The sequence below is a fragment of the Photobacterium jeanii genome (genome assembly GCF_001650345.1).
In the GTDB taxonomy this organism is placed as follows: Bacteria; Pseudomonadota; Gammaproteobacteria; order Enterobacterales; family Vibrionaceae; genus Photobacterium; species Photobacterium jeanii.
Genome location: NZ_LVHF01000015.1, coordinates 172,295 through 229,266, shown reverse-complemented (window position 1 = coordinate 229,266; position 56,972 = coordinate 172,295). Strand labels below are relative to the sequence as shown.

Annotated in this window: 56 protein-coding genes (1 of these 56 cut by a window edge); 17 read left to right on the top strand and 39 right to left on the bottom strand. The window is 48.8% G+C overall.

Features of this window, described 5'->3' with window-relative positions; translation table 11 throughout:
* Positions 1–181: 181 nt before the first annotated feature.
* From fusA to fkpA, 8 genes are all read right to left on the bottom strand, one after another.
* On the bottom strand, positions 182–2,278 hold the full coding sequence (gene fusA, locus A3K86_RS09180) for an elongation factor G (RefSeq protein ID WP_068330597.1): 2,097 nt from the start codon (positions 2,276–2,278) through the stop codon (positions 182–184).
* Between the two features lie 87 nt (positions 2,279–2,365).
* Entirely contained in the window at positions 2,366–2,836 is a 471-nt protein-coding gene (gene rpsG, locus A3K86_RS09175) for a 30S ribosomal protein S7 (protein WP_068330596.1), read from the bottom strand.
* A 93-nt stretch (positions 2,837–2,929) separates the two neighbouring features.
* Entirely contained in the window at positions 2,930–3,304 is a 375-nt protein-coding gene (rpsL, locus tag A3K86_RS09170; protein ID WP_004399892.1) for a 30S ribosomal protein S12, read from the bottom strand.
* A gap of 179 nt (positions 3,305–3,483) precedes the next feature.
* Positions 3,484–3,777 (bottom strand): sulfurtransferase complex subunit TusB, encoded by a 294-nt coding sequence (gene tusB / locus A3K86_RS09165; RefSeq protein ID WP_068330595.1) that lies wholly within the window; start codon positions 3,775–3,777, stop codon positions 3,484–3,486.
* Between the two features lie 31 nt (positions 3,778–3,808).
* Positions 3,809–4,165, bottom strand: a complete 357-nt coding sequence (gene tusC / locus A3K86_RS09160; RefSeq protein WP_068330594.1) for a sulfurtransferase complex subunit TusC — start codon at positions 4,163–4,165, stop codon at positions 3,809–3,811.
* A 20-nt stretch (positions 4,166–4,185) separates the two neighbouring features.
* Positions 4,186–4,578, bottom strand: coding sequence for a sulfurtransferase complex subunit TusD (gene tusD, locus A3K86_RS09155; protein ID WP_068330593.1), 393 nt, complete (start codon positions 4,576–4,578; stop codon positions 4,186–4,188).
* A complete protein-coding gene (locus A3K86_RS09150) occupies positions 4,575–5,264 on the bottom strand; it encodes a helix-turn-helix transcriptional regulator (protein ID WP_415860033.1) in 690 nt (229 codons plus the stop codon). Before A3K86_RS09150 ends, tusD begins: the two co-directional genes overlap by 4 nt.
* A gap of 262 nt (positions 5,265–5,526) precedes the next feature.
* Positions 5,527–6,354, bottom strand: coding sequence for an FKBP-type peptidyl-prolyl cis-trans isomerase (fkpA, locus tag A3K86_RS09145; protein ID WP_068330591.1), 828 nt, complete (start codon positions 6,352–6,354; stop codon positions 5,527–5,529).
* 130 nt (positions 6,355–6,484) lie between these two features.
* On the opposite strand from fkpA, the gene A3K86_RS09140 reads away from it, so the two are divergent.
* Positions 6,485–7,462, top strand: coding sequence for a WD40 repeat domain-containing protein (locus tag A3K86_RS09140; RefSeq protein ID WP_068330590.1), 978 nt, complete (start codon positions 6,485–6,487; stop codon positions 7,460–7,462).
* A 14-nt stretch (positions 7,463–7,476) separates the two neighbouring features.
* Positions 7,477–7,698, top strand: a complete 222-nt coding sequence (locus A3K86_RS09135) for a SlyX family protein (protein ID WP_068330613.1) — start codon at positions 7,477–7,479, stop codon at positions 7,696–7,698.
* Positions 7,699–7,763: 65 nt separating this feature from the next.
* On the opposite strand, the gene slyD is transcribed toward A3K86_RS09135, so the two are convergent.
* From slyD to kefG, 4 genes are all read right to left on the bottom strand, one after another.
* Positions 7,764–8,342, bottom strand: a complete 579-nt coding sequence (gene slyD, locus A3K86_RS09130; protein ID WP_068330589.1) for a peptidylprolyl isomerase — start codon at positions 8,340–8,342, stop codon at positions 7,764–7,766.
* A gap of 81 nt (positions 8,343–8,423) precedes the next feature.
* The gene (locus tag A3K86_RS09125; protein ID WP_068330588.1) at positions 8,424–8,633 is read right to left on the bottom strand and encodes a YheV family putative zinc ribbon protein; all 210 of its coding nucleotides are present in this window, start codon (positions 8,631–8,633) and stop codon (positions 8,424–8,426) included.
* A gap of 62 nt (positions 8,634–8,695) precedes the next feature.
* Positions 8,696–10,531, bottom strand: coding sequence for a glutathione-regulated potassium-efflux system protein KefB (gene kefB / locus A3K86_RS09120; protein ID WP_068330587.1), 1,836 nt, complete (start codon positions 10,529–10,531; stop codon positions 8,696–8,698).
* Positions 10,521–11,099 (bottom strand): glutathione-regulated potassium-efflux system ancillary protein KefG, encoded by a 579-nt coding sequence (gene kefG / locus A3K86_RS09115; RefSeq protein WP_068330586.1) that lies wholly within the window; start codon positions 11,097–11,099, stop codon positions 10,521–10,523. The genes kefB and kefG overlap by 11 nt, the downstream gene beginning before the upstream one ends.
* A 204-nt stretch (positions 11,100–11,303) precedes the next feature.
* Here kefG and A3K86_RS09110 point away from each other — a divergent pair, with 204 nt between their 5' ends.
* From A3K86_RS09110 to A3K86_RS09100, 3 genes are all read left to right on the top strand, one after another.
* The gene (locus tag A3K86_RS09110) at positions 11,304–13,226 is read left to right on the top strand and encodes an ABC transporter ATP-binding protein (RefSeq protein ID WP_068330585.1); all 1,923 of its coding nucleotides are present in this window, start codon (positions 11,304–11,306) and stop codon (positions 13,224–13,226) included.
* A complete protein-coding gene (locus A3K86_RS09105) occupies positions 13,213–13,686 on the top strand; it encodes a TIGR02444 family protein (protein ID WP_068330584.1) in 474 nt (157 codons plus the stop codon). The genes A3K86_RS09110 and A3K86_RS09105 overlap by 14 nt, the downstream gene beginning before the upstream one ends.
* 83 nt (positions 13,687–13,769) lie before the next feature.
* The gene (locus A3K86_RS09100; RefSeq protein WP_068330583.1) at positions 13,770–14,738 is read left to right on the top strand and encodes a hydrolase; all 969 of its coding nucleotides are present in this window, start codon (positions 13,770–13,772) and stop codon (positions 14,736–14,738) included.
* Here the strand turns inward: A3K86_RS09100 and A3K86_RS22655 are convergent.
* The gene (locus tag A3K86_RS22655) at positions 14,722–14,865 is read right to left on the bottom strand and encodes a hypothetical protein (protein WP_157599461.1); all 144 of its coding nucleotides are present in this window, start codon (positions 14,863–14,865) and stop codon (positions 14,722–14,724) included. The genes A3K86_RS09100 and A3K86_RS22655 overlap by 17 nt on opposite strands.
* A gap of 1 nt (position 14,866) precedes the next feature.
* On the opposite strand from A3K86_RS22655, the gene A3K86_RS09095 reads away from it, so the two are divergent.
* Positions 14,867–15,085, top strand: a complete 219-nt coding sequence (locus tag A3K86_RS09095) for a YheU family protein (protein WP_068330582.1) — start codon at positions 14,867–14,869, stop codon at positions 15,083–15,085.
* A 79-nt stretch (positions 15,086–15,164) separates the two neighbouring features.
* Positions 15,165–16,034 carry a phosphoribulokinase gene (locus A3K86_RS09090; protein ID WP_068330581.1) on the top strand — a complete coding sequence of 290 codons (870 nt, stop codon included), beginning with the start codon at positions 15,165–15,167 and terminating at the stop codon, positions 16,032–16,034.
* An 82-nt stretch (positions 16,035–16,116) separates the two neighbouring features.
* Here the strand turns inward: A3K86_RS09090 and A3K86_RS09085 are convergent, their stop codons facing one another.
* A complete protein-coding gene (locus tag A3K86_RS09085) occupies positions 16,117–16,521 on the bottom strand; it encodes an OsmC family protein (protein ID WP_068330580.1) in 405 nt (134 codons plus the stop codon).
* Positions 16,522–16,793: 272 nt separating this feature from the next.
* On the opposite strand from A3K86_RS09085, the gene crp reads away from it, so the two are divergent.
* Together crp and A3K86_RS09075 are read left to right on the top strand one after the other, a co-directional pair.
* Positions 16,794–17,426, top strand: a complete 633-nt coding sequence (gene crp / locus A3K86_RS09080) for a cAMP-activated global transcriptional regulator CRP (RefSeq protein WP_068330579.1) — start codon at positions 16,794–16,796, stop codon at positions 17,424–17,426.
* Positions 17,427–17,652: 226 nt separating this feature from the next.
* On the top strand, positions 17,653–17,847 hold the full coding sequence (locus tag A3K86_RS09075; RefSeq protein ID WP_068330578.1) for a hypothetical protein: 195 nt from the start codon (positions 17,653–17,655) through the stop codon (positions 17,845–17,847).
* Between the two features lie 98 nt (positions 17,848–17,945).
* Here A3K86_RS09075 and A3K86_RS09070 read toward each other — a convergent pair whose 3' ends face one another.
* From A3K86_RS09070 to A3K86_RS09050, 5 genes are all read right to left on the bottom strand, one after another.
* Positions 17,946–18,740 (bottom strand): DUF1338 domain-containing protein, encoded by a 795-nt coding sequence (locus A3K86_RS09070; protein ID WP_068330612.1) that lies wholly within the window; start codon positions 18,738–18,740, stop codon positions 17,946–17,948.
* A 68-nt stretch (positions 18,741–18,808) separates the two neighbouring features.
* The gene (gene astD / locus A3K86_RS09065) at positions 18,809–20,284 is read right to left on the bottom strand and encodes a succinylglutamate-semialdehyde dehydrogenase (RefSeq protein WP_068330577.1); all 1,476 of its coding nucleotides are present in this window, start codon (positions 20,282–20,284) and stop codon (positions 18,809–18,811) included.
* Positions 20,285–20,300: 16 nt separating this feature from the next.
* Positions 20,301–21,317, bottom strand: a complete 1,017-nt coding sequence (astA, locus tag A3K86_RS09060) for an arginine N-succinyltransferase (protein WP_068330576.1) — start codon at positions 21,315–21,317, stop codon at positions 20,301–20,303.
* A 152-nt stretch (positions 21,318–21,469) separates the two neighbouring features.
* Positions 21,470–22,687 (bottom strand): aspartate aminotransferase family protein, encoded by a 1,218-nt coding sequence (locus A3K86_RS09055; RefSeq protein WP_068330575.1) that lies wholly within the window; start codon positions 22,685–22,687, stop codon positions 21,470–21,472.
* 445 nt (positions 22,688–23,132) lie between these two features.
* Positions 23,133–23,708, bottom strand: a complete 576-nt coding sequence (locus A3K86_RS09050) for an aminodeoxychorismate/anthranilate synthase component II (RefSeq protein WP_068330574.1) — start codon at positions 23,706–23,708, stop codon at positions 23,133–23,135.
* 409 nt (positions 23,709–24,117) lie between these two features.
* Here A3K86_RS09050 and A3K86_RS09045 point away from each other — a divergent pair, with 409 nt between their 5' ends.
* Positions 24,118–24,504, top strand: coding sequence for a RidA family protein (locus A3K86_RS09045; protein WP_068330573.1), 387 nt, complete (start codon positions 24,118–24,120; stop codon positions 24,502–24,504).
* A 166-nt stretch (positions 24,505–24,670) separates the two neighbouring features.
* Here the strand turns inward: A3K86_RS09045 and trpS are convergent, their stop codons facing one another.
* The 3 genes from trpS to rpe all read right to left on the bottom strand — a co-directional run bounded on the left by trpS (position 24,671) and on the right by rpe (position 27,146).
* Entirely contained in the window at positions 24,671–25,687 is a 1,017-nt protein-coding gene (gene trpS, locus A3K86_RS09040) for a tryptophan--tRNA ligase (protein WP_068330572.1), read from the bottom strand.
* Between the two features lie 93 nt (positions 25,688–25,780).
* Positions 25,781–26,470: a phosphoglycolate phosphatase gene (locus tag A3K86_RS09035; protein ID WP_068330571.1), complete on the bottom strand. Its 690-nt coding sequence runs from the start codon at positions 26,468–26,470 to the stop codon at positions 25,781–25,783.
* 1 nt (position 26,471) lies between these two features.
* The gene (rpe, locus tag A3K86_RS09030; RefSeq protein ID WP_068330570.1) at positions 26,472–27,146 is read right to left on the bottom strand and encodes a ribulose-phosphate 3-epimerase; all 675 of its coding nucleotides are present in this window, start codon (positions 27,144–27,146) and stop codon (positions 26,472–26,474) included.
* A gap of 172 nt (positions 27,147–27,318) precedes the next feature.
* On the opposite strand from rpe, the gene A3K86_RS09025 reads away from it, so the two are divergent.
* Positions 27,319–27,537 (top strand): DUF2970 domain-containing protein, encoded by a 219-nt coding sequence (locus A3K86_RS09025; RefSeq protein WP_068330569.1) that lies wholly within the window; start codon positions 27,319–27,321, stop codon positions 27,535–27,537.
* A gap of 43 nt (positions 27,538–27,580) precedes the next feature.
* On the opposite strand, the gene dam is transcribed toward A3K86_RS09025, so the two are convergent.
* The 9 genes from dam to pilM form a co-directional block, all read right to left on the bottom strand.
* Entirely contained in the window at positions 27,581–28,402 is an 822-nt protein-coding gene (gene dam / locus A3K86_RS09020) for an adenine-specific DNA-methyltransferase (RefSeq protein WP_068330568.1), read from the bottom strand.
* A 108-nt stretch (positions 28,403–28,510) separates the two neighbouring features.
* A complete protein-coding gene (locus A3K86_RS09015) occupies positions 28,511–30,040 on the bottom strand; it encodes an SPOR domain-containing protein (protein WP_068330611.1) in 1,530 nt (509 codons plus the stop codon).
* A 32-nt stretch (positions 30,041–30,072) separates the two neighbouring features.
* Complete coding sequence (gene aroB, locus A3K86_RS09010) at positions 30,073–31,152, bottom strand: 3-dehydroquinate synthase (RefSeq protein WP_068330567.1); 1,080 nt, start codon at positions 31,150–31,152, stop codon at positions 30,073–30,075.
* 24 nt (positions 31,153–31,176) lie between these two features.
* Positions 31,177–31,695: a shikimate kinase AroK gene (gene aroK / locus A3K86_RS09005; RefSeq protein ID WP_068330566.1), complete on the bottom strand. Its 519-nt coding sequence runs from the start codon at positions 31,693–31,695 to the stop codon at positions 31,177–31,179.
* Between the two features lie 165 nt (positions 31,696–31,860).
* Positions 31,861–33,573: a type IV pilus secretin PilQ gene (locus A3K86_RS09000; protein WP_084406549.1), complete on the bottom strand. Its 1,713-nt coding sequence runs from the start codon at positions 33,571–33,573 to the stop codon at positions 31,861–31,863.
* A 13-nt stretch (positions 33,574–33,586) separates the two neighbouring features.
* Positions 33,587–34,123: a pilus assembly protein PilP gene (locus A3K86_RS08995; RefSeq protein WP_068330565.1), complete on the bottom strand. Its 537-nt coding sequence runs from the start codon at positions 34,121–34,123 to the stop codon at positions 33,587–33,589.
* A complete protein-coding gene (locus A3K86_RS08990; protein WP_068330564.1) occupies positions 34,116–34,727 on the bottom strand; it encodes a type IV pilus inner membrane component PilO in 612 nt (203 codons plus the stop codon). Before A3K86_RS08990 ends, A3K86_RS08995 begins: the two co-directional genes overlap by 8 nt.
* Positions 34,724–35,326: a PilN domain-containing protein gene (locus A3K86_RS08985; protein ID WP_068330563.1), complete on the bottom strand. Its 603-nt coding sequence runs from the start codon at positions 35,324–35,326 to the stop codon at positions 34,724–34,726. Before A3K86_RS08985 ends, A3K86_RS08990 begins: the two co-directional genes overlap by 4 nt.
* Complete coding sequence (gene pilM, locus A3K86_RS08980) at positions 35,319–36,353, bottom strand: type IV pilus biogenesis protein PilM (protein ID WP_068330562.1); 1,035 nt, start codon at positions 36,351–36,353, stop codon at positions 35,319–35,321. The genes A3K86_RS08985 and pilM overlap by 8 nt, the downstream gene beginning before the upstream one ends.
* A 143-nt stretch (positions 36,354–36,496) precedes the next feature.
* On the opposite strand from pilM, the gene A3K86_RS08975 reads away from it, so the two are divergent.
* The gene (locus A3K86_RS08975; RefSeq protein ID WP_068330561.1) at positions 36,497–39,034 is read left to right on the top strand and encodes a penicillin-binding protein 1A; all 2,538 of its coding nucleotides are present in this window, start codon (positions 36,497–36,499) and stop codon (positions 39,032–39,034) included.
* Between the two features lie 59 nt (positions 39,035–39,093).
* On the opposite strand, the gene oxyR is transcribed toward A3K86_RS08975, so the two are convergent.
* A complete protein-coding gene (gene oxyR / locus A3K86_RS08970; RefSeq protein ID WP_068330560.1) occupies positions 39,094–40,017 on the bottom strand; it encodes a DNA-binding transcriptional regulator OxyR in 924 nt (307 codons plus the stop codon).
* A 220-nt stretch (positions 40,018–40,237) separates the two neighbouring features.
* Between oxyR and A3K86_RS08965 the strand changes: the two genes are divergently transcribed.
* The 3 genes from A3K86_RS08965 (at position 40,238) to A3K86_RS08955 (ending at position 43,083) form a co-directional block, all read left to right on the top strand.
* Positions 40,238–40,969 (top strand): glutathione peroxidase, encoded by a 732-nt coding sequence (locus tag A3K86_RS08965; protein ID WP_068330559.1) that lies wholly within the window; start codon positions 40,238–40,240, stop codon positions 40,967–40,969.
* A gap of 69 nt (positions 40,970–41,038) precedes the next feature.
* Positions 41,039–42,490: a dihydrolipoyl dehydrogenase gene (locus tag A3K86_RS08960; RefSeq protein ID WP_068330558.1), complete on the top strand. Its 1,452-nt coding sequence runs from the start codon at positions 41,039–41,041 to the stop codon at positions 42,488–42,490.
* 257 nt (positions 42,491–42,747) lie between these two features.
* Positions 42,748–43,083 (top strand): DUF3624 domain-containing protein, encoded by a 336-nt coding sequence (locus A3K86_RS08955; protein ID WP_232321942.1) that lies wholly within the window; start codon positions 42,748–42,750, stop codon positions 43,081–43,083.
* 85 nt (positions 43,084–43,168) lie between these two features.
* Here A3K86_RS08955 and argH read toward each other — a convergent pair whose 3' ends face one another.
* The 4 genes from argH to argC form a co-directional block, all read right to left on the bottom strand.
* Complete coding sequence (gene argH, locus A3K86_RS08950) at positions 43,169–45,046, bottom strand: argininosuccinate lyase (RefSeq protein WP_068330557.1); 1,878 nt, start codon at positions 45,044–45,046, stop codon at positions 43,169–43,171.
* Between the two features lie 82 nt (positions 45,047–45,128).
* Positions 45,129–46,337, bottom strand: a complete 1,209-nt coding sequence (locus A3K86_RS08945) for an argininosuccinate synthase (RefSeq protein WP_068330556.1) — start codon at positions 46,335–46,337, stop codon at positions 45,129–45,131.
* A gap of 126 nt (positions 46,338–46,463) precedes the next feature.
* Positions 46,464–47,243: an acetylglutamate kinase gene (argB, locus tag A3K86_RS08940; protein ID WP_068330555.1), complete on the bottom strand. Its 780-nt coding sequence runs from the start codon at positions 47,241–47,243 to the stop codon at positions 46,464–46,466.
* A 12-nt stretch (positions 47,244–47,255) separates the two neighbouring features.
* Positions 47,256–48,260, bottom strand: a complete 1,005-nt coding sequence (gene argC / locus A3K86_RS08935) for an N-acetyl-gamma-glutamyl-phosphate reductase (protein WP_068330554.1) — start codon at positions 48,258–48,260, stop codon at positions 47,256–47,258.
* Positions 48,261–48,937: 677 nt separating this feature from the next.
* Here argC and ppc point away from each other — a divergent pair.
* The gene (ppc, locus tag A3K86_RS08930; RefSeq protein ID WP_068330553.1) at positions 48,938–51,568 is read left to right on the top strand and encodes a phosphoenolpyruvate carboxylase; all 2,631 of its coding nucleotides are present in this window, start codon (positions 48,938–48,940) and stop codon (positions 51,566–51,568) included.
* A gap of 451 nt (positions 51,569–52,019) precedes the next feature.
* Entirely contained in the window at positions 52,020–52,583 is a 564-nt protein-coding gene (locus A3K86_RS08925; protein WP_068330552.1) for a PadR family transcriptional regulator, read from the top strand.
* Between the two features lie 128 nt (positions 52,584–52,711).
* Here A3K86_RS08925 and metF read toward each other — a convergent pair whose 3' ends face one another.
* The 3 genes from metF to A3K86_RS08910 form a co-directional block, all read right to left on the bottom strand.
* The gene (metF, locus tag A3K86_RS08920) at positions 52,712–53,617 is read right to left on the bottom strand and encodes a methylenetetrahydrofolate reductase (protein WP_068330551.1); all 906 of its coding nucleotides are present in this window, start codon (positions 53,615–53,617) and stop codon (positions 52,712–52,714) included.
* A 332-nt stretch (positions 53,618–53,949) separates the two neighbouring features.
* Positions 53,950–56,361 (bottom strand): bifunctional aspartate kinase/homoserine dehydrogenase II, encoded by a 2,412-nt coding sequence (locus tag A3K86_RS08915; RefSeq protein WP_068330550.1) that lies wholly within the window; start codon positions 56,359–56,361, stop codon positions 53,950–53,952.
* A protein-coding gene (locus A3K86_RS08910; protein ID WP_068330549.1) for an O-succinylhomoserine (thiol)-lyase crosses the window boundary here: on the bottom strand, positions 56,361–56,972 show its 3' portion. Its footprint extends 555 nt past the window's final position; 612 of the gene's 1,167 nt are visible here — the last part of the coding sequence; the start codon falls outside the window, past its right edge; the stop codon is at positions 56,361–56,363. Before A3K86_RS08910 ends, A3K86_RS08915 begins: the two co-directional genes overlap by 1 nt.

The window sequence follows — 56,972 nt, the reverse complement described above, 5'->3', positions numbered from 1 at the left end:
GAGTTGTTTTACCGTGGTCAACGTGGCCGATAGTACCAACGTTAACGTGCGGTTTTACGCGTTCAAATTTTTCTTTAGACACAATTGTGTTCCTTCCTAGTTAAGATACGCCCCCTACTAGGTTAGAGGGCGCGTCCGAAGTTTGTATTTTATGCGTCAATCAACGCTGACGCAATATCAATTACGTGCGATCTGCAATAATACTGTCAGCAACGTTCTTAGGAACTTCAGCGTATTCGCTAAATTCCATAGAGTAAGATGCACGACCTTGAGTTGCTGAACGCAAATCAGTTGCGTAACCAAACATCGCAGATAGTGGAACTTGAGCACGAACGATCTTCAGACCAGCAGGGCCTTCGTCCATACCTTCGATCATGCCGCGACGACGGTTAAGGTCACCAACAACATCACCCATCCAATCTTCTGGAGTAGTTACTTCAACTTTCATCATAGGCTCAAGGATAACAGGGCTTGCTTCAAGCGCGCCTTTTCTGAATGCCATTGAACCTGCGATTTTAAACGCCATTTCGCTAGAATCGACATCGTGGTAAGAACCATCGAATAGCGTCGCTTTCACATCGAGTACTGGGTAACCCGCAAGTACACCGTTGTTCATTTGCTCTTCGATACCCTTAGCAACAGAACCAATGTAATCTTTTGGTACTGTACCGCCCACGATTTCGTCAACGAATACAAAGCCTTCACCCGGCTCTGATGGTTCGATTTTCAGCCATACGTGACCGTATTGACCGCGACCACCAGATTGGCGTACGAACTTGCCTTCTACTTCAGTGTTACCACGAATCGTTTCACGGTAAGCAACCTGAGGTTTACCAACATTACATTCTACGCTGAATTCACGCTTCATACGGTCAACGATGATGTCTAGGTGAAGTTCACCCATACCAGAGATAAGTGTCTGGCCTGACTCATCGTCGGTCTCTACACGGAAAGACGGATCTTCTGCCGCTAGTTTACCTAGCGCGATACCCATTTTCTCTTGGTCCGCCGCAGAGCGCGGTTCCACCGCGATTTGAATAACTGGCTCAGGGAATTCCATGCGCTCAAGGATAACTTTGTTGTCCTGATCACATAGAGTGTCACCTGTTGTTACGTATTTCAGACCGATAGCAGCTGCAATGTCACCCGCGCGAACTTCTTTGATCTCTTCACGCTTATTCGAGTGCATCTGTACGATACGGCCAAAACGTTCACGCTTCTCTTTAACAGAGTTGTATACCGTGTCACCCGAGTTAACCACACCAGAGTAAACACGCATAAACGTTAGGTTGCCAACGAATGGGTCAGTGGCAATTTTGAATGCCAATGCCGCAAATGGTTCGTCGTCGCTTGAGTGACGCTCAACATCATTGCCGTTCATATCTTCACCACGGATAGCTTTTACTTCCGTTGGTGATGGCAAGAATTCGATAACTGCGTCTAGTACTGCCTGAACACCTTTGTTCTTGAATGCAGAACCACAAGTCGCTAGAACGATTTCGTTGTTCAAAGTACGCTGGCGTAAACCTGCTTTAATTTCAGATTCAGACAGTTCGCCTTCTTCCAGGTACTTATCCATTAGTTCTTCAGTTGCTTCAGCAGCTGATTCAACTAGGTTTTGACGCCATTCATCTGCAAGGTCTTGCATCTCAGCTGGAATGTCTTCGTAGGTAAATGACATACCTTGATCTTCATCATTCCAGTTGATTGCCTTCATCTTGATCAGGTCAATCACGCCTTTGAATTCGTCTTCAGCACCAATATTCAATTGAATAGGCACAGGGTTTGCGCCAAGACGGTTTTTGATTTGGTCAACTACGCGTAGGAAGTCTGCACCAGCACGGTCCATCTTGTTTACGAAAACCATACGTGGAACTTCGTATTTATCAGCTTGACGCCATACAGTCTCAGACTGAGGTTCAACGCCTGAAGAGCCACAAAATACAACAACGGCACCATCAAGTACGCGCAGAGAACGTTCTACTTCAATAGTAAAGTCAACGTGTCCTGGGGTGTCAATGATGTTTACGCGGTGCTCTGGAAATTGTGCTTCCATACCACGCCAGAAGGTAGTAGTTGCAGCAGATGTGATAGTGATACCACGCTCTTGCTCCTGCTCCATCCAGTCCATGGTTGCTGCGCCGTCGTGTACTTCACCAATCTTATGAGAAAGACCAGTGTAGAACAGGATACGCTCAGTAGTAGTGGTTTTACCGGCGTCTACGTGAGCACAGATACCGATATTACGGTAACGCTCAATAGGAGTTTTACGAGCCACGATTGTATCCTCTTACTAAGGGGGTCCTTAGAGTGAAATTGGCGCGGCAGGCTAATGCCTGTCGCGCCATGGTTATTACCTGCGGGATTACCAGCGGTAATGTGCGAACGCTTTGTTCGCGTCTGCCATACGGTGAACGTCTTCACGTTTCTTAACAGCAGAACCTTTGTTGTCAGCTGCATCTAGCATTTCTGCTGCAAGACGCTGAGCCATAGATTTTTCACCACGCTTACGCGCAGCTTCAACCAACCAACGCATAGCTAGTGCGTTACGACGTACTGGACGTACTTCTACAGGCACCTGGTAAGTTGAACCACCAACACGGCGAGATTTAACCTCTACCGCTGGGCGAACGTTTTCAAGAGCTTTTTCGAATACTGCTAGGTGTTCTTCACCAGACTTGTCAGCCATTGCATCAAGTGCAGTGTAAACAATTTTCTCAGCAGTAGATTTTTTACCGTCAACCATTAGGATGTTAACGAATTTTGCCAGCAATTCAGATTTGAACTTAGGATCTGGAAGGATCTTACGCTGACCGATTACGCGACGACGTGGCATGGAAATTCTCCGTTGTCTTCTTCAGGTTATCCAAAACTTTTCAGTTTCTTCAAATATTTAAATTAATGTTTGGCCTTACTTAACGGAAATCCATTAAGACTTAGGACGCTTCACACCGTACTTAGAACGACCTTGTTTACGGTCATTTACGCCTGCACAGTCAAGTGCACCGCGAACTGTGTGGTAACGAACACCTGGAAGGTCTTTAACACGACCACCACGGATAAGAACAACACTGTGCTCTTGAAGGTTGTGGCCTTCACCGCCGATGTAAGAAGTTACTTCGAAACCGTTAGTTAGACGAACACGACATACTTTACGTAGTGCTGAGTTAGGTTTCTTAGGAGTAGTAGTGTATACACGAGTACATACACCACGTTTTTGTGGACACGCTTCTAGCGCAGGCACGTTGCTTTTAACAACTTGCTTTGCACGTGGCTTGCGTACCAGCTGGTTAATAGTTGCCATTAAATAGCTCCTGAAAATATTACTTTCGTAAATGTGAAAAATCTGCCTCCCAACAACAGGAGGACGCGAAATTTTAGGCGTCGTGCAGAAAGGTGTCAAGATCTAACCAGCGATCAATCAGATGATCATTTCTTAAACAATCTGCATTTAACTTTATGAATCATGGCGCAAGTTGGCGATCATGCCCACTTCATTTGCGTATCATGAGTGATGGTAAGCGCTACAAACCCTGTATAATCAATAACTTCAACATCAGTTGTTAGCTTATCGATTAAGCCTCTGGCACGAGCATCTTCCTGTAGCAAATAAACTTTTCGCCCAGAATTTTTTAATGTCTGGCACCAGTTATTTTCATCAATTGCCGCGACAACAGCGTCTTGAAGTAGCAAAATCACATCGTTTTCGCTGCTGTAACGCAAACAATCGGCCAGAGCTTGGCTTTGAAACGGTGAGGTCGTCACTGTATGGAGCATAATTACCTCAAAGGCAGGCGGGAAAGGTTAACTAAAATGCCAGTACGCGCTGACAACTGTGGAGTTGATTGGCTACATCCGCTTCATCAAGCACAGTCACATCAATCAATAAATCCTCTTCCGTCAGACCACGCGCGGCAAGAGACTGCTGACAAACAAACACTTGCTCAATGTCATACAGTTCCAACATTTTGAATGTCGCGATGTAATCTCGGGATAGGATTTCATTCGGTTGTTGGTGCTTCAATAATTGAAACACGCCATCACCAACAAAAAACAATTGCAGATCTTCGCTGTACGCAGAGGTTGCCAGCACCGCATCGAGCCCTTCACGGCCGCTATTGACCCCATGCGGGGCAGTTCGGAAAACAAAGCCTAACGCTTTCATAAATACTTCTGCCCTACAGGTTAAAATTGGATAACGCGATCGGCGGTTAACAGCGCTTCAGCTAAGCCCCCTAGCCCTGCTTGCTCAAAGCCATCGGCCAAGTTGGCACTGGTTAAGCCGTTTAGCTCAGCTTCTTGCTGCCCGATAATGCCACGACGCAAAGCGGCAGCAACACAAGTTTGCAGCTCGACCTTGTGCTCGTTCGCCAATGCTTGCCAAGCCGCAACCAAATCAAACTCATCCGAGGCAGGAACACTCAAGCTCGAGCCGTTGTGCACCCCATCTTGATAGAAAAACACACGGGATAGCTGATGACCTTGCGCCACTACAGCTTGAGCAAATTGGTAAGCCGAGCGCGCCGCTTGGCTACCATAAGCCGGACCATCGACCACAACGACATAGTTTAATGTCATTTATCGCCATCCTCGGTTTTACGCTGACGGATGTAGAGGTACACAGTGTGCTTCGAGATATTCAAGCGGTCTGCGACACGGTTAATCGCATCTTTAATATCGAAAATCCCTTTATCAAACAGCTCCATCACGATCTGACGGTTTTTCGCATTGTTTGATACGTTCTTATCAGCATTGATTTCTTCGATGGTACGTTCAACGGTTTGGTCCACCAGCTCATCAACGTCGCTAGCAAAGTTAACGGTCGATGCCGCTTGCTTCGCTTCGTCGGTCGGCATGAAGGATTGAAGAATTTGAGCGAACGGCGCATCCAAGTTCACGTTAATACACAACAAGCCAATGATAACGTTGTCGCCATTACGGATCGCAATGGTGATCGATTTCATCAGGCTGCCGCCTTTGGCGCGGGTAAAGTAAGCGCGAGAGAAGTTACGCTCCGAGCCTTCAATGTCACGCAGCATACGCAGTGCCAAATCGGTAATTGGCGAACCGACTTTACGACCGGTGTTTTCACCATTGGCAATTTTGATCGCCGAAGTATTAATGTCGGCTAACGAGTGAAGAACAATCTCACAAAAGGGACCAATCAGGGCAGCAAGACCATCCACCACGGCTTCGTAGGAACGTAAAATCACGTAATCGTGCTCAGTAAAAACGCGCGTTTTCACCACTTCACCTTCGACCATGACTTCAGAACCCAAGTTATCTGTAGATACCACTATCAACTCTTCCTTGCTAATACTCATATACCAATCGACACAATGCCTTATTTTACGGAGCATTATGCCGATTGGTATCAATTCCGATGCTATTTACCGATAGCATTGCAATAGTATGAGCATAATTTCAACTATTGGTAGCAAGTTTATCAGATAATTGATACGAAAAGACCCAACAAAAGTCGGGTCTTTTTCAAGTAAGGCAAGATTTGCGAATTAACGCAATTGCTTATTGTGCTGGCGCTTCTGCAGTTTCAGCTGGTGCCGCAGGTTGCTCAGGCTTAACGATGTCTAGCAGCTCAACTTCAAATACTAGAGTCGAGTTTGCAGGGATCGTTGGGTTCGCTTGAGAGCCGTATGCTAGCTCAGGCGGGATCACGAAAGTGAATTTTGAACCAACAGGCATCAATTGCACGCCTTCAGTCCAACCCGGGATCACTTGGTTTAGTGGGAAGGTTGCTGGTTGGTTACGCTTGTACGAGCTATCAAACTCAGTACCGTCAGTTAGCATACCTTTGTAGTGTACTTTTACAGTATCTGTCGCCGCAGGTTTCTCACCTTCACCTTGCGTGTCTACATGGAACAGTAGACCAGACTCAGTCTTCGTCACGCCGTCTTTTTTCTCGAACTCAGCACGGTACTCTTCACCGGCTTTTTGCGTTTTCTCTGCTTCCGCTTTCGCTTTCGCTTTCGCTTCTACGATTTCAGATACACGCTTGTCCAAGTCTTGAAGCGCTTGTTGCGTTTCTTCTTGCGTCAAACGGCTCTTGTCAGCAAATACATCGCTAACACCCGCTAGAACGTGCTCACGCTCAAGGTTCAAACCAAGCTCTTTTTGTTGCTCAAGGTTTGCCGATAGGTATTGTGCTAGTGAAGCACCGATTGCGTATGCCGCTTTTTCATCTTCAGACGCGAAAGTTGCTGGCGCTGCTTCAGCTGCCACCTGCTCTACTTTTGCAGGCTCTGCCGGTTTTGTTTCCGCCGCTTTTTCATCCTGGCAGCCTACCGCAAGCAAAATTGTTGCAGCCAAAACTGACATTTTTAGAACAGGTTTCATGTAATTCTCCATTCTCACCGAGGTTACCCTCATTACTTTTTATGCTCCGCTTTTCAACAATAGGTGTGAAAAGCATGCCATATCAATATACTAATCTCTTTCCCGATCTAACAACCGGAACTCAAGCTTAATGCGCTCAATTTCGCAAAGAATTTGCTTATTTCTGACCTTGTTCGTCCTACATGGCTGTTTTTTCAAAGGTTCAGAAGTCCAACGGTGGCAATTAGCCACAGATGGCGCGACCAGTTTCAGCCTGAGTCGCGATGGTCGCTTTGCGCTTTATTACACAAACGAACAAGGTATCGTACTGTGGGATCTGCAGCAAAACAAAAACTTAGCAAAGTTTGGTTCCCAAGATCCAGCGCACAATACCGTGATAAGCAGTGCAATTTCAGATAATAACCGCTACGCCATTACCGCCACGGCACAAAACTTCGCAGTCTGGGACTTAGCTTGGGGGCGCTCAGACGGCTTGTGGTCGATCTCTGACGGCATCATCCGTGACGTTGATATCGCCAATAACGGCCAGCATGTGGTGCTGGGGTTATCGAACGGCAAGGCACTGTACATCGACTTGGGCAGCGGACGGCGGCTAGAGTTCCTTGCCCACCGAGAAAAAGTCAATTCGGTGGCTATTTCCCCCAATGGCAAATACGTCTTATCTGGCGGAAACGACTACATCGCCTACTTTTGGGATACCCAAACCGGACAAGTACGCAATAAATTTGAACATGACTCGCGGATTAGCCGCGTCGCGCTGCAACGCGATGGTCAACTCGCCCTGACCGCTGACGGCGGCAACGAAGTGTTTATTTGGAATTTAGTGACGGGTGAGAAACAAAGCGAATTAGCAGTGCGCCTGCGCCAACAAAATCTATCGAGCGCGCGGTTTTCCGATGACGGCCAGTTAGTCGCCACAGGCACCCCCTCACGAAGAGTCGAACTTTGGGATACCCAAACGGGCGATAGCCTCGGCCGCTGGGAAGCAGCAAGCCAGCAAGATACTCGACCACCATCCGCAGTCGTGTATGATGTGGCGATTAAATCCGACGGATTAGTAATTTCCGGCGCTTCATCGGGCATAGTCCAAGCGTGGAGCACCGACTAATGAGTATTGATGCGATGACAGAAATCGAACAACTACGTGCGCAAGTCGATGAATTGGAAATGAAACAGGCGTTTCAGGATCAGACCATCGAAGAGCTGAACCAAGCCCTTACGGCGCAACAATTCCTGATTGAGCGCATGCAAGTGCAAATGAAGTTTCTGGTTGAGAAACAAAAAGGCAGCCAGACCTCTAACCTTGCCGACGAATCAGAAGAAACCCCACCGCCGCATTATTAATAACCCAAGATCAAAAACGGGAAGCCAAGGCTTCCCGTTTTTTATGCTTAATCAGAAATTAAGACTTAGTGTGAGCAGCAACCGCCTTCGCTTTTACCTTCACCACCACAGCAGCCACCTTCGTGTGCGTGATCGTGACCGTGGTCGTCGCCACAGCTACCGCCGCCACAACAACCGCCACCTTGGTGGATATGACCGTGCTCAGCTTCTTCTGCTGTTGCTTCACGTAGTGCTACGATTTCTACGTCGAAAGATAGCGTTTGACCAGCAAGCATGTGGTTACCGTCAACCACTACGTGGTCGCCGTCAACTTCAGTTACTTCTACAGGGATAGGACCTTGGTCAGTATCCGCTAGGAAGCGCATACCTACAGTGATTTCGTCTACACCTTGGAATACGTCTGCAGGAACACGCTGAACCATCTCAGCCATGTGCTCGCCGTACGCTTCTTCAGGAGAAACTGTCACTTCAAATTTGTCGCCAGCTTCACGACCTTCAAGTGCTTTCTCAAGACCTACGATTAGGTTGTTGTGACCGTGTAGGTAATCTAGTGGGGCTTCAGTCGTTGACTGATCAACAACTACACCGTCTTCGGTTTTCACTTGATAAGCCAAGCTTACTACGATGTCTTTAGTGACTTTCATGGTTACTCCAAGTTTGAGTAGGGTGCAAAGTGAGCATGATACCTAAATTCAGCACCATAAGCACAATGGATTTTTTTGCCACTACTCTGGCTTAAAAATACCAATGACCTGTTCAGATTTGTCATTGGCAATGTGTTCATTATCTTGCGCTGACTTTGGCAAACGACGATCGGTATGATGACACGCAACGCATTCCACCATCTCGATGTTATTTTCTTGCCACCAGCGCAACGTATCTTGTTGCTGGCATGCAGGGCAAACCGCACCTGCAATAAAACGTTTCTTCGCCATATTACTTTCCCTATACCACGGTCGGGTATTGCAGCCGATTTTGCGACCACACTCAATCAGGTTCAGTCCCAACCGTTATGTCGTTCACGTTCACCGCGCATTTCCCGATCAAAAATGTCTTCAAGCTCTTTACGTGCTTCCTTCGCCCGCGTCGCTAAGTGGACATCTTCAGAATGCTGCGGCAACAGCTCGCGTAGCGCTTCGGCATCCAATTTACTGAATCGCGATGCCGCTCTGGTTGCTTGGTACGGGTGCATACCCAGAGATATAAGGGTCTGCCGTCCTAAATCAAGGGCACCTGCAAAAGTTTCTCGTGAAAAATTTTCGACCCCGTGACTGAGCAATTGGTGCGCTTCAACCCGACTCCGCGCCCGCGCCATCACTTTCAAGTTCGGAAAATAGTGCTGACACAACTCCACCACTTCCATCACTTCACTCGGCTCATCAGTACAGATGATGATCGCCTCTGCCTTATCAGCCCCTGCAGCCCGCAGTAAATCTAACTGGGTGGCGTCACCGTAATAGACTTTATAGCCAAAGTTACGCAAGAACTGGATATGGCTTGGGTCGCGCTCCAATACCGTGACCCGAATTTTATTGGCAAACATCAAGCGCCCCACGACCTGACCAAAACGGCCAAAGCCCGCGATGATCACCCGAGGTTCACGGTCAACCACATCACTTTCCATCTCAGAAGCATCGGCTTGGAAACGGTAAGTAAACCAGCGGTTTTGCATTAACAATAACAATGGCGTGGTCATCATCGACAGACTGACAATCACTAATAAGAAACTCGTTAACTGCTGACCTAATAACCCTTCGCCTTGAGCGGCAGTAAACAACACAAAACCAAACTCGCCCCCTTGGCTTAAAATCGCTGCCATTTGGCTACGGGATTTAGCACGGATCCCAAACAGACGCGCCAAGCCGTAAAGCAGCATCCCTTTGAGTACCACCAAGCCAATCACGGCCGCTAAAATTAATAACGGATATTGCAGCAACAACCCAAGGTTAACTGCCATCCCGACCGAGATAAAAAACAGACCCAGCAATAACCCTTTAAACGGCTCAATCGCGATTTCCAGTTCATGACGATATTCACTTTCAGCCAGTAAGACACCCGCTAAGAAAGTACCCAGCGCCATCGATAAGCCGAGTGATTGCATGCCGACCGCAATACCAATCACCAGAAGAAGCGCCGCGACATTGAACAGCTCACGCACCCCACTCATGACGACCCAACGGAACAAAGGGCGTAACAAGAAATGACCGCCGACCAAGAGCACAATGATGCCCCCGACCATCCAAACAAAGTCCAGCCAACTACCACCGCCGCCACCCGCGAGCACAGGTAAAAACGCTAACATCGGGATCACCGCGATATCTTGAAACAGCAACACCGCAAATCCAGATTGTCCTGTTTCACTGCCCGCGAGCCCTTGCTCTTCAATCACTCGCAGTGCAATCGCGGTAGATGACAACGCCAGCCCCATCCCTACCACTAAGGCATCTTGCCAGCTGATATTCATGACCACGCCCGTTGATGTTGCGCTGCCGCTCGCCAGCATTAAGGCAATCACCATCATCACGGCGGTGATCACTAAACACGTCACCACCACTTGTCCGCCGCCTAAGCCCAAAATGGGTTTGCGCATCTGCCATAGCTTTTTAGGGTTAAGCTCAAGCCCAATCAAGAACAACAGTAACACCACCCCAAATTCAGAGAAGTGCAAAATGGCATCGACATCGGAAATCAGCCCCAACCCCCACGGACCAATCGCTATCCCCGCTAATAAATACCCCAGTACCGAGCCCAAGCCTAGCCGCTGAGCAATCGGCACCGCGACCACCGCAGAGGCTAAAAACACCACACTCACAGAGAGCAAATCATTCGCCATGCTCTCCCCCTTGTGATGCAGATAACTCGCCAAACGGGTTAATCAACCAATCGTGGTACTGCTTGGCATGCACGGCACGCTCACCGCTAGGGATCCGCCGCGCCCAGTGCAATACCAATGGCGGCAGCCAATGCATCTGACAAAGATCGGCGGTGAGTTCGAACGGTTTAAGAATGTCGTGGATACTGGCACGGTTATAGCCATCTGGCGTATAGGCTTCCGCAGCACCGCCTGTAGTGATCACCGAGCGGCAATATTTACCTTGCAGCGCATTACCATCACCGTGAGCGTACCCTTTGCCAAGCACCACATCGATCCATTCTTTCATTAATGCTGGGCACGAATACATATAAAGAGGGTGTTGAAAAACGAGGATATCGTGCTGTTCAAGTAACGCATGTTCACGCGCCACATCAATGAAGAAGTCAGGATAAGTACCGTAGAGATCATGTACGGTGACATGCGGTAGACCGAGGATCGCCGACACCATTTCCGCATTTGCCAGCGATGCTTGCGGATCGGGGTGGGCGTAAAGCACCAAAATCTTGGGTGGTGTGTGTAAACTCATAACACTCCCTGTGTTATTGCGACATCCAATAGCGCCAGCCACGCTATTATTTTCTGTATTTTCACCATCATACCGAATTATGGCACAAAGGGATCAGCCAATTTCCCCACGCGCTTGGTTTGGTATCCCTTAGAGATTGGTATAGACTGCCGCAAGTTATTGGCAGTTTATTCTGGAGCGGGCTCTGTCCCCCGACAACCATCGATGATTACCTTTTCTGATATTCAACTTTTACGCGGCGGGAAGATCCTGCTTGATCAAGCTACAGCCACCATCCATCCGGGCGACAAAGTCGGTCTAGTGGGCAAAAATGGCTGTGGTAAATCTACCCTTTTCGCTTTGCTAAAAGGTGAACTCAGCCTAGATGCGGGTAATCACCAATTCCCAGCTAACTGGGAGCTGGCATGGGTGGCACAGGAAACCCCAGCGCTTGAGCGCAGCGCGATCGAATACGTGATTGACGGTGACCGTGAATACCGTGAGCTTGAACGCCAGCTAGCCGCTGCAGAGGCAGCAGATAACGGCAACCGCGTTGCCGAGCTTCATGGCAAACTGGAAACCATTGGCGGTTACAGCATCAATGCTCGTGCCTCCGAGCTGCTTAACGGCTTAGGTTTCTCACAAGAGCAAATGCAGTGGAACCTGACACAATTCTCAGGTGGTTGGCGAATGCGCCTAAACTTGGCACAAGCTCTGCTGTGCCGCTCTGATCTATTGCTACTCGATGAACCGACCAACCACTTGGACTTGGATGCGGTACTGTGGCTAGAAAAATGGCTGCAAAACTACCGAGGCACGCTGGTACTGATCTCGCACGACCGCGATTTCCTTGATCCTGTCGTGAACCGTATCATCCACGTTGAAAACCAACGCTTGAATGAGTACACGGGTAACTACTCCTCGTTTGAAAACCAACGAGCAGAAAAGCTGGTGCTGCAACAAGCCATGTTCCAAAAGCAGCAAAAGCAAATGGCGCACATGCAGTCGTACATCGACCGCTTCCGATACAAAGCCAGTAAAGCACGCCAAGCGCAAAGCCGTATTAAAGCCCTAGAGCGAATGGAAAAAGTGCTCCCCGCACAATTTGATAACCCATTTAGCTTTGAGTTTCGTGAGCCAAGCGCCCTGCCGAATCCCATCATGATGATGGACGAAGTTGCAGCAGGCTACGGCGACAACATGATTTTGGAAAAAATCCGCCTGAACCTTGTTCCGGGTAGCCGTATTGGTCTCTTGGGTCGTAACGGCGCGGGTAAATCGACTCTGATCAAACTCCTATCGGGCGATCTTCCTACCAAAGCAGGCGATCTTACCTACTCGCAAGGGGTGAAGATTGGTTACTTTGCCCAACACCAACTTGAGACTCTGTACCTTGACGATACCCCAGTGCAACACATGGCGCGTATCGCCCCGCAATCTACCGAACAGCAATTGCGTGATTACCTCGGTAGCTTTGGTTTTATCGGTGATAAAGCGTTAGAAAAAGTCGGTCCTTTCTCGGGCGGTGAAAAAGCGCGTTTGGTACTGGCCTTGATTGTGTGGCAACGCCCTAATCTATTGCTACTCGATGAACCAACTAACCACCTCGACTTAGATATGCGCCAAGCCCTGACGCTGGCATTGCAATCTTACGAAGGGGCGATGGTTATCGTCAGCCACGACCGTTACCTACTGCGTGCAACAACCGATGATCTATATCTGGTTCACGACCGCCAAGTGGCACCCTTTAACGGTGATTTAGACGATTACCACAAATGGCTAACCGAGCAACAACGCAACGAGCGTCGTGAGCAACAGGCGACCAAGCCTGAAACCAACAAAGACAACAGCGCAGCTTCGCGCAAAGAGCAAAAACGATTAGAGGCGGAGTTCCGTAAACTAACGGCGCCACTGCGCAAGCAAATCACCAAGCTTGAAACTCAGATGGACAAGCTCAATGCCACCATCGCTGATGCTGAAACCCAGCTTAGCGATACCAGCATCTACGAAGCTGAAAACAAGGCACGTCTTAACGAGCAGCTGCAACGCCAAGCCGAAGCTAAGTCGAGCCTTGAAGATGTCGAAATGGAGTGGATGGACTGCCAAGAACAACTCGAAGCCATGGAGCAACAACATGCCAACGGCTAATACTTTCGAGCAACACGCCTTCGCTCATCAAGCATTTTGGGATTTCAGCTACGACCATTACTTCAAAGCCGATGTCGAAGCCGCTTGCTTGGCACTGCAAACCTTTCATCATGGCAGCGTAAACTTCGCACTGCTGATGCTATGGCTTGATAGCCAACACGTAATACTGAGTGCAGATCAGCGTCATCGCTTGCAACAGAGCTTACAACCGACCGATGGTTTGCTACAGGATTACCGTGCAATGCGCCGCGCGCTCAAACCGCAGTTGGATGACGCTGGCTATCAGCAGCTTAAAGACTTTGAACTCAAAGTCGAACGCCAGCAACAGCACGACTTGATAGCCCATTTAAACCAAATGACATTGCAAGCCGTAACACCAGATGAACCCGCAACCAACTTGGCGCGCTATTGCCAATCGATTGGAGCGTTGGCGTTGATGGATAAACTATTGGCTCGTTAAAGCACGAGCCTAACTTGCGGCAATATCGGCAACAAGGCAGCGACCTTGTCGATGACCAAATAACAACACATAAGGAACCACGCATGACCACGGCTTTTACCCCTGCGAAAGGGCTCAGTAACCCGCATCTGCAAACCTTATTACCGCGTTTTTTGCGTCGTACGCCGCTGTTTACCCCTCATACCGAACGATTAGAAACCTCCGATGGTGATTTTCTCGATATTGCTTGGACCGATGTGCCCACCAATAGCAAACCCAATCAGCCGATCCTGGTTCTGTTCCACGGCTTAGAGGGTAGCTTTCATAGCCCCTACGCCAACGGATTACTCCACGCCGCCCAACAACAAGGCTGGCTTGGGGTGATGATGCACTTTCGCGGCTGTAGCGGCGAAATCAATCGCGTCGCACGCAGTTATCACTCCGGTGAAACCAGCGATGCGCGTTTCTTTATCCAATGGCTACGCCAGCAATTCCCTACCGCGCCTTTACTCGCTGTAGGGGTATCGCTAGGTGGAAATATGTTGGTCAACTATCTCGCAGAATACGGCGACGATAGTCAACTGACCGCCGCACAAGTCATTTCCCCACCACTGGATTTAAATGCCTGTGCTGAGCGGATCGAGCAAGGCTTTTCTAAGGTCTACAAACAATACCTACTCAGTTCGATGAAAAAGAACTTGAGCCAGAAAATTGCCCTGCTTCCTGAAGCCATGCCGCTCGCAGCCCATCACGTTGCCAATATTCGCACCTTGCGCCAGTTTGACGATCAGGTCACCGCACCATTGCACGGTTATCAAGATGCCAGCGACTACTACCAGCGCTGCAGTGGCTTACCGCGTTTGCATCAGGTCACTATTCCGCTGCGAGTGATCCACGCCGCTGACGACCCCTTCATGACCACCGACGTGATACCAGCGCAGCCGCTGCCCGCTCACATCGACTATCACCTGAGTGAAAAAGGCGGTCATGTCGGGTTTGTTACTGGTTCGTGGCGCAACCCAAGCTTTTGGTTAGAGAGCACAGTACCGCACTGGTTTAGTCGCTTCGTTTAAGCACTTTCCGCCGTTCTTGCCAAACACTCACAGGCTTGTGTTGACCCAAGCCTGTTAACCAACTCGCTTGCCAACCACCCTCCATCCGCTTGATAATGTTATCAACGCCCGCAATCAAAGCAGTCACTATGATTATTCCTTGGCAAGACATCGCCCCAGAAACCTTAGATAACTTAATCGAACACTTTGTGCTTCGTGAAGGCACCGACTACGGTGAACAAGAATTGAGCCTGGCACAAAAAGTCGCTCACGTCCGCCAGCAACTCGCCAATGGCGATGCGGTAGTGATGTACTCAGAGCTACACGAATCGGTCGATATTAAGCTTCGTCGAGATCTCAAAATCTAATTTCGTCTCAGCTTTGCCCTTGCACTCATCGCAACATCCTGTTAATAACTGATCGTTAATCTTAACGACAGGGTTTGTCATGTCTGCAAAACATCCCATTATTGCAGTAACAGGGTCATCGGGGGCAGGCACCTCGACCACCTCTGAAGCCTTCCGCAAAATGTTCAATATGATGGGCATTAACGCCGCTTGGCTGGAAGGTGATAGCTTCCACCGCTTTACTCGTCCGGAAATGGATGTCGAGATCCGTAAAGCCAAAGAGCAAGGGCGCCACATCAGCTACTTTGGTCCTCAAGCCAACGACTTCGCTCAGCTTGAACAATTCTTCCGACAGTATGGCGAAGACAGTAGCGGCAAGTTCCGCCGTTATCTCCATACCTTTGATGAGGCGGTGCCTTACAACCAAATGCCGGGGACCTTCACCCCGTGGCAAGAGCTACCCGAAAATACCGATGTGCTGTTCTATGAAGGGCTGCACGGCGGTGTGGTGGATGGTGAAATCAATGCTGCTCAGCATGTCGATTTACTGATCGGCATGGTACCGATTGTTAACTTGGAGTGGATCCAAAAGATCGTGCGTGATACTCGCGATCGTGGTCATTCCCGTGAAGCGGTGATGGAGTCCATCGTTCGTTCAATGGACGATTACCTCAACTACATTACCCCACAGTTTTCGCGTACCCACATTAACTTCCAGCGCGTACCCACAGTTGATACTTCCAATCCACTCAGTGCTAAGGCGATCCCAAGCTTGGATGAAAGCTTCGTGGTGATCCGCTTTCGGGGGATCAAAAACGTCGACTTCCCGTATTTACTGTCGATGATCCAAGGGTCTTTTATGTCGCGTCACAATACCTTGGTGGTACCGGGCGGTAAGATGAGTTTTGCGATGGAGTTGATCATGCGACCACTGATCCAGCAACTGATTGAAACCGGTAAGATAAGCTGACTATTGGCGTCAACAAGTCGCAATAGAGATAAGAACGGAGAAGACTGGCTTCTCCGTTTTTTTATGCTCATTAGGGATAGCTTTATGCTGCGACAACTTGGTAAGAATGGGTTAATTCGACCCCTTCACCAAGCATCAAACATACCGAGCAGTATTTTTCGAGTGAGTCAGAAACCGTTTTAGCCACCAAGGCTTCATCCAGATCGGTTCCTGTCACCACAAAGTGTAAATTGGCGGTGGTAAAAATTCGTGGCGCGGTTTCGCGACGTACCGACGAGATTTGGGCCTCACAGCCACTAATTTTCTGCCCTGCGGATTGTAAACCATCCACCACATCCACCGAGCTACAGCCACCCGCGGCGATCAATACCAGCTCCATCGGACTTGGCGCTTTTTCGCCGCCATTGCCGTCCATTACTACGCTATGACCAGAATTTGACTGACCTAAAAAGGTCATTCCTTCTACCCATTTTACTCGCGATTGCATTGCCTTCTCCTTGTCGTTTTCGCGCCATTTTTTGACTATCTCACAACGGTGTGATCATGTGCACACTTATGAGTAGAAAATGACGATTTCAGATAGATCAATATCAAGAAATACGGGACGAAAAAAGTTAAACTCTCAATTAATTATTCAAGTGAGCTTGCAGCCCAGCGGCTGACTTAATATCCTAACCAGCGAGCAATTCTATTGTTAGGCCCAGACTGAAATTATAGGGACGTCGTTGTTGGGCAACAAACGCAGAGGAAGTTAGTAATATGGTTCCAGGTAAACCTCAAACAGATCCAACCCTAGAGTGGTTTCTTTCACATTGCCACATTCACAAGTACCCATCTAAAAGCACTTTGATTCATGCTGGTGAGAAAGCAGAAACCCTCTACTACATCGTGAAAGGTTCTGTTGCTGTTCTGATCAAGGATGAAGAAGGCAAAGAGATGATTCTGTCTTACCTTAACCAAGGTGACTTCATCGGTGAACTAGGTCTATTTGAAGAAGGCCAAGAGCGTACTGCTTGGGTTCGTGCTAAGACTCCTTGTGAAGTAGCGGAAATCTCGTTCAAGAAATTCCGTCAACTTATCCAAGTTAACCCTGATATCTTGATGCGCCTGTCAGCTCAAATGGCAAACCGCCTACAAGTGACCAGCCAAAAAGTGGGTGACCTTGCATTCCTAGACGTAACGGGTCGTATCGCACAGACGCTACTTAACCTAGCAAAACAACCTGACGCGATGACTCACCCAGACGGCATGCAAATCAAGATCACTCGTCAAGAAATCGGCCAAATCGTGGGTTGTTCTCGCGAAACCGTTGGTCGTATTCTGAAGATGCTAGAAGAGCAAAACCTAATTTCTGCTCACGGCAAGACTATCGTGGTTTACGGTACTCGCTAAGCCTAGCCTCTTTCGAGCGACATTGTGAAAGCCGCCTTTGGGCGGCTTTTTTTATATCGCAATTTGTTCGCTCTCTGCCATCATGACAATATCGCGACAAAAGTCGAAAGTGCCAAACTGGTCACTCTTTATCCACTTGCCTTGTTCGCCCCCTTTGCTACATTGTGCATAGCAGTTGTATTGCTTTTGCGCATACAACCAATGGGACTCAGTAGCAGGTGACGATATGGATATCGAACGTTTTTCTCCCCACTCCACCACGCGCAATACGCCTCTAGTCGCGCCACTTCCACCGACAGTGGAAATGACCGGCTTCAGCGGTAAACGTCATTACCTTGAACAATTGCTCGCCATCAGTAACGACACACCGCGCGATCGCGAAGAAGGTCGTTGGTCACCCCCACTAGAAGGTTTGTATTAAGCGCCTTGGTCTTATCATTGACCAAATAACAACAAAGCGGCAATGACCTCTCACTGCCGCTTTAACACTGTGACACTCGCCTTGTTGATAACAAGCAATTAGCTATCTGTGCTTTCAAAAATCTTATCGGCCGAGGCCGCCACGAACCCCGTGTATAACTCACCATCTTCACCAGGGTAGCGCTTGGCAAATTCGTAGAACCCACCTGGAATTTCTCGCACCCCATCTAAGAACGCCACCGGCACTCTATCAGCCATGGTTGCAGATTGCTCAAGCATCTCTTGCGGACTGCCTTTCACTTCACCCCCCGACTTATTGATGGCAAAGCCATTGTGCTCCAACAAGTGATTCACCTCTGCGACCTCAGTAAACTGCTCAAGCTGATTAATACTGACCGTAAAGTGATTCGCGCCAAAGCCGTGAGCGGCCAACCAACCAGCATACTCACTTTCTGCGGCCAATAACTCATAAGTCGCAAAGTCGACATCCCATAACCGCCCACCGTACAAGAAGGCTGGGTCTTTCATCGCTTGCTCCGGTACTTGCTCAATCAGACTACGCACCGTTTGCTGTAGCAGCGAAGAACACTGGCCCACCAGCAATTCACTGATAAAGACTTTTGGCGCAGCAGGATTGGGGTGTTCAAAGTGCTCGGCATAAAGCTTTTTCGCTTCAAAATGATAGGTACCGCAAGGCTTGTAGCCAATGGCGATAAAAGGAGCAGCCAGCACGTCTAACCCAACCCGAGGTAGATTAAAGGTACGCAATGCAATGTGATCGTTGAGCAAAGGTTCATCTTCGGTCAGTAAGTCATGCACCTGATCAGCCGACGGGCACAGGCGCTCAATATAGTCTTGCCACAAATGGTTAAACAGCTGCTCTACTCTTTCCATGATGCGATCTTCCCCTGCTGATAACAGCGGCAACCCCAAGTGGCTGCCGCTTTTGACGATTAACTCAATTACAGTGTAATACCTGGTGATAATTGTGCGGGTAATTCCGTTTGTTCTCCTTCCATGGAGGCCATCGGATATGCACAGTAATCAGCGGCGTAGTAAGCACTTGGGCGAAGGTTACCCGATGCTCCCGGTCCACCAAACGGGGCGTCACCGCTGGCGCCTGTTAGCTGGCGGTTGCGGTTCACGATCCCAGCACGGATATGGTCGATAAAATACTGCCATTCGTCATCATTGGTGGACACCAAGCCTGCCGATAAGCCATAGCGAGTATCATTCGCCATCGCTACCGCTTGTGGTAAGTCACGGTAGCGCACTACTTGCAGTAGCGGTCCGAAATACTCTTCATCGGGCAACTTGGCGATCTTACTGACTTCGATGATCGCCGGAGTCACAATCGCCCCTTGACCACGTTTGGCTGCCAGCAAAACTTCACCGCCTAAATTCACCAAATTAGTTTGCGCGGCAATGATGCCATCAGCGGCACGCTCGGAGATCTGCGGTCCCATAAATGGCGCAGGATCGGCAAACGGACCATCGACCCGCAATTTGGCACTCGCTTCTACCAAGCGATTCAGTACTGCATCCCCTTCTTCACCAAGCGGCAAATACAAACGGCGCGCACAAGTACAACGCTGCCCCGCACTGATAAACGCGGATTGAATAATGGTGTACACCGTCGCATCAAGATCGCCGTGATCTTTGGCGATCACCATAGGGTTGTTACCGCCCATTTCCAGCGCCAGCATTTTGCCCGGTTGACCAGCAAACTGACGGTGCAGCAAATGCCCCGTATTCGCACTACCTGTAAACAAGAGCCCATCAATGCCTGTAGAGCCAGCTAAAGCTTCACCGGTCGCGCGCGCGCCTTGCACTAAGTTAATGACCCCGGAAGGCAATCCGGCTTGTTGCCACAGCTTCATCGCCAGCTCAGCCGTCTTAGGGGTAAGCTCAGACGGCTTAAACACCACGGTATTACCCGCTAGCAGTGCTGGCACGATATGACCATTAGGTAGATGTCCAGGGAAGTTATACGGACCAAACACCGCCATCACCCCGAGCGGGCGATGACGCAGAACTGCATTGGTTGCCCCTGCGACTTCTTTTTGTTTGTAACCGGTACGCTCGTTATAAGCCCGCACCGATATTGCTATCTTACCTACCATGGCACCCGCTTCAGTGCGAGTCTCCCACAGGGGTTTACCGGTTTCCTCAGCAATAGTGATAGCGATAGTTTCGCTGTGCTCTTTAAGCAGCTCAGCATACTTTTCTACCACAGCCTGACGCTCCGCCAATGACGTATGATGCCATTGCAATAAAGCGTCGCGAGCACTCGATACAGCCTGCTCTACCTGCTCTGCGGTTGCAGCATCGCCTTGCCAAATTACCTCATTGTCAAACGGATTAAGAGAAGTGAGTGGCTCGCCTTGGCCTGTAACCCAATGTCCAGCAATCCAATGTACTGCGCGTGAATCTGTCATCCTGCTTCCCCTTCCGTTATTGTCTGATCAAGCGCACCATGTCGCCTTGTTGGAGTTGTAGTGCCTGCGCCATGTCGCTGTTCACAATCGCCACATTACGTTCGCCATCCACCGCTACTTTACCGACCGTGGCACGAAAGTTTTCCAACGAGGTATTACTGATTAAGTAATCATGGGAGCTACTGTGCTCGCCAATTTCAACACGGCAACGTTGTGAGTGACGCACCGATTCCACATTGCGGACTTCACACTCCACCATAGGACCGGCATCAAAAATATTGACGTAACCTCGGAAAGTGAAGCCTTCTTGCTCTAATAAGCGCAGTGCAGGGGCTGTTTTCTCGTGCACTTGCCCAATCACAGCTTGGGCTTCATCACTCAGCAAGTTGACGTAGATCGGTAGCTTCGGCATTAAGTCAGCAATAAAGCCTTTGGCACCAATCCCAGTTAGGTAATCGGCTTCGGTGAAATCAATCGAGAAGAAGTGCTCTTTGAGCCACTCCCAAAATGGCGAGTGCCCTTCTTCATCCGACACCCCACGCATTTCAGCAATCACGGTCGGTGAGAAACGCTCAGGATATTCAGCCATCATCAAAAAACGGGCTTTTGACAGCAGACGACCGTTGAGACCGTGGCGCCATTCTGGGCGCAAGAACAAGGTACAAAGCTCACTGTGCCCAGTGTAATTATTTCCAAAGGTCAGTAGTTTCACCACGTTATGGACGTTCAAACGACGCGAAGCATGCACCACAGTACTTAAGTGATAAGTATAAAACGGGGTATCCAACCCAATGGCGGCCTCAATGCCCGTCGTACCCGCCACTTCACCGGTTTCCGTGTCTTCCGCGACCATCAAATAGCCTTCGGTACCCACTTCGGTAACATGTTTGGCAAAACTCTGTTCAGAGTGTGCAATACGATTCCGCAACATCGCTTCATTGACCGGCAGTGAAGTAAATCCGTGACCGGACTCCTCAGCACAGTGCATGAGCGCAGAATAATCAGTTGCAGTAATAGGACGAATAACCAGCATCGAACTCCCTCCTGATGCAGGTAGCGATAAAGATCGCTAACGTGAGATTGAACATGACTTTGCCATTGGCAAAGCGTTACAGCCATCAAGCTCCTGCCAATGACTGCCCCTTTTGAGATTGGGCGACAGAGATGCCGCCCCGAAATGTAAAATTAAGCTTGATACAATTTAGCTATCGCATTTTCCAAGCGTGCTAACCCTTGCTCGACTTCCTCTTTGCTGATCACTAATGACGGTGTAAAGCGCACTACATTGGTTCCCGCCACCAGTACCATTAATCCTTCTTCGCCCGCCGCGATCAACACATCACGCGCACGGCCTTGCCATCCGTCATTTAGCGCCGCACCAAGTAGCAGCCCTTTGCCGCGAATTTCTGAGAAAATTGGGTACTTGGCGTTAATCGCCGCCAAACCATCGCGGAACCATTGTTCACGCTCTTTAACCCCAGCTAACACTTCAGGCTTGGTGACTTCATCGATCACCGCTTCCGCCACCGCACAAGCCAGTGGATTGCCACCATAGGTCGAACCATGCGTGCCGACTTTAAGGTGAGTTGCCAGCTCAGCGGTAGTCAACATCGCCCCAATCGGGAAACCACCACCGAGTGATTTCGCGGTGCTGAGAATATCTGGTGTTACACCTAAACCTTGGTAAGCGTAAAACTCACCAGTACGACCATTACCGGTTTGCACTTCATCAAAGATCAACAATGCATTGTGCTTATCACACAACTCGCGCACGCCTTGAAGAAATTCAGCCGTTGGTGACACGATGCCACCTTCGCCTTGCAGTGGCTCCATCATTACCGCACAAGTGCGATCTGACATATGGGCAGCCAAAGCTTGTAGATCGTTATAAGGAAGATGCGTGACATCCCCCGGCTTAGGACCAAAGCCGTCGGAGTAAGCCGCCTGTCCGCCCACAGTAACAGTGAAGAAAGTGCGCCCGTGGAAGCCTTGAGTAAAGGCAATAATTTCTGATTTCTCGCTACCAAATTTGTCGGCAGCATAACGACGTGCCAGTTTCAGCGCCGCTTCGTTAGCTTCGGCGCCAGAGTTTGCAAAGAAGACTTTCTCTGCAAAGCTATGTTCGGTGAGTTTTTTCGCCAACCGCAGTGCTGGCTCGTTGGTCATCACATTACTCAAATGCCATAGCTTGTCTGCTTGGCTTTTCAGTGCGTCAACCATGACCGGATGGCAATGTCCTAAACAACTCACGGCAATGCCACCCGCAAAGTCGATATATTCACGATCGTTTTGATCCCATACCCGCGAACCCAGCCCTTTCACTGGGATGATTTGCATTGGGGAATAACAAGGCACCATGACCTCATCGAATAACTGACGTTCTACTTTTTGTTCCATTGCCATCACACTTTCCTTCTGTGTATACCGCCTTAAGCATAGTATTTACATTTTATTAACGAATTCCAATAGCAGAAAATTCTTTTTCACTATCAAAAATCTGCGAGCTTCCGATTAGAGTTAGATATTTATGCGAGGAATTAGCGGATTTATTAACCCTTGATGGATAAATACTGTCTTTCCTTCAGGGAAACAAAACGTGCAACTAAGCAACAAGGCCTGTTATGGCAAGGGATAACAAGAGTAAAGGCAAGCAAATAGCAGAAGGAGAGAAAATAGATAGTGATGAATTCTGTCAGATCAGCAGAATATGCTAGCGCATAACTTTTCCGCCTACTTTATCGGCAAAAAGTAGAACATTTGTTAACAATAGTGAGATAGATCTCGCTTCTGAAGCCCATTTTTAGCTCTATTTAAGGCGCGAAAAGTGCGCCACAGCAGCAAATATCCCTTAGCGTTGTAGGAAGTTTGCCAGCAATTGATGACCTTGCTCGGTCAAAATGCTTTCAGGGTGAAATTGAACGCCTTCCAACGGCAAGGTTTTATGGGCAATCCCCATGATTTCGTCAAACTCACCGTCGCGTTCGGTCCAAGCGGTGATTTCAAAACAATCGGGCAAGGTGTCCGCTTTCACCACCAGCGAATGGTAACGTGTCACGGTTAATGGATTATTGAGCCCTGCAAATACACTGCGGTTCGTGTGTACCACGGGGGAGGTTTTACCGTGCATCACTTCGCGGGCGCGTACTACATCACCACCAAAGACTTGCGCTATTGATTGATGACCTAAGCACACCCCTAAAATCGGTAACTTACCCGCAAAATGTTCAATCGCTGCCAGCGAAATCCCCGCTTCATTAGGCGTACAAGGCCCTGGCGAGATCACAAGGTGAGAAGGATTTAATGCCGCAATACCAGCCAGATCGATCTCATCGTTTCTAACTACCTTGACCTCAGCGCCCAGCTCACAAAAGTACTGGTATAGGTTATAGGTAAACGAATCATAATTGTCGATCATCAACAGCATTGCATTACATCCTTACTGGGCACGGAGGTTATTTTGCAAATCCTATCCCGAAAGGCAAGGCAAATCGCGGTCTGGCGGAGGCTTGTTGTCATCCTTTGCTGTAATTATTCATATCTTACACACAAACTTAAAAATATTTTAATTTATCAAATTTAGTTAGAAAAAATTTGCATCCGCCTACCTTTGATGTGATACTTCTCACCATAACAAAAAATCATCCACCAAGTGGGCTATTTTCGCTCTGCGGATATGACACTGTGGAACCCAAGGGTGCGCCTCTTTTGCTCCACAACTGACGGCGCTTTTTTTTAGCGGTTATCGCTGGACTGTTTCCCCCCGAGGCAGGCCAGCCATACCTGTTGAGCTCCCAACAGTAGAATCTATTAATTACTCGATATTGAGGTTAGGAATGACTACAACAATCGCAAGCGATAAAGCGCCAGCAGCTATCGGTCCATACGTACAAGCGAAGAAGTTTGGCAATATGTTGATCACTTCTGGTCAGCTACCTATCAACCACGAAACTAAGGCAATGCCTGAAGATGTGGCTGAGCAAGCGCAGCAATCACTGCTAAACGTGAAAGCAATTGTTGAAGAAGCAGGCCTAACTGTTGCGAACATTGTGAAAACCACAGTATTCGTTAAGGACCTAAACGACTTCGCTAAAGTGAACGAAGTTTACGGTGCATTCTTTGAAAAAGAATGTGGCGCATTCCCTGCGCGTAGCTGTGTTGAAGTAGCACGTCTACCAATGGATGCCAAAGTAGAAATTGAAGCAATTGCAGTAGCTGAGTAATCCCCCTACTCTTACTCTCTGACGCTTTCCTCTTGTGATAACCCGGCCATTTGGCTGGGTTATTTCATTTCTGCCCTTAGTACGACATCTCACCTACATCTTGCTACCAACACAAAAAAGCAGCCCTGAGGCTGCTTTTCATTTTTGGTTACCTAAAGCTCAACGCTTACGGGCGAGTCACGAAACCTACTGCTTGGTAAACTTGCTTCAAGGTTTCAGCAGCACGAGCAGAGGCTTTCTCAGCACCGACTTTCATCACTTCATCCATATAAGCACGATCAGCACGAATGCGTTTGTACTCAGATTGGATTGGCTCTAGCATTGCAACCAGCGCTTCACCCACATCTTTCTTAAACGGACCGTACATTTCAACGCCTTGGTATTTCGCTTCGATTTCTTCGTAACTTAGACCCGTAGCGGCTGAGTACAGACCCATCAGATTCGAGATACCCGCTTTGTTTTCGATATCGTGCGCGATACGCGGTGGCGTTTCAGTATCAGTTTGCGCCTTGTTGATCTTCTTGATGATCGACTTCGGCTCTTCTAGCAAAGTGATCACGTTCTTACGGTTATCGTCTGACTTCGACATCTTCTTCGTCGCATCTTGCAGGCTCATTACGCGTGCATTCACGGTTGGGATGTACGGCTCAGGGATAGTGAAGATCGGGCTCTCTGGGCTGTAGATATTGTTAAAACGTGTCGCGATATCACGCGCTAGCTCAAGGTGTTGTTTCTGATCGTTACCCACTGGCACTTGGTGCGCGCCGTACAGCAGAATATCCGCCGCCATCAATACTGGGTAACCAAATAGGCCCGCGTTTACGTCGTTCGCGTAACGTGCAGACTTATCTTTAAACTGAGTCATGCGGCTTAGCTCACCCATTTGGGTGTAGCAGTTTAGCAACCAACCAAGCTGAGCGTGCTCTGGTACATGCGATTGTACGAACAAGGTGCTTTTCTTAGGATCAACACCCACCGCCAGACAGATCGCCAATGCGTCTAATGTCGCTTCGTGCAGGGCTTTAGGATCCTGACGTACTGTGATCGCGTGCAGATCAACCACACAATATTGGCAATCGTAATCATCCTGCATCTGTTCCCACTGACGCAGCGCACCCAGGTAGTTACCAATACTCAATTCGCCAGACGGCTGTACGCCACTTAATACAATGGGTTTACTCATGATGGGATTTCCCTAATTTGCTCTTTTACCAAACTAAGCAGCGGCCAAACGGCCGCTGAAAGATATTTACGATGATCAGCTAGACTGATTGTACTAGCTGTCTAGTTTAACCACTTCTGCCAACAGACTAAAGTGATCCAGCACAATATCGGGTTCGCTTGCGCTGATAGGCTGACCATAGTTGTAACCGTAAGTCAGTCCCACAACATAACACGATGCCGCCTTAGCCGCCAAAATATCATTGCGCGAATCACCGACCATCAACATTTGTTGCGGTGCAAGTTGATGTTTTTCCATCAACCAGTTAAGTGCAAATGGATCCGGCTTTTTCAGTGGGAAAGTATCACCACCAATCACATCCACGAAATATTCACTGATACCGTGTTGCTCTAATAGGTGGGGGACAAACTGCGAAGGCTTGTTGGTCACAATCGCCATCGGTATGCCAGCTTGGTGGAACGCCGCCAATGTCGCTTTTACCCCATCGTACAATGCACTTTTCTGATGGCCGCCTTCATCATAAAAGCGATCAAAGAGCGCCCGCGCTTCACGGTGCAATGCCGGATCTAAATCAGGGTCAATATCCAAGCTTTGGCTTAAACAGCGACCGATCAAGATATCCGCACCATTGCCAATCCAAGTGGTGACTTGCTCTACCGTTACCCGCTCAAGTCCGAGTGCTTGCATGGTTTTGTCTGCTGCATCCGCCAAATCAGGCACACTGTCGAGCAGCGTGCCATCAAGGTCGAAGGCAATAAACGAAATGCCGTCTAATGTTGTCATCTTAGCGCTCTACTTTTGCTAGCTCAGCGCGCATTTCATCAATCACCGCTTTGTAATCTGGGTTGCTGAAGATAGCAGAGCCTGCCACGAACATATCAGCGCCTGCTTCTGCGATTTCACGAATGTTATCCACTTTTACGCCGCCGTCGATTTCAAGACGAATGTCATAACCCGACTCATCGATACGCTTACGCACTTCACGCAGTTTATCCATGGTCGCAGGAATGAATGACTGACCACCAAAACCTGGGTTCACCGACATTAGTAGGATCATGTCGATTTTATCCATCACGTAATCAAGGTGATGCAGTGGCGTTGCAGGGTTAAACACCACGCCCGCCTGACAGCCGTGCTCTTTGATCAGCTGTAGGGTGCGATCTAGGTGCTCAGTTGCTTCTGCGTGGAAGGTGATCATGGTTGCGCCTGCTTTTGCAAAGTCAGGAATAATGCGATCAACTGGCTTAACCATTAGGTGAACATCGATTGGTGCTGTGATGCCGTAATCACGAAGTGCTTTACACACTGGCGCACCAAAGGTCAGGTTTGGTACGTAGTGGTTGTCCATTACATCAAAGTGCACGACATCAGCACCTGCGGCCAATACTTTCTCTACATCTTCGCCTAAACGCGCGAAGTCTGCCGATAAGATTGATGGTGCGATCAAAAAGTCCTTCATGTTCAGCCTCATTAGAAACACGTTATTGCGATGGCAAAACCCACCGAAAAAAGAAATCGGCGCAATTCTACCCGATCACGCAAACGTTGTCTTACATCAATATTGGGACGATTTCACGCTATGCTAAACAAAAGATGGGAGCGGCGTAACGCCAACAAGGAAAGTGGTCATTGTGAGTCAATCAAAACCCAAATCGAATCAAGGTTCAAAACCCAGCTTCAAACAGGCTTTTACCAGCGTAATGGCGGCGTTATTTGGAGTGCAATCGGAGCAACAACGTCAACAGGATTTCCAGCAATCAGAGCCGTGGCGTTTTGTTGTGGTTGGTGTCGTTGCGATTTTTGGTTTTGTCTTGCTGTTAGTCGGGATAACCTGGTGGGTTACCCCCTAGAAGACACAATAGCGCGCAGAAAGGCGCAAAATGAAAGGTGACGTTACTGTTGCGCTTTAAACAGCGCCAATAATTCATCCACTTTATTACGTCCACTGCCATTACGGCTAATAGTACGTTTCACCTTCACCACCGATAAGTCGGCACCATGGTACAAACGACGTGTTAGGGTCGTATCATGGTTCGAGATCAGAACTGAAATACCACGCTCGGTCGCCGCGTTTTCTGCCGCATCCGCCAAGGCAGCTTGGTCATCTAAGCTAAAGCCATTACCAGCATACGAGGTAAAGTTAGCGGTCGTCGAAAGCGGTGCATACGGTGGATCACAATAAATCACACTGCCTTTACGGGCACGAGAAAATGTCTGCTGATAGCCTTCGCACACAAAAGTGGCGCGTTTGGCTTTTTCAGAGAAGTAGTACATCTCTGCTTCAGGGAAGTAAGGTTTCTTGTACGAACCAAACGGCACATTAAAGCCCCCCTTCTTGTTATAACGGCATAGACCGTTAAAGCCGTGACGGTTCATATACAAAAAGTACAACGAACGTAGGTACGGGTCTTGGGTGGCGTTAAAGGCAGCACGGATTTCCAAGTATGCGCCTTTTTGATTGTATTCTGGGGTGAATAAATCACGGGCATCTTTGATGTACTGATCCGGTTGGGTCTTTAAGATGTTGTAGAGGTTGATCAAATCCGGGTTAATATCAGCCAAGAGGTACTGCTCAAAATCCGTATTCAGGAATACGGAGCCAGCCCCTACAAAAGGTTCGACTAACTTGCGCGCTGGCGGTAAATGGCGTTCGATTTCCTCGACTAGAGAGTATTTTCCTCCAGCCCATTTTAGGAATGCACGATGCTTTTTCATTTAGCTTGCCACCACTGCTTGCACGAATGTTACGAAAGGTGGCGGATTGTACCCTATTTGAGGGGTGTCCTGATACCGCTGAACGGAAATATCTGGCATCAAATGAAATTATTTTACTCTGTCGATCTCAATATGAATTTGACGGTAAGATTTGACCCAAGGTTGACCCGCTCGAACGCTTTGCGGCAAGCCTCGTTCGGCGCGTCGCGCAGCTGCCACTGTGTTGTATTGCCCTGTCACAATAATAAACCACGGCTCATCACTCCGACGGGTTTCGTAGATCTCGGCAATATCTTTAATCCCATGCTCAGCAATAAAACTGTTGGCGGCGGACAATGACTTCAACGCAGCTAACTGCAACGCATACTGACGGGATGAAATCTGCTTTAACTCTTGCCCCAACACCCTATTTTCAACCACAGGTGTTGATGAGGGGCTCACCGTTGCCACATTCGATGGATTATTCGGTTGTGACTGTGCGACAGGCTCTGGTGCAGTAACCGTGTTGGTAGAAGCGTCTGAAGAAGAAACTGGCACAGTCTCAGCACCACTGGCCTCTAGCTCGGGTGACAACGCCCTGACTGCCGCTTCACCACTTCCGCCTTGAGCTTGTTCCGCAATCAAGCCATCAACCAACTCAGCAGGCACCACCACACGCTTACCTTCGTCGCGACGCCCAACCGTTAGACCATCAGTTTTCACTTCAGGCGGCAATGCTGCGGTATCGTCAATTGTTGCTCCCGTATAAGGCGCCGACTCTACCACAGGTGATGCAGGCGATTGCGGAGGCTCTGATTTCACTTCGCGTAGAGGTTTTACATCCAGGGGAACATCAACAGCTGAAGCCGGCGTCTGGGTAACAGTTGAAGCTGGCTTGTCGGTTGGCAAAAACAGCCAAATTGCTGCGGCACCAATCACAACCGCCAACAACGTTACCAATAATGCAGGTGATAACCTTCGACTTGCCGTATTTGCCATTCCTTGATCATCCTTATCGTTAAGGCGCATCAATGCGCCAGGTCGTGGCGTGACCACCATCGCTTGCTCTTTTAAATGACGTCGTGCCGTGGCATCAAGCCCTGCGGTCGCAAACATCACTTCAATAAACGTTAGCACTTCTGTTTGAGAAAGATCGCCAATCTCAAGTTCCAGCGGTGCTTGCCCCTGACCATGGGAGACTTGACTGAGGTACTTATTTAACCGTCCTGTTTGGCTAAATAACAGAATATTTACTTGCCAATGCGGCTGAGTTTGCGCTTTTACTACCAAGGCCCACAATTCAGCAATCATGGTCGGGCTCAACAAGTGAGCATCGTCGATAACCAGCAATAGCTGAACCTTGTCATTCCCCATCATGCGCTCAATACTTTGCAGCAATGGGTCTTGCTCGTTGAACAAAGGAGACGACACTAATTGATTGAGGATAAAAGTACGGTGTTGGGCATCCGATTGACTTGGATGACAAAGCAGTAAGGCTTGTTTGTGGTCTTTCGCCCAGCTTTCGAGGTATCGCTGCGCCAACCAAGTTTTACCCGCCCCAGTTTGGCCTGAAATTTGGACCAGATTAGAACTAAAGCGCGTTAAGAATTGAATACGAGACAAAAGTTGAATCTGGCTATCCAGATCCAAACTTTTCAAAGTAAGGTCACCGACCATACGCCCCCGCAACCCTAGCCATTGATAACATGACGTAAGGTGGCTTCCGGCACATCCGCAACAACCTCAGCACTACCAATCGATGTAGGTAACACTAAGCGTAGCTGCCCTTTCAATACTTTCTTATCACGCATCATGTGCTTGATGAAACTATCAAAATTCATGGTTTCAGGAATGTGGGTCGGGAGGTTAGCACGGGTAAGCAATGCGGTAATACGATGCACATCGTCAATAGAAAGCAAGCCTTGCTGATGCGCAGTATGCGCAGCCAGTACAGTGCCAGTAGAAACCGCTTCACCATGAAGCCAGTTACCATAGCCCATCTCAGCTTCGATGGCATGACCAAAGGTATGACCTAAATTGAGCAATGCGCGCACGCCTGATTCTTTTTCATCAGCCGCCACCACATCGGCTTTGATTTGACAACAACGCGCAATCGCATAAGACAGCGCATCGTTATCAAGTGCTTGAAGCTTATCCATATTATCTTCAAGCCAAGTGAAGAAATCAGCATCGGCAATAATGCCGTACTTGATCACTTCCGCCATCCCCGCCGCAAACTCACGAGCAGGTAAGGTTTGTAAACAATGGTTATCAATCACAACCGCTTTAGGTTGGTAAAAAGCACCAATCATGTTTTTACCAAGCGGATGATTGACGGCGGTTTTCCCGCCTACCGACGAATCAACCTGCGACAGTAGCGTCGTCGGTACTTGCACAAAATCAACACCACGTTGATAACTGGCCGCGGCAAAGCCAACCACATCTCCAATCACACCACCACCGAGAGCGACAATCACCACATCACGGCCATAATTGCCTTCCAGCAAGAACGTCATGATTTGGTTATATGTCTCAAGGGTTTTGTATTGTTCGCCATCCGGCAAGCTCAATAGCGCCACTTCACATTCCAGTGACGTTAACGTTGACATCAATTGTTCAGCGTACAGCGGGGCAACAGTCTCGTTGCTGATCACCACTACACGTTGGCCTGACTCAATCGCAGACGAAAACAACGCCGGGTTATTAAATAACTCGGCGCCGATAGAGATAGGGTAACTTCTGTCACCTAGATTAACTTTGATCCGTTCCATGGCCAGCTTCTCTGCAAGTAGGTATTAACGCTCTTCTAGCATCTTGATGATCTGGTTCGCAACAACTTTCGCGCTTTGATCATCAGTACGTACAACGTAATCCGCCACTTCTTCGTATAGTGGGTTACGTTCTTCCGCCAACGCTTCTAGTACTTCGCGTGGAGAATCAGTTTGCAGCAATGGACGCTTCTTGTCACGTTGTGTACGTGCCAATTGCTTCTCGATCGTCGTTTCCAAGTAAACCACGATACCGCGAGCAGACAGACGGTTACGGTTTTCTTTGCTCTTCACAGAGCCACCGCCAGTTGCCAGAACGATACCTTGTTCTTGTGTTAAATCATCGATGACGCCTTCTTCGCGAGCACGGAAACCGTCTTCACCTTCAACATCAAAAACCCAACTAATGTCAGCACCTGTGCGTTCTTCAATCACTGTATCAGAGTCTAGAAACTCCATATGCAGTTGCTGTGCAAGGTGTCTACCAATAGTGCTTTTGCCGGCACCCATTGGGCCGACCAGGAAAATATTTCGTTTTTCAGCCATTTTTAGCAATTTTACGCGCGGTTAATAAAACGACACCGCCCGCAGGCTCTATTAAGAAATAAGCCCGAGGCGCCAACTTCCTCACTTTTAATTCGTGATAAGACCGAAAATTATCTCAGGACTCACCGCCACTTGGCAATAGCTAGAGCCCTTCAAATCGCAATATCACTGAAAAACAATCTTCGGCGTTACGAAAATCAGCAACTCTTTCTTGCCTAAGTCTTCTTTTGTGCGGCGGAATAGTGCTCCTAGCAGGGGTAAATCACCCAATAATGGCACTTGCTCAATTTTCTTCGCCATCTCATGTTGATAGATCCCACCAAGCACCAAGGTTTCACCGTTTTCTACCAATACCTGAGTACCGATACGCTGGGTATCGATCGCCACCGCTTCCCCTGTTCCGGTTTTCACCGTTTTACCAGGCTTATCTTGTGTCACCACCAAATCTAACACCAATTTGTTATCAGGGGTGATTTGCGGGGTCACCATTAAACTCAACACCGCTTTTTTAAATTTCACACTCACCGCACCACTGGATGAGGCTTCTAAGTATGGCAATTCAGTACCTTGCTCGATATACGCGGTTTTCTTATTAGTGGTCATCAAACGAGGGCTTGAGATAATCTCCGCTTTTTCTTCTGACTGCAGCGCAGACAATTCTAAATCTAGTAGGATATCGCCCATTTTTGCCACTTGGAACGCGATACTCGATGCACCGGGTGCCGTCGCGCCCAAGTTAACATTGAGGTAATCACCCACGGTCGATTTTTTATCCAACAAACCTCGATTATGAAGATTGCTTTCAATGGAGCCGCCAATCGTGGTGTCGCCGTTATTGCTGATCACCCCCCAACGAACCCCTAGCTCTTCAAGATCCCCTTCGGTCATGGTGACTATCCGAGCTTCGATCTGCACCTGTTTCACTGGGATATCTAATGCACTCAGAATATCTTTGATATTCTCGATACTGTCGGGCAAATCCTTAATGATCAATGAATTGGTACGTTCATCAACATGTAGCGAGCCACGTGAAGATAACATCGTCACACCATCTTCCGCCCCGGATAATAGCTCTGCTAAGTCAATCGCTTTAGCGTAATTCACTTGAATAAGTTCAGATCGCAACGCAGCTAACTCTTCCGCTTTACGCTGCGCCGCTAAGGCTTGCTGTTCTTGATGATCCAATTCCGCTTTGGGTGCCACTAGCACCACTTTGCCGTTAATACGCTTATCCAACCCTTTCGATTGCAAGATAATATCCAGCACTTGCGGCCAAGGGACATCATCCAAACGCAAAGTCACGTTACCTTCGACGGTATCAGATACCACTAGGTTAAAATCGTTATAGTCCGCGATCAGCTGTAACACGTTACGAACGGGGACGTCCTGAAAGTTAATCGAGATCGGCTTACCTTTGTAGCTAATGCTGTTTTCAGCATTTTTTTCCGACTTGGGTTTCGCCGAGACAACAATGTCGATCTGGTTCCCTTTGGTGGTGTAATCGTAGTCAAAGCGCTCGCTCATTTTAAGCAGCAACTTGACCCCTTTTTCACTGCGAAAGGTTTCGACCGATTTCACTGTGGTCGCAAAGTCATTCACATCCAACACATACAGCATTTCATCGCTAATCGTGGCATCCACGACTTCAACAAATAACTCCAGTCCTGATTGGCGAATATCAATTAATGACTGGGCTTTATCCAGTTCTACGGTTAAGACCCCTTGTCCCGCATCACCACGATGAAAATCAATTTCGGCGATCTGACTACCTGCATATGCCCAGCGAGGAAACATGACCAACAATAACAACCAAGCAATGCCATAGAGCAACATCGAAAAGCGCTTCTCAGTGGCTAGCTTTGTTAACATCCTTTTCATCTCACTTTTTCCCTCAAAATACAGGTATGTCTTCGGCTTTCAGGCGTAACTGGTTATCACGTTTTAACCAGCACCCTTTGCCATCAGATAAAATTTCTTCAATATCAATGTACTGTGGCGTTATCTTCAGAACTCGGCCATGGTTCAGACCGATATACTGACCAACACGTAATTGAGCCAATTTAGACTCAGGGGTATATATCAGCGCCCAACGCTGTTTACCGCCCCCCATGATCCCTTTCATCACTAACTGATCCAGCGGGAATGACTCTAACGGCTGGCGACGACGGCTATCATCTGGTTGCCAACAGTCCTTGCCAATCGCTTCTTTACTGTCGATCTCTTCGGGCTGAGGTTGAGAAAAAGGCACCCTGTCATTGGTCATCACAAAATCATCAGCCACAAAGTAATAAGGCTCGGGTAACGGCTCAATGTCAGCTTTCGCATAGAGGTGGGCATCGCTAATAAATTGCTCCACTGAATCGGTATTAGCACGACAGCCTACGAGCGCCAGCACGGCCAATAAGGTGCACCATCCTTTGTTATTCATTGGCTTTTCCTTGCCCATCATCAACAGGCGGCTTAAAGCGATAAGTGCTCGCCGACACTTTCAACGACAAAGTATCTTGCTCTGGCGTCTGAGATAGCACACTTAAGTCCAAATCCTTTAAAGTCACAATCCTTGATAACTTGGCTATCGAAGCGGCAAAGTGCCCCATTTGTTCATAGCTACCAGACACTTCCATATTGATCGGAAGCTCGTAATACCATTGATCCTCTCGGATTGGCGCCCACTCAATACGCTGAAACTCCAAACCATTACGAACCCCAACATCGTTAACCCCAGCAAGGAAGCTCGCTAACTCATCTTCTTCCGGCAGTTGTTCAATCACTTGTTGGTAACGACGATTTAATTCTTCCACTTGCGATTGCATTGTAGGCAAGGCGGCAACCTGGGCAGCTCGTGCGCTAATTTGCATTCGTAATTGCAGCTCGGTTTGTTTCAGCTGTTCGAGTTCATCATTAAGCGGCTGTTGCCAATACCAGTAGCCACCACCAGTGAGCAATGCCGCTATTAGCACCAAGACCACACACTGTGGTGCCAAAGGCCAATCGAGGATTTCATCTAACTCTAAATCTTGCCACTGGCTCATGGGGCTCTCCTCACCAACTGCTTCGCTCCATCTTTGGGATCCAGAGGGGCTGCAGGGTGGCTCATAGAGAACGAGGCATTGAATCGAGTTAGATCCTGTTTCGCTTCCCCTTTGGTGGCAATAATCGAGTGCATCGCCACATCGTTGAGCCACACCGTCTGCTCAATATTGCCCAGTAAGGTAGCCAAACGACCGTTAGAATCGCCAAAGCCATGCAAATCAACGTTGCCGCTATTTAAGATCAAAGACTCCAAGTACACCCCTTGCGGGATCAAGCCAGGCAGCAAACTAAATAAACGCGTCACCCTATTGCGCTCGCGCTGAATATCCGCAATCACATTTAAGCGTTTATTCAACGCATCGCGCTGACGGTCCAGCTCTGGCAAAATGGACAATCGATGCTCAAGCCGCACTATTTCTTGTTGCAACGCTTGATTGCGCGCTTGTTGAGTATCGTGCTGTGCATAAAAGTATTGAGCAAAGGCAATCTGACCGAGCACGGCCAGCAAACACACAGCCACTAAAGCTGACGTAAAGCGACGTCGATGCTGTTGTCGTTGTGCTTCACGCCACGGCAGCAGGTTGATCTTGTTAATCATGATGCACTCCTCGCAACGCCAGCCCAGTTGCAACCCCAAATTGGTGATATTGACGTTGAGGCTCTAACACCACCTTGTTACTCGTCGCGATACGCAGAAAAGGATTTAACCAACGAATATCAAGATTCAGCATGCGCTCTAGCAACTCTTCAACCACCAAGGATTGGCAGCCACCACATAACCACAACCCAGTTAACTGATAACGGGGGTGAGTAGAATGGTAGAGTTGAATTTGACGACGCAAGTGGTCAGCCAATTGTTGAGTGAACTGTTCGACATCGGTCGAAGAATTTTCTGAAACACTGCCAAAAACGGCAGGCGACGCATCAAAGTTGCTCGCACCCAAGGCGGAAGATGAGGCGACCGAGTCACTGCCAAACGCGATCTCACGGTGGAACGCCAAGGTGTCTGGCGGATCGACACAAAACTCGGTGTGGTGCTTACCAATATCTACCACCCCGTAAGCGCCTTCAAGTCGTTCGGTCTCATAAAAATGCTTGGCAAGCCACAGCAAAGCGTGGGTTTGCAGTTCCATCACTTTAGGAGAAAAACCACTTTTATCGAGCACCGCAACGCGTTCATCGATCGCGGATTTTCGCGCCGCAAATACCTGATAAGGCATAGTGGCAGTACTGACTGCGGCGTTCGAGCCTTCAACGGCGAAGTAGTCGAGCCGTAAATCATCGACAGGAAACGGAGACGAAGACGCGAGCGCTTGCGCCACCGCAAACTCAATTTCATCTGTATTTAAATTGGTATCAAGCTGAATTATTTTGCTAATAACTGCACTGTCGGGTAAACCAAGTGCGACCTGTCTCGCACCACGAGGTAATTGCTTTTTAATTTGACGCATCGCTGACAACAAGTGGTCGCTATTCACGTTATGCTGCTCGTTGATTACCATGGGTGGCAATGCAACCTCACTAAATGCAGCCAGCTCAAGACCTTCTTTTTTCTGAGCTAACGCCACCGCTTTGACACTATGATGCCCAATATCAATACCGACGCTGAAAGGGGATTGAAACATACCGCACGATGCTCCCTTGAATAGTGAAAAAGCAAATAAATTCAAATAACACCATCGATGGCGTTAATTTTAATGAAGTTATCTTTATACTATTGGCTGTAAGATATTGAACGGTCGAATGATGGCGTAACGGGAATTCTCAAGTGAAGTTCATAAAGCGATTACTAATACTTGCATTAATTTGCATAATTCTTGGAGTCGGTACAATTTTCGGCTTTTACCTCTATGTAAAACCGGAACTACCAGATGTAGCGACCCTCAAAAATGTCGAATTACAGACGCCAATGCAGGTGTTCAGCTCTGATGGTCAACTGATTTCTCAGTTTGGTGAAAAGCGTCGTATCCCTCTGGAATTAAAAGACATTCCACCACAAATGCTCAATGCATTTATTGCGACAGAAGACAGTCGCTACTACGAACACCCAGGGATCGACCCAATCGGTATTGCCCGTGCGGCCTTTGTCGTGGCAACGTCAGGCTCGGCCAAACAAGGGGCGAGTACCATTACTCAACAGCTAGCTCGTAACTTCTTCCTTTCTAACGAGAAGAAGATCATGCGTAAAATCAAAGAGATTTTTATCGCTATCCACATCGAGCAACTGCTAAGTAAAGATGAGATCCTTGAGCTTTATCTCAACAAAATCTACCTTGGCTACCGCGCTTACGGTGTGGGTGCTGCGGCACAGGTGTACTTTGGTAAAGAGGTCAACCAGCTCACCCTCAGCGAAATTGCGGTGATTGCCGGTCTACCGAAAGCACCATCGACCATGAATCCACTCTACTCGTTGGATCGCTCAACCACTCGTCGCAATGTGGTACTCCGCCGTATGCTTGATGAGCGCTACATTAGCCAAGCCGAATACGACCAAGCACGCAACGAACCGATTGTAGCCCGCTACCACGGTGCTGAAATCGAACTAAACGCGCCTTATTTTGCAGAGCGTGCTCGCGCATGGATGGTAGAACGCTACGGCGAAGATGCTTACACCTCAGGGATGCGCATCTACACCACAGTGAATGCCAAACTACAAAAAGCGGCGCAGCAAGCGACCATCAACAACTTACTGCAATACGACCAACGTCACGGTTACCGTGGTGCGGTAGCGACCCTATGGCAACCGGGTGCACCGGCATGGGACAACCAGAAAATTGCTAAGCACTTGGATAAGCAGCCAAGCTACGGTGAACTACGTGCAGCAGTGATCACCAAAGTCGAAGGCAAAACGGCACAAGCGCTGATCGAAGATAACCAAGCCATCACACTTGAGTGGGATGGCATGAAGTGGGCGCGTCGTTTCAAAACCGACAATCGCCAAGCGGGCGTACCGAAAACAGCGGCGGATATTCTGAAAGCCGGTCAGCAAGTGTGGGTACAACCAAAAGAAGATAAATGGGTACTAAGCCAAGTACCAGATGCCAACACCGCCTTTATTGCGGTCTCACCACAAAATGGTGCGGTACAGGCAATGGTGGGGGGCTTTAACTTTGTGCACAGCAAGTTTAACCGTGCCACTCAATCGATTCGTCAAGTTGGTTCAAGCATCAAACCCTTCATTTATTCAGCGGCGCTGGATAATGGCATGACACTGGCAACCTTGGTCAACGATGCACCAATCAACCGTTGGGATGAGAGCCAAGGCACCGCATGGCGTCCGAAGAACTCACCACCGACATACAACGGCCCTACTCGACTTCGTCTTGGTTTAGCCCAATCGAAGAACGTAATGGCGGTACGTGTACTGCGTAGTGTGGGCTTAGATCCTGCGATTAGCTACCTCACGCGTTTTGGTTTTAAACGCCAAGATTTACCACGTGCTGAAGCTATCGCACTTGGTGCCGGCAGTTTAACACCACTAGAAATGGCGCAAGGTTTCTCGGTATTCGCTAACGGTGGTTACTTCGTTGAGCCTTACTTTATCGAACGAGTTGAAGACCCTTACGGTAACTTGGTGTACCAAGCAAACCCGAGTGTAGTCTGTAACAGCGAGTGCCAGCAGCAAAATGGTCAAAACAAGCCAGCTAGCTCAGCGGTACTGAACGACATCGCGATTAACGAAGAGTCACTGTCAACGACCGACACCAATTTGCCAAGCGATCAGCAACCTGTGCACTACGCACCACAAGTGATCTCTGAGCAAAATGCGTTCTTAGTACGTGAAATGCTAGAGAGCAATATCTGGGGCGGGGGTAGTTGGAAGCACGGCAGTGGTTGGAATGGCACAGGCTGGCGTGGTCAGGTTCTTAAGCGTCGTGATATCGGCGGTAAGACAGGTACCACCAACAACTCGAAAGATGCATGGTATGCAGGCTTTGGCCCGAATATCGTCGCGACTGTTTGGGTTGGCTTTGATGATCACAGACGTGAACTCGGACGCACCGCGTGGAACAACAATCTGGATAAAAACCAAATCTCGGGCGCAGAAGCAGGCGCGAAAACCGCGCAACCGGCATGGGTGAACTTTATGAAAGTTGCACTGGAAGATGTGCCGCAACAGCGCAAACAAGTACCACCAAGCATTGTACGGGTGCGTATCGACCGCGAAACGGGCTTACTAACCCAGCGTACCGATTACACCTCGATGTTTGAATACTTCAAGCGTGGCACCGAGCCAACCGAGTACGCCACCCAAAGTCCAGCAGGCAGTGTGTTTGAATCCAATGGCGAAGAAGAGCTGTTCTGATCAACCCACACAAGTACTGCCATAAAAACAAAGAGCGCCGATTGGCGCTCTTTGTGTATTTAACTGGCGGCATCCAACTCGCTATGCGGAGTTAGTACCTTCGTCATATGCTGATTGATCGCTGTAGCAATTTTCTCGTAACGCCCACGCAGTGGCGAGCCAGGGCGATACGCCAAGGTGATCAAGCGGGTTGGCTCAGGATCGTGCAAACGGACATAACACACCCCATCACGTACCGCTTCTTTGGGGGTAGCTAGCTGAGGCAACAAAGTAATCCCCCCACCTGCTGCAACCATATTACGCAGGGTTTCTAAACTGGTGGCTTTAAAACTGCCATCTTCGTTAGCCCCTGCCGCAAAACAAAAGCCCATCGCCTGATCGCGCAAACAGTGACCGTCTCCCAGCATCAACAAGGTTTCACCATTCAATTCCAGCATTGATAACTCAGGCTCTTTGGCCCAGTTATGCAGCTCAGGCACAGCCAGCACCATAGGTTCGTCGTACAGTGGCAACTCCACAAAGGGCTCGCTCTCTTTTACGGCAGCCAAAATAATGCAATCAAGCTTACCGGTTTCCAATTGCGCCACCAGCTGATGCGTTTGCGCTTCGTGCAAAAATAGCTCTAGCTGAGGAAACTGCTCTTTCAGCAAAGGGATCACTTTCGGCAGCAAATAAGGTCCGACGGTTGGAATAAAACCAACATGCAATGGCCCCGCCATGCTATCGCCTTGCTGACTGGCAAGCTCAGTTAGCACTTTCACTTCCAACAGTACTTTTTGCGCTTGCTCGACCAACTTAAGCCCTGCATCAGTAAACAGCACCCGTCGACTGGTGCGCTCAAGTAATGCCACCCCAAGCTCGTCTTCCAGCTTACGGATCTGGGCACTCAATGTCGGTTGACTCACAAAGCACGCTTCTGCGGCTTTACGAAAGTGCAAATGCTCCGACAACGCCACCAAGTATTCTAAATCTCGAATATTCATCTCATCACCACCCTAAATCGAGACACCAATCAGAATAAAGGTATCTCCAAATGAGTACCATCATAGTTGATAGGTAATACCTATCAAAACTATAGCTTTAAACAGTTAGAGCTATCAATAACTTCTCGACATAATACACACATCAACAGGGAACAAGACGAAATAACTTCCGGTTGAAATAGACAACCTAAACTAACAAACACAAATTGAGGATTTTCCTATGTTCGCATCTAAAGAAGGTCAAGCAGTACCACAAGTTACTTTCCCAACTCGCCAAGGTGACCAATGGGTTAACGTAACAACAGAAGAACTATTCGCTAATAAAACTGTGATTGTTTTCAGCCTACCAGGCGCTTTCACACCAACATGTTCTTCTAGCCACCTACCGCGTTACAACGAGCTAGCATCAGTATTTGCTGAGCACGGCGTAGATGACATTCTTTGTGTATCGGTAAACGACACCTTCGTAATGAACGCATGGAAGAATGACCAAGAAGCAGAAAACATCACTTTCATCCCTGACGGTAACGGCGAGTTCACCGATGGCATGGGCATGCTAGTAGACAAAAATGACCTAGGCTTTGGTAAGCGTTCATGGCGTTACAGCATGCTAGTGAAGAACGGCGTAGTAGAGAAAATGTTCATCGAAAACGACGAACCAGGCGACCCGTTCAAAGTATCTGACGCTGACACTATGCTGAGCTACATCGCACCAGAGCACAAACTACAACAGTCAATCACGGTATTTACTAAACCAGGTTGTCCTTTCTGTGCCAAAGCGAAACAAAACCTAATCGACCACGGTCTGCAGTATGAAGAAGTGGTACTAGGTAAAGATGCAACCACAGTAAGCTTACGCGCTATCAGCGGTCGCACTACAGTGCCACAAGTCTTCATCGGTGGTCAGCACATCGGCGGTAGCGAAGAACTAGAAAGCTACCTAAACAAATAAGTTTACGTAACAACAAGTGATTTTAGGTGGGGCGCCTTGGCCCCACCACCCTGCGAGTGGAGAGAAACAATGAAAACCCTGAACGTTGATGTAGCTGTAATTGGTGGTGGTACTGCAGGCTTAGGTGCTTACCGCGCAGCAAAAGCACACACTGATAGTGTTGTGATGATCGAAGGCGGCCCTTACGGCACTACCTGTGCACGTGTTGGTTGTATGCCATCTAAGTTATTAATTGCTGCCGCTGAAAGCGTACATCAAATTGAAAAAGCACCAGCGTTCGGTGTCCACCCGCAAGGTGAAATCCTTATCAACGGTCGCGAAGTGATGGATCGTGTAAAACGTGAACGTGACCGTTTTGTTGGCTTCGTACTTGAAGGCGTAGATGAAATCCCAGCAGAAGACAAAGTTGCTGGCTACGCTCAATTTGTAGATGCCAATACCCTAACCGTAGACGACCACACCACCATCACGGCTAAGCGTATTGTGATTGCGACCGGCTCTCGTCCTGCTTACCCAGCAGTATGGAACGAGCTAGGTGATCGTCTGATCATTAACGATGACGTATTCGAGTGGGACGATCTACCACAATCGGTAGCCGTATTCGGCCCAGGCGTTATCGGTCTAGAGCTAGGTCAAGCCCTAAAGCGTTTAGGTGTTGACGTCACTATGTTTGGCTTAGGTGGTCAAGTCGGTCCGCTAACCGACCCTGAAGTCATGGCTTACGCCGACAAAGCCTTTAACGAAGAATTCTACTTGGATGCTGATGTAAAAGTAGAGAGCATGAAACGCCAAGGCGATCAGGTTGAAATCCAATACCTCGATAAATCAGGCGAGCTAACCACCATCATGGTTGACTACGTCCTAGCAGCAACGGGTCGTCGCCCGAATGTCGACAAACTGGCGATTGAAAATGCCAACCTGACGCTAGATGCACGCGGTGTTCCAGTGGCTGACCACTACACCCTGCAAACATCAGTACCAAGCATTTTCATTGCGGGTGATGCCAGCAACCAGTTACCGCTTTTGCACGAAGCGGCAGACCAAGGTCGTATTGCAGGTGACAACGCAGGTCGCTTCCCAGATATTCGAGCTGGCCTACGTCGCTCAAAAATCTCAGCCGTGTTCTCAGATCCACAAATTGCCATGGTGGGTGAGACGTATAAAGAAATCACAGACCGCCTAGGCTCATGTGGCTGTTTTGAAACCGGCACCGTGTCTTTTGAAAACCAAGGTCGTTCTCGCGTCATGCTACGCAACAAAGGGATGCTGAACGTTTACGGTGAACAAGGTACAGGTCGCTTCTTGGGTGCAGAAATGATGGGCCCGAACGCAGAACACCTTGCCCACCTCCTCGCTTGGGCGCACCAGAACAAGATGACCGTGGCTGAAATGTTAGATATGCCTTTCTACCACCCAGTGATTGAGGAAGGGGTACGTACCGCACTACGCGACCTCAATGCAAAACTGCACCTTGGTCCTGAAATGATCAAGCACTGCCTGGATTGTGGCCCAGGTTGTTAATGCCACAACGATTAGCGGCTGTCCCAACAGCAGTCGCTAATCACTAGCACTATCGGGAAACGTACCTTTACCAATAATAATGATAACGCTATGCGTCAGTAGCGACATGCAACACTAGGTTCACTCTCCACCGAACCTCTCCCCTGCACTTGCCTTCACCCTCAGTGAAGGCTTTTTTTATTCCAATTCATTCCGTCTCAATTCCCTATCCAATGCTGTACGCACTGACTGGATCAGCCCTTCACTCCGTTGGTATCATGTTTGAAAGTAATATTGATAACGGTGTTGAAGTTCAGTGCCACTGTTATCTACAACACTTCACTTTCTTTATTTCAGGATTAACGCTCATGGGCTGCACCACTTGTCGGGATAAACACGCACGCTTTAAGCAAAAGCTTGGACGCTGCAAGCAGTGCATGTGGCAGCTCACCGCTTTGAGTCTGTTTAGCTGGTTGGTGTGGGGATGGCGCTATCGCGAACAACCAACGAGTGTTGAATCCATTACCCTTATTTTTGCTGCCAGCGCCTTTAGTGCACTACTGCTCACCCACTTTGTGGTGGCATTGCATCGTTACCTCAAAAAGAAAGCCTGATCCGAGGGATCAGGCTTTGCCGTTTCAATTGTGTTTACTGGTGCCACAAGTCGTTAAGTACTCACCCTGCTAAGCACTCTCCCTGTTAAGCAACATGCACCGAAGGGATCACTTGTTCATTATCCAGTCTCACTTCCAGTGCCACTTCATCACACGCATGTAAGCGTGGGCAGCGGTCGCAATCTTTCATCACTTTTTCGGGCAGCAGTGACTTCGAGGTTGGCACAAAGGCTTGCTTCATAAAGAACTCAGGCACCCGAGTTAATACAAACACTCGCTTGATCGCCATTTGTGACGCTTTCTCAATCAAGTATTCAACAATGGCCTTTCCTTGCCCTTGGCTCTGCCACCCCGCTTCGACTCCTAGCGAGCGGATTTCTGCCAAACCAGAATCATACACATACAGCGATGCACACCCTGTTACAGTACCGTGGTGCTCCGCCACCGCAAACGAACCAATATCTCGCACCAATTCATTGCGTTTACGAGGAAGGTTCTCACCAAGCCCTGACCAGTACGACACCATGCCTTCAATCGCATCTAAGTCGGTTAACCGCGCACCGCGAACTTTCACTCCCGGAGAGTAGCGTTTTTCAAGTCGTTTTTCTGCTTGGCCAATCGCATGGTCTACTTGGTTAGGAGCAACCCCACCCAAAGCGCACCGTTTTTCCAAACACGACTCGATAGTTAAGATTGGGTACACATCCGCGTCTATCACTGGCGAGAACTGCTGCATTTCCGCTAGCGATAATTCTTCCAACGCGCAGCCCTTCTCAATGGCAGCCACCACGGCGACACCCACGATATGGTGCGCTTCACGGAACGGGATCCCTTTCGCCACTAAATAATCTGCCAACTCGGTGGCGTTAGAATAGCCTTGCATCGCCGCTTCCAAAGTCCGGTCTTTGTTCACCTTGATCCCGTCGAAACAAAGCGCCGCCATTTCCATGCAATCGTGCCAGCTATCGAGGGCGTCGAATAAGCCTTCTTTATCTTCTTGCATGTCTTTGTTGTACGCCAACGGTAGAGCTTTGACTGTCATCATCATCCCAGCCATGGCGCCATAAACCCGACCACACTTACCACGGATCAACTCCAAGGCATCCGGGTTTTTCTTTTGTGGCATCAAAGAAGAGCCCGAGGTGACGGTATCGGCCAATTCGATAAAGTTAGACTCACCCGAGTTATAGAAAATCAAATCTTCAGCTAAACGCGATAAGTGAAGCATCGAAATCGACGCCGTGGATAGCAGCTCCATCACATGGTCACGATCGGAAACCGAATCCAAGCTGTTACGGGTCGCACGATGAAAGCCCAAGCTGTGGGCCAACTCTTCACGATCAATCGGATAAGCGGTGCCCGCCAAAGCCCCCGAGCCTAATGGACACGTATCCAGTCTCGCCAGCGCATCGGTGAGACGAGAATAATCACGCTCGAACATTTCAACATAGGCCAAACACCAATGAGCAAAGGTGACCGGTTGTGCCCGCTGCAAGTGGGTATAGCCCGGAAGAATGGTGGTTTGATGCTCTCTGGCAACCATCACCATTTGGTTTTGCAGCTTATCGAGCATCAAAAGCAGTTGTTGTCCTTGCTGACGGCACCAGAGTTTTAAGTCAGTCGCCACTTGGTCGTTACGCGAACGTCCGGTATGCAGCTTCTTCCCTAAATCTCCCACTTTGCTGATCAACTGTTGTTCAACCCAACTATGAATGTCTTCAGCATCCGAACGTAGGATCTGCTCAGGATCTTCCATCACGGCTAGCTTCAACTCGTTCAACGCTAGCTCGAGCTTTTGCTGCTCTTGCTCGCTGATCACCCCCACTTGGCGTAGCGCTTTCGACCAGGCAATCGAGCCAACGATATCTTGCTCCGCAAGGCGGTAATCAAAACGTAGGGAATCATTAAATTGTTTAAACCGGGTATCAGCTGCCTGACTAAAACGTCCGCCCCATAATGCCATGGTGTCTCTCCTGTCTTACTGCTCGACTTGCTCAAAAGTGCTGGTTATCACCCGCAGACATCCGACTCTGCGGGCAACTTGATTATTGTTTTTGACTGTTTAGCGCACGAATACGACTAGCTAGCGAGTAAAGGCGGATAAAGCCACCAGCATGACTGTGGTCATACACTTCATCTTCACCAAAGGTGGCAAATTCTTCCGAATACAAGCTGTTGAGCGAGCGCTTCTGTACCACAGTAGCTTGACCTTTATACAGTTTCACCACTACCTCACCGCTCACATCCTGAGCAAGTTCTTGTGCCGCTGCCATGATGGAATTGCACAACGGAGTAAACCAACGACCATCGTAAATCAAGTGTGAAGCTCTCAGTCCCAAGCTTTCACGAAACTCGAACGCGTCTTTATCCAGCACCAGTTGCTCTACCGCACGGAGAGCTTCATTGATGATGGTGCCCCCTGGGGTTTCATAGCAGCCACGAGATTTGATCCCTACCAAGCGGTTTTCAACGATATCAATACGTCCTACACCGTGCTCGGCGCCTTTGTCATTTAAGTAAGTCAGGGCGTTGTAGGGGGTCATCGCCTCGCCATCAACAGCAACCACTTCACCTTTATCAATCACAATCGACACAGTTTCGGCTTGGTCTGGCGCTTGCTCAGGATCTTTAGTCCACACCCAGCACAACTCGTTAGGTTGATTCCAGGTTTCTTCTAATACCCCACCTTCGGTAGAGATATGCCACGCATTCGCGTCACGGGAGTAGATTTTCTCAAGCGAAGCGGTACACGGAATATCACGCTCAGCCAAGTAATCGAGCAACGCTTCACGGCTGCGTAAATCCCATTCACGCCATGGCGCAATGACCGTCAGTTGTGGCGCAAGGGCGGCATAAGCACTTTCAAAACGAACCTGATCGTTACCTTTACCGGTACAACCGTGGCACAAAGCATCGGCACCGACGGCCAACGCGCATTCCACCTGCGCTTTAGCAATGATCGGGCGTGCCATTGAGGTGCCCAACAGGTATTTCCCTTCGTAGATCGCACCTGTTTTGAGGCTTGGGTAGATATAATCTGCAACCATCTCTTCTTTAAGGTCGGCGATATGACAGGCCGAAGCCCCCGAGGCGATAGCCTTTTCCTCAATACCTGCCAACTCTTCTTCGCCTTGACCAACATCGGCCACAAACGCGACCACTTCACAGTCGTAATTTTCTTTGAGCCACGGGATGATGGCCGAGGTGTCTAGACCGCCTGAATAGGCTAATACTACTTTCGTTACCTTACTCATATTGCTCTCCTGCTTGCCCTGTCGGCGGTCATACCGCTCAGGCGATTATCAATTATCAAAATAAAATGCTTAATGCGCTGACTAATTTGGGGTTACCTACTTGAGTTATAGACTCACCAACGTCAATCACACTGAAAATTTGGTGCCTATGCTGGTGCCCGCAAATAATGCGGCAAGTTTGTCGGGGTAACGCCAGGTGGCGACTTCAATCGGACGCCCTAACGCCTTGGCAGCCTCAAAGGCAGCTCTAACCTTGACCACCATGCCGTCGGTGATCACCGCTTGTTCAATCAGTGCTTCGGCTTGGCTCTCATTGAGCGACGCAATTAAATGTCCTTTACCGTCAAGCACCCCGCTCACATCGGATAACAACACCAATTCAGCATCCAAAGCCGCCGCTACCGCTACCGCCGCTTGGTCGGCATTGACGTTCATCATCTCGCCATCTGCCGTAAGGCCAATCGAGCTCACAATCGGCACATAACCCGCCGCCATGACTTGGCTAATAAAGCTGCCATCACCTGGCTCGGCTTTGCCCACGGCACCTAGCTCAGGGTCTAATTCACTAACCTGACACAAACCACCATCGGCCAGTGATAGCCCCACCGCTTTCACGCCCGATTTAATTGCATGCCCCTGCAGCATCTTGTTGGCAGTGCCCGCCAGCGCCCCAGTCACAACTTCAATTTGCTCTGGTGGTGTCACTCGTAAACCTTCTTTTTTTACGGTTTCAAGCTGCAACTGAGTCAGTAACTCATCCACCAAGTAACCACCGCCATGCACCAATAACAATGGGCGTGCTGCGCTAATTTGATATTGGTTGATCGCCGCAAACAATTTGCTGAGCGTGTCATGGCACGACAACACCGCGCCGCCTAATTTGATCACTAAAGGAACTGTCTTCATTGGGCGTTATCCTTATACCAAGCCGGCTAACGGCGAGAAATTATTACGAATATTTATGCATTGAATCGCTTGCGATGATGCCCCTTTTAGCAGGTTATCAATCGCCGAGGTTAAAATGATGTGATCACCTTGTAGCTGCCAGCCAATGTCGCAACAGTGAGTATTCACCACGTTATCGAGCTTGGCGCTACTTTGATGCAGCAAGCGCACCGCTGGCTGATTTTGATACGCAGTCGTAAACACATGCGTTACTTGTTCTGCGGTAACACCCGCAGCTAACTTGGCGGTAATCGTGGCCAAAATGCCGCGTTTAAAGTTGCCAAGGTGAGGAGTGAAAATGACATCGCATCCTAAGTGAGTGCTGATCTCAGGTTGATGACGATGGTTGAAAATGCCATAAGCTTGCAGGCTGACTTCGCAAAAGCTATTGGTTAACGATGCTTTGCGTCCAGCCCCTGAGACCCCGCTTACCGCATTAATCACGGGCCACTGCGTAGTATCGAGCAATCCAGCTTGCTGTAGTGGTTTGAGAGCCAGTTGTGACGCCGTAGGATAACAGCCCGGCACCGCCACTAATTGGGCTGTCGCGATCTCGTTCCCATTCCATTCAGCCAAGCCATACACCGCTTGCTCTAAGTACTGTGGATACTGGTGTTCAAAGCCATAGAATTCGGTATAAAACTCATCACTCTTAACGCGGAACGCACCTGACAAATCAAATACCTGACAACCTTGTGCGAGAAAAATTGGGGCAAGATCGTGGCTAACTTGATGCGCGGTAGCGAGCAACACTACCTCAGCGTTTTTTGCCACTTCGCTTGGCTCAATCAGTGGTTGCAGTGGTAAATCGACGATACCTTTTAGCTGACCATGCAGCTCGCTGATCGCTTTATTGGCATCTTGGCTATTGGCAGAAACGTACAGTCCGCCAAGGGCTAACGCCGGATGATGAGTTACAATTTTGGCCAGTTCTGCGCCAGTGTAGCCACTTGCACCTATGATGACGGTGTTCAACATAATCTAAATCCATTTTGGGCGGTGTTAGTTGTATTCTGATGAAGTCAGAGCGAATACTGGCTGAAGGCAGCCAAAAGAAGAGGTGCAGCTGTGGCACCAAGCGATGAGACTTAGCGTCGTCGGAGGGAGTATGTCTTGGTTAGGCTCGCTTGGTTCATGTTAACAATTTCCTACTTTCGTTTATATGGTCATCCTGACCAATGGCATTTATCACATTAAATTATTATTCAACCATCTTGCATTTGTATGTTTACCGATTAATAAAATAACTGTCAACACCTGATGAACAATTAATCGATTTTTATTTTTCTACGCTCAGTGCCGAGATCCTTTCCACACGGTCATTTTTGCCTGTGATTATCCAATTCCTTAGTACGCGTGATTCATCAACCGCTGAAATATTGATGCAACAAGTATCATAATTAACCAACCACATTTTGGCGTGAATTAATACATTTGCTCCAAAAATGCTGATAAAGCACGCAGTAAATGTGCTCATTGACACATTTATTACGGAAATTTGTTACAAAATAGCGTCTAATTCATGATAAAAATCAAAGTAGAATCGGATTTTTGCCCGCAACTTTGAACAAAGTTGACCTTAAAGCGGGATCACAGCTAGATTAACGTTCAGCATTGATGCACTGGATGTAAAAAAATTACGAGATGGATGCGATATGAATGAAAAGTACAGCGCGTTAAAAAGTAACGTCAGCATGCTCGGCCATTTGCTGGGTAACACCATTAAAGATGCCCACGGTGAACCACTACTTGAGAAAGTGGAAACCATACGTAAATTGTCTAAATCCGCTCGCGGCGGTAATAAAGATGACCGTGCCAAACTGATTGATGAGTTGCAGAATCTTCCTGATGACCAACTCCTGCCTGTGGCGCGTGCTTTCAGTCAATTCTTGAATCTGACCAACATCGCAGAGCAATACCACACAGTCTCTCGCCATTGTGATGAGCATATTTGTAGCCCAGACTCCATCGACTCTCTCTTTGGCAAACTACAAGACAACGACATCAGCCAGCTTGATTCCATTCAAGCGGTACGTGAGCTGAATATCGAGCTTGTGCTAACGGCGCACCCTACCGAGATTGCGCGCCGCACCATGATCCACAAGCTGGTTCAAATCAATAAATGCCTTTCTAACCTTGAGCTTAGTGAGCTATCGACCGCCGAACGCCAACGCGTAGAGCAACGTCTTGAGCAGCTTATTGCCCAAGCATGGCACTCAGATGTGATCCGCCAACAACGCCCGACACCGCTTGATGAAGCGAAATGGGGCTACGCGGTTGTTGAAAACTCGCTATGGCAAGCAGTACCTGAATTCCTGCGCCAATTTGATGACAAGCTCAAAAATCACTTAGGTGAAGGCTTGCCACTGGATGCCGCACCAGTGAAATTCTCCTCGTGGATGGGCGGTGACCGCGACGGTAACCCATTCGTAACTTCGAACGTAACTCGTGAAGTCTTGTTGCTATCACGCTGGAAAGCGGCGGATCTCTACCTTGGTGATATCCAAGAGTTGGTGAGCGAGCTTTCAATGGTGAAATGCAACGACGCCGTACGCGAACTGGCAGGCGAAGAGCACGAACCTTACCGTGCGATTGTCAAACAACTACGCACGAAGCTAACCCATACGCGCGATGTACTGGATGCCCGTATCAAAGGCAACCCTGTACCTGCCGGTGCCATCCTCGAACACGCTGACGAGCTGTGGAACCCACTTCATGCGTGTTACCAATCGCTGCACGAATGTGGCATGGGCATTATCGCTGACGGCCTATTACTTGACGTACTTCGCCGTGTGAAATGTTTTGGCGTTCACCTCGTACGTTTGGATATTCGTCAAGAGAGCACCCGTCACTCAGACGTATTATCAGAGCTAACCCGCTATCTAGGGTTAGGCGATTACGATCAGTGGAGCGAACAAGACAAAGTCGCCTTCTTGGTACGCGAGTTGGCATCAAAACGTCCATTACTACCGCGTGACTGGCAACCATCGCCAGACGTACAAGAAGTGATCGAGACTTGTCGTGCGATTGCCGAGCAACCTCGTGAAGCCTTAGGCGCTTACGTGATTTCAATGGCACGTACTGCATCGGATGTACTCGCTGTTCACCTGCTACTACAAGAAGCGGGCTGCCCATTCCGTATGGATGTGTGCCCACTGTTTGAAACCCTCGAAGATTTGAACAATGGCGCGGCAGTTATCAAGCAGCTATTGGACATTGACTGGTACCGTGGCTTCATTCAAAACCACCAAATGGTAATGATTGGCTACTCAGATTCGGCCAAAGACGCAGGGGTAATGGCAGCAGGTTGGGCGCAATATCATGCCATGGAAGCATTGGTTGATATTTGTGAACAAGCAGGCGTTGATATCACCCTATTCCATGGTCGCGGCGGTACGATTGGCCGTGGTGGTGCACCAGCGCACGCAGCACTACTTTCTCAGCCACCACGCAGCCTAAAAGGCGGTCTACGTGTTACTGAGCAAGGCGAAATGATCCGCTTTAAACTGGGTCTGCCTGATGTGGCTGTCAATAGCCTAAGCTTGTACACCAGCGCAATTTTGGAAGCGAACCTGCTACCACCACCTGCACCGAAACAAGAATGGCGCGACCTGATGGAAGTGCTATCGCAAGTCTCGTGCGATGCTTACCGTGCCGTGGTTCGTGGTAACGAAGAATTTGTGCCTTACTTCCGCGCTGCGACACCAGAGCTTGAGCTAGGTAAATTGCCGCTTGGCTCTCGTCCAGCAAAACGTAACCCACAAGGTGGGGTCGAAAGTCTACGTGCGATTCCGTGGATCTTTGCTTGGAGCCAAAACCGCCTGCTACTACCAGCATGGCTAGGTGCAGGTGAAGCGATCCAATATTCCGTTGATAAAGGTCATGAAGAGCTATTAGAGGAGATGTGTCGTGAATGGCCATTCTTCTCAACTCGCTTAGGGATGTTGGAAATGGTGTTTACCAAAACCAATACCGAGATAGCGGAATACTACGATCAGCGCCTGACCGATAAATCACTATGGCCGCTGGGTGAGAAGCTACGTACTCAGCTGCAAAGCGATATCAAAACCGTGCTAAACGTTGATAACAACGACCACCTGATGGAACAAGACCCATGGGGTGCGGAAGCAATCCGTTTGCGTAACATCTATGTTGAGCCACTCAACATGCTGCAAGCCGAGTTACTGTACCGTACTCGTGCTCAAGGTGAGATCTCACCAATGCTGGAAGAAGCATTGATGGTGACCATCGCAGGTATCGCTACTGGTATGCGTAACACAGGTTAATTAGCCTCAACACTGACTAAGATGCTATGTAAAAGGTCGCGCAAGCGGCCTTTTTTATTCTCTGCAACATTCAAAACTTCGTCCTACCTCTCAAGCAAACATTGCTAACCAACTCACATCATCACTCTCATTTATATTTTTATCACTTATGAGACAAATTGATGATGACGATATGCATTATGATGTTTACATCCTCTTGTGAAAGTGGATGAATCAAAACAATTTGCACTGCTAAATAGGATTATCGATATGGATAAAGGTCACAAGATGAGCATTTTATAGCTTAATCATGTGAATACTACTCTATTGAGGTATCCGTACTGAGTGTATTGATGATACTCTATGTGATCTCGGTCAGGCACTGAAACAGGTTGATTATAAGAACGCCAAAGAGCGAAGGGTAAGCCTGGTTTGATCGATTTTTATAATGATTTTATAGCGGATAGAAGAGATGTCACTACCACACGTTATTTTGACCGTGCTGAGCAACCGCGACGCAACGGGTTACGATATTACTAAAGAATTCTCACACAGCATCGGTTACTTTTGGAAAGCAAGCCACCAGCAGGTGTATCGCGAGCTAAACAAAATGGCAACCAATGATCAGGTAACTTGTCGCCTTGAACCACAAGATGGCAAGCCAGATCGTAAAGTTTACTCAATCACAGATCTAGGTCGCCAAGCACTGTTCGACTGGTTCCAAGAGCCAGCTCGTAACCCAACCATCCGTGATGAGTTCTCTGCAAAACTGCTTGTTTGTGGTGTTCACAATTCACTGCCAATGCAACAACAGCTTGCTGCGCTGATCGAAGAGTCACATAGTCTGGTTAACCACTACCAAGAACTAGAAAAAGTACACTTCGGTGATTACAAAAACATGAGCCGTCAAGACCGCTTAGACCGTCTGACTCTACGCCGTGGCATGCACAATCGCCAAGCGTGGATCATCTGGGCTGAAGAAGTTCTGGCTGAGCTAAAAGACATGGACAGCGAAGGTAGCTCAGTAGCACTGTAAGCGCCGACCTGTTAATGATACAAAGCCGCTCATCGAGCGGCTTTTTTATTGCTATCACGATTCATTACGCGAGCTGTCAGATCAAACACTATCCCTAAAGAGAATACTCCCCTGCACTGTTACCGCGGCTATGCCTGCGCAATCTCAACCTCAGCACGCACCCCTAACGTGTGACAAATCGCGTAAGTCAGTTCTGCGCGGTTCAGAGTGTAGAAGTGGAAATCTTTGACCCCTTCACGGCTCAGGACACGAACCATATCGATCGCATTACTTGCTCCTACCATCTGACGACTAAGTAAATCGTCTTCCAGTCCCTCATATTGCTTCTCTAGCCAGCCAGGAATTTTGACATTATTAATTTTGGCAAAGCGTTTAGCTTGAGTCATGTTAGATACCGGTAAGATGCCCGGTACGATTTCAACATCAATCCCAGCCGCCACACAGCGGTCACGAAAGCGCAGGTAGCTTTCTACATCGAAGAAAAATTGGGTAATTGCTCGACTCGCACCCGCATCAACTTTTCGTTTCAAGTTGATCAAATCCGCTTGGGCACTTTTCGCTTCAGGGTGTACTTCCGGATACGCTGCGACTGAGATATCAAACTCGGCTTCTTGACGCAAAAGCTCCACCAAATCCACCGCGTACATATCTGGCTTCCCACCTTGGGGCGGTAAATCGCCACGCAGTGCCACGATATCGCGAATACCGCTATTCCAGTAATCACGGGCAATGGTGCGTAACTCTTCGCGGCTGGCATCGATACAGGTAAGGTGGGGAGCCGCGACCAAACCGGTCTGCTCTTTGATGTCTTTGATAATGGAGTGAGTACGGTCACGCTCGCCAGAGTTAGCACCGTAAGTCACGGAAACAAATTTCGGTTTCAACGTTTTAAGGCGGTGGATCGACGCCCATAGGGTTTTCTCCATCTGCTCACTGCTTGGCGGAAAAAACTCAAACGACACATTGAGATCACCATTAAGATCGACAATGTTTTGATTAAGTGCGTCTAAGTGACTTGCGTGAGAATACCCCATAGTTCATCCCTTCTTTTCTCGGCGCCCTGGCCTCGCTATCCCTAAAAGCTAACGTCTTCAAATAACCATTTAGACGTCTATATGTCTACAGAATGTCGTGATAGTAATTTAATGTCAACCAAGTGATCATGAATATTTCTCAACATCGCATTGCATATTTTTCAAGCTAGGTCATCGCGATAATGCCCTCTTGATCAAGACTAGAACAACTGACTGGAATTAGGAGGAGAAGCCATCAAAGGCGCCAAATTAGTGAAAGAAAACAGCAAAAAAGCCACCTCGAAAAGGTGGCTATTCATGCAAAGGATGACGGCAAGTTTGCCTAACTAAATTTACAGCAAGGCGGCTAAACGATTAATGTCAGAGAGCAAGGCCCCCGCAGTCACATCACGCCCAGCCCCTGGCCCACGGATCACCAACGGGTTATCCCGATACCAACGGCTCTCGATAGCAAAGATGTTGTCACACGGTAATAAGTTCGCCAGCGCATGCTCTTTGGGTAGCGCTTCAACCCCCACCGCCGCTTTACCTTTCTTATCCAACCGCGCCACATAGCGCAGTACCTTGTCTTCTTTACTCGCTTTCGCTAACCGCTCCGCTAGCTGACGGTCAAGCTCACCAGCTTGTTCAAAGAAACCATCGAGGCTGACGGATGCCAATGCATCAGGCACCAAACTTTCAACCTTGACCTGCTCAGGCTCAATCTCTAACCCGGATTCACGCGCCAAGATCACCAGTTTGCGCATCACATCGCTACCGTCGAGATCATTTCGCGGATCTGGCTCGGTCAGCCCTTGCTGCCACGCTTGCTCAATCAGAGCAGAAAACGGCACCGAACCGTCGTATTGCTGAAACAGCCACGACAAGGTGCCAGAGAAAATACCAGACACCGCAATAATGTCATCGCCACTTTCACGCAAATCACGCACCGTATGGTTAACGGGCAGCCCAGCCCCAACGGTCGCGTTATATAACCAATGACGACTGCTCTTAGCAAAGGCATCTTGCACCGCATGATAATCATGACTCGATGCAGAACCCGCCACTTTGTTGGCCGAAATCAGATGTAACCCATTTTCCGCCACTTGTGGGTATTTAGCCGCCAATTCCGCACTGGCGGTCACATCAAGGATCACCACATCATCAAACGGGTGAGCCGCCAAGGTAGTTAACAACTCACCTTCTGCGTATTCCACCGCTTCATCATCAAAGCAGGTCAAAGCTCGTGAAGGAAGGATACCGTTATAATCAATCCAATGGCGGCGACTATCAGCCACACCCACCAAGGTAAACGTCATGCCATGGCGCTTATTGAGCTGCTCACACTCAGTTTCAAACAACTCCAACCAACGGCTGCCAATATTGCCTTTGCCGCACAACACCAAACCAATTCGCTTTTGGGCTTGGAACAAGCTTTGGTGGATCCCACCGATCAAAGTACTAGGGTCGACATGGCGTAAGATCGCCACCAGACTCAGCCCTGACTCGGCTTCAGCTAAAAACTCGACCGGTTGTCCTTTGAGTTGTTGATAAAAGCCATGACAGTGAACGGGATTATTCACCACCCCAGCGCCCACCACCGCAACCATCGCAAAGCCATCACGCAAGCGCAGTTCAGCTGCAATACCGGTATCTTGGAGTAATGCCAGCACCCCGTTAACGACTTCACTGGTATACGCCAGCAAAATCTTACCTTGGTCTTGATCGACACTTTGCGCCAATGGCGGTACTTGCCCTCGCTGTAGAGTGCGCGCTAATGCTTTTTGGATCGGTGCAAAATCGTGAGCTGACGCGATGTCCAATTCAATCACACAGACATCATCGAGCGAGGTAACAATTTTTGCCCCTCGCCCCGAAGCCAAAACACGCTCAACACGGGTTGAGCCCGATTCAGGTTGGTGACTACAACGCAGGGTTAAATCAATCGCACTTTGCGCCACCGGCTGCAAAGTACGACTGTGCAAAACAGGAGCAGCTAGACGTGCAAGTTCACTGGCTTCGTCCAAGCGCAGCAATGGCAACAAGCAAGCATCTTTAACTTGGTTCGGATCGGCGCTGTATACCCCAGCGACATCGCTCCAAATCGTCACTCGGCTGACATCCGCCAATGCACCGATCACGGTCGCAGAATAGTCTGAGCCGTTACGCCCTAGCAATACGGTTTCACCAGCTTGGTTTTGGGCCATGAAGCCAGTGATCACCACACGGCGATGCTGATGTTGCACCAACTGTTGCTGTAATAACGGGCGCGATGCTGCACAATCCACTTCAGGCTGAGCGGCTTGCTCGGCACGAAGAAAACTTCGCGAATCGAGGTGGCACGCTGCCATCTCATTACTTGCAAGCACTGCCGCGAGCAAGCGCGCAGACCACAACTCGCCATGACCAAGTACTTTGGCTTGTTCTTCAGTGGTCAAGGTCGTGGGATCGAGCGCTGAGAGTGCACTGAGCTCTAAGTGAAGTTGAGTTAAGAGTTCATCGGCAGCGTCTTCTGATAACAAGTCTTCAATCAGCGCTTGCTGATAAAGACGCAATTCTTGCAGCGCTTCATGAGCATGGCGACCGTCTTTGGTGAGTAGCGCAAGCCATTCAATCAGACGATTAGTTGTTTTTCCGGCTGCCGAGACGACGATCAAATCATCGGCAGCCGAGTAATTTTGCAAGATGTTAGCCACCCGGCGGTAACACTCAGCATCCGCCAAGCTACTACCACCGAATTTATGCAATTGACGAGAATGAGTCATTACGCCGCCCCCTCCGCTTGTACGAAAGCTTGTGCTAAGTCAGAAATCAGATCGGCCGGATCTTCCAACCCAACCGACAGGCGTAGCAATGAGGTTTTGATCCCCGCTTCCGCTTGCGCTTCATCGCTCATAGCACGGTGAGTCATGCTCGACGGATGCGCGATCAGACTCTCAGTTCCACCTAAGGATTCTGCCAGCGAGAAACATTTCAGTGCTTTAACAAACACTTCGAGTTGACGGTGACTGCCAGCCAATTCAAAGCTGATCATCGAACCAAAACCTTTTTGCTGGCGCTTGGCAATCTCATGCCCTGGATGCTCTGGCAAGCTTGGGTGATAAATTGCGCTCACTTGCGGGTGGCGTTGCAAAAACTCAAGTACTTGAGCGCCATTCTCTTCGTGCATTTTCATTCGTGGCACCAAGGTTCGCAGCCCACGCAAGGTGAGATAGGCATCAAACGGCGCCCCTGTTGCCCCAATGCAGTTTGCCCACCATGCAATGTTCTCAGCATGTTCGCTATCGGCAGAAATCAAAATTCCACCCACCACATCAGAATGACCATTGATATATTTCGTGGTTGAATGCACCACAAAATCAGCCCCGAGCGCGAT

Bases quoted from the DNA above. Each gene is read 5' to 3' on its own strand.
- tusD (WP_068330593.1), bottom strand. From the start codon at position 4,578: ATGACATTAAACTATGTCGTTGTGGTCGATGGTCCGGCTTATGGTAGC.
- A3K86_RS09000 (WP_084406549.1), bottom strand. From the start codon at position 33,573: ATGAAAAGGATGTTAACAAAGCTAGCCACTGAGAAGCGCTTTTCGATG.
- rpe (WP_068330570.1), bottom strand. From the start codon at position 27,146: ATGAAGGACTTTTTGATCGCACCATCAATCTTATCGGCAGACTTCGCG.
- argB (WP_068330555.1), bottom strand. From the start codon at position 47,243: ATGAAGACAGTTCCTTTAGTGATCAAATTAGGCGGCGCGGTGTTGTCG.
- rpsL (WP_004399892.1), bottom strand. From the start codon at position 3,304: ATGGCAACTATTAACCAGCTGGTACGCAAGCCACGTGCAAAGCAAGTT.
- A3K86_RS08945 (WP_068330556.1), bottom strand. From the start codon at position 46,337: ATGAGTAAGGTAACGAAAGTAGTATTAGCCTATTCAGGCGGTCTAGAC.
- A3K86_RS08965 (WP_068330559.1), top strand. From the start codon at position 40,238: ATGTTCGCATCTAAAGAAGGTCAAGCAGTACCACAAGTTACTTTCCCA.
- argH (WP_068330557.1), bottom strand. From the start codon at position 45,046: ATGGCATTATGGGGCGGACGTTTTAGTCAGGCAGCTGATACCCGGTTT.
- A3K86_RS08925 (WP_068330552.1), top strand. From the start codon at position 52,020: ATGTCACTACCACACGTTATTTTGACCGTGCTGAGCAACCGCGACGCA.
- kefB (WP_068330587.1), bottom strand. From the start codon at position 10,531: ATGGCGAATGATTTGCTCTCTGTGAGTGTGGTGTTTTTAGCCTCTGCG.
- ppc (WP_068330553.1), top strand. From the start codon at position 48,938: ATGAATGAAAAGTACAGCGCGTTAAAAAGTAACGTCAGCATGCTCGGC.
- A3K86_RS08960 (WP_068330558.1), top strand. From the start codon at position 41,039: ATGAAAACCCTGAACGTTGATGTAGCTGTAATTGGTGGTGGTACTGCA.
- slyD (WP_068330589.1), bottom strand. From the start codon at position 8,342: ATGAAAGTCACTAAAGACATCGTAGTAAGCTTGGCTTATCAAGTGAAA.
- A3K86_RS09045 (WP_068330573.1), top strand. From the start codon at position 24,118: ATGACTACAACAATCGCAAGCGATAAAGCGCCAGCAGCTATCGGTCCA.
- A3K86_RS09035 (WP_068330571.1), bottom strand. From the start codon at position 26,470: ATGACAACATTAGACGGCATTTCGTTTATTGCCTTCGACCTTGATGGC.
- A3K86_RS09085 (WP_068330580.1), bottom strand. From the start codon at position 16,521: ATGCAATCGCGAGTAAAATGGGTAGAAGGAATGACCTTTTTAGGTCAG.
- A3K86_RS09070 (WP_068330612.1), bottom strand. From the start codon at position 18,740: ATGGAAAGAGTAGAGCAGCTGTTTAACCATTTGTGGCAAGACTATATT.
- astA (WP_068330576.1), bottom strand. From the start codon at position 21,317: ATGCTGGTTATTCGTCCTATTACTGCAACTGATTATTCTGCGCTCATG.
- A3K86_RS09050 (WP_068330574.1), bottom strand. From the start codon at position 23,708: ATGCTGTTGATGATCGACAATTATGATTCGTTTACCTATAACCTATAC.
- aroK (WP_068330566.1), bottom strand. From the start codon at position 31,695: ATGGCTGAAAAACGAAATATTTTCCTGGTCGGCCCAATGGGTGCCGGC.
- trpS (WP_068330572.1), bottom strand. From the start codon at position 25,687: ATGAGTAAACCCATTGTATTAAGTGGCGTACAGCCGTCTGGCGAATTG.
- A3K86_RS08995 (WP_068330565.1), bottom strand. From the start codon at position 34,123: ATGAATAACAAAGGATGGTGCACCTTATTGGCCGTGCTGGCGCTCGTA.
- astD (WP_068330577.1), bottom strand. From the start codon at position 20,284: ATGACAGATTCACGCGCAGTACATTGGATTGCTGGACATTGGGTTACA.
- A3K86_RS09105 (WP_068330584.1), top strand. From the start codon at position 13,213: ATGCCAACGGCTAATACTTTCGAGCAACACGCCTTCGCTCATCAAGCA.
- tusB (WP_068330595.1), bottom strand. From the start codon at position 3,777: ATGCTCCATACAGTGACGACCTCACCGTTTCAAAGCCAAGCTCTGGCC.
- A3K86_RS09110 (WP_068330585.1), top strand. From the start codon at position 11,304: ATGATTACCTTTTCTGATATTCAACTTTTACGCGGCGGGAAGATCCTG.
- aroB (WP_068330567.1), bottom strand. From the start codon at position 31,152: ATGGAACGGATCAAAGTTAATCTAGGTGACAGAAGTTACCCTATCTCT.
- A3K86_RS09055 (WP_068330575.1), bottom strand. From the start codon at position 22,687: ATGGCAATGGAACAAAAAGTAGAACGTCAGTTATTCGATGAGGTCATG.
- kefG (WP_068330586.1), bottom strand. From the start codon at position 11,099: ATGAGTTTACACACACCACCCAAGATTTTGGTGCTTTACGCCCACCCC.
- rpsG (WP_068330596.1), bottom strand. From the start codon at position 2,836: ATGCCACGTCGTCGCGTAATCGGTCAGCGTAAGATCCTTCCAGATCCT.
- metF (WP_068330551.1), bottom strand. From the start codon at position 53,617: ATGGGGTATTCTCACGCAAGTCACTTAGACGCACTTAATCAAAACATT.
- argC (WP_068330554.1), bottom strand. From the start codon at position 48,260: ATGTTGAACACCGTCATCATAGGTGCAAGTGGCTACACTGGCGCAGAA.
- A3K86_RS08955 (WP_232321942.1), top strand. From the start codon at position 42,748: ATGTTTGAAAGTAATATTGATAACGGTGTTGAAGTTCAGTGCCACTGT.
- A3K86_RS09100 (WP_068330583.1), top strand. From the start codon at position 13,770: ATGACCACGGCTTTTACCCCTGCGAAAGGGCTCAGTAACCCGCATCTG.
- A3K86_RS09075 (WP_068330578.1), top strand. From the start codon at position 17,653: ATGGATATCGAACGTTTTTCTCCCCACTCCACCACGCGCAATACGCCT.
- A3K86_RS08915 (WP_068330550.1), bottom strand. From the start codon at position 56,361: ATGACTCATTCTCGTCAATTGCATAAATTCGGTGGTAGTAGCTTGGCG.
- A3K86_RS08990 (WP_068330564.1), bottom strand. From the start codon at position 34,727: ATGAGCCAGTGGCAAGATTTAGAGTTAGATGAAATCCTCGATTGGCCT.
- tusC (WP_068330594.1), bottom strand. From the start codon at position 4,165: ATGAAAGCGTTAGGCTTTGTTTTCCGAACTGCCCCGCATGGGGTCAAT.
- A3K86_RS08985 (WP_068330563.1), bottom strand. From the start codon at position 35,326: ATGATTAACAAGATCAACCTGCTGCCGTGGCGTGAAGCACAACGACAA.
- A3K86_RS09150 (WP_415860033.1), bottom strand. From the start codon at position 5,264: ATGGTCGAAGGTGAAGTGGTGAAAACGCGCGTTTTTACTGAGCACGAT.
- oxyR (WP_068330560.1), bottom strand. From the start codon at position 40,017: ATGAATATTCGAGATTTAGAATACTTGGTGGCGTTGTCGGAGCATTTG.
- crp (WP_068330579.1), top strand. From the start codon at position 16,794: ATGGTTCCAGGTAAACCTCAAACAGATCCAACCCTAGAGTGGTTTCTT.
- pilM (WP_068330562.1), bottom strand. From the start codon at position 36,353: ATGTTTCAATCCCCTTTCAGCGTCGGTATTGATATTGGGCATCATAGT.
- A3K86_RS09140 (WP_068330590.1), top strand. From the start codon at position 6,485: ATGCGCTCAATTTCGCAAAGAATTTGCTTATTTCTGACCTTGTTCGTC.
- dam (WP_068330568.1), bottom strand. From the start codon at position 28,402: ATGAAAAAGCATCGTGCATTCCTAAAATGGGCTGGAGGAAAATACTCT.
- A3K86_RS09125 (WP_068330588.1), bottom strand. From the start codon at position 8,633: ATGGCGAAGAAACGTTTTATTGCAGGTGCGGTTTGCCCTGCATGCCAG.
- A3K86_RS09090 (WP_068330581.1), top strand. From the start codon at position 15,165: ATGTCTGCAAAACATCCCATTATTGCAGTAACAGGGTCATCGGGGGCA.
- fkpA (WP_068330591.1), bottom strand. From the start codon at position 6,354: ATGAAACCTGTTCTAAAAATGTCAGTTTTGGCTGCAACAATTTTGCTT.
- A3K86_RS09095 (WP_068330582.1), top strand. From the start codon at position 14,867: ATGATTATTCCTTGGCAAGACATCGCCCCAGAAACCTTAGATAACTTA.
- A3K86_RS09135 (WP_068330613.1), top strand. From the start codon at position 7,477: ATGACAGAAATCGAACAACTACGTGCGCAAGTCGATGAATTGGAAATG.